Origin of the sequence: Veronia nyctiphanis (assembly GCF_004116385.1) — a bacterium.
Lineage (GTDB): Bacteria > Pseudomonadota > Gammaproteobacteria > Enterobacterales > Vibrionaceae > Veronia > Veronia nyctiphanis.
On the sequence record NZ_PEIB01000001.1, the window covers coordinates 57672 to 115342 of the forward strand.

Annotated in this window: 46 protein-coding genes and 9 pseudogenes (2 of these 55 cut by a window edge); 40 read left to right on the forward strand and 15 right to left on the reverse strand. The window is 46.0% G+C overall.

Annotation, left to right across the window (positions count from 1 at the left end; translation table 11 throughout):
- The 9 genes and pseudogenes from CS022_RS00265 to recR form a co-directional block, all read left to right on the forward strand.
- A protein-coding gene (locus CS022_RS00265; RefSeq protein WP_129120609.1) for a porin crosses the window boundary here: on the forward strand, positions 1-910 show its 3' portion. Its footprint begins 122 nt before the window's first position; 910 of the gene's 1032 nt are visible here — the last part of the coding sequence; the start codon falls outside the window, past its left edge; it ends in the stop codon at positions 908-910.
- Positions 911-986: 76 nt separating this feature from the next.
- Positions 987-1625, forward strand: coding sequence for a YccT family protein (locus CS022_RS00270; RefSeq protein WP_235869164.1), 639 nt, complete (start codon positions 987-989; stop codon positions 1623-1625).
- A gap of 14 nt (positions 1626-1639) precedes the next feature.
- On the forward strand, positions 1640-2050 hold the full coding sequence (locus tag CS022_RS00275) for a hypothetical protein (protein WP_129120610.1): 411 nt from the start codon (positions 1640-1642) through the stop codon (positions 2048-2050).
- A 366-nt stretch (positions 2051-2416) separates the two neighbouring features.
- Positions 2417-2815: a YbaN family protein gene (locus CS022_RS00280; protein WP_129120611.1), complete on the forward strand. Its 399-nt coding sequence runs from the start codon at positions 2417-2419 to the stop codon at positions 2813-2815.
- A 110-nt stretch (positions 2816-2925) separates the two neighbouring features.
- Complete coding sequence (gene apt, locus CS022_RS00285) at positions 2926-3471, forward strand: adenine phosphoribosyltransferase (protein WP_129120612.1); 546 nt, start codon at positions 2926-2928, stop codon at positions 3469-3471.
- 123 nt (positions 3472-3594) lie between these two features.
- Positions 3595-4604, forward strand: a pseudogene (gene dnaX / locus CS022_RS25685) (DNA polymerase III subunit gamma/tau); the annotation flags it as partial.
- A 51-nt stretch (positions 4605-4655) separates the two neighbouring features.
- Entirely contained in the window at positions 4656-5819 is a 1164-nt protein-coding gene (locus tag CS022_RS27890; RefSeq protein WP_408057195.1) for a DNA polymerase III subunit gamma/tau C-terminal domain-containing protein, read from the forward strand.
- A 26-nt stretch (positions 5820-5845) separates the two neighbouring features.
- On the forward strand, positions 5846-6175 hold the full coding sequence (locus CS022_RS00295) for a YbaB/EbfC family nucleoid-associated protein (RefSeq protein WP_129120613.1): 330 nt from the start codon (positions 5846-5848) through the stop codon (positions 6173-6175).
- 2 nt (positions 6176-6177) lie between these two features.
- Positions 6178-6780: a recombination mediator RecR gene (gene recR, locus CS022_RS00300; protein WP_129120614.1), complete on the forward strand. Its 603-nt coding sequence runs from the start codon at positions 6178-6180 to the stop codon at positions 6778-6780.
- Between the two features lie 78 nt (positions 6781-6858).
- On the opposite strand, the gene CS022_RS00305 is transcribed toward recR, so the two are convergent.
- Positions 6859-7752 (reverse strand): DMT family transporter, encoded by an 894-nt coding sequence (locus CS022_RS00305; protein WP_129120615.1) that lies wholly within the window; start codon positions 7750-7752, stop codon positions 6859-6861.
- Between the two features lie 349 nt (positions 7753-8101).
- Between CS022_RS00305 and htpG the strand changes: the two genes are divergently transcribed.
- The 4 genes from htpG (at position 8102) to CS022_RS00325 (ending at position 13348) form a co-directional block, all read left to right on the forward strand.
- Positions 8102-9991 (forward strand): molecular chaperone HtpG, encoded by a 1890-nt coding sequence (gene htpG, locus CS022_RS00310; protein WP_129120616.1) that lies wholly within the window; start codon positions 8102-8104, stop codon positions 9989-9991.
- Positions 9992-10140: 149 nt separating this feature from the next.
- Positions 10141-10785: an adenylate kinase gene (gene adk, locus CS022_RS00315; protein WP_129120617.1), complete on the forward strand. Its 645-nt coding sequence runs from the start codon at positions 10141-10143 to the stop codon at positions 10783-10785.
- Between the two features lie 171 nt (positions 10786-10956).
- Positions 10957-11928, forward strand: coding sequence for a ferrochelatase (gene hemH, locus CS022_RS00320; RefSeq protein ID WP_129120618.1), 972 nt, complete (start codon positions 10957-10959; stop codon positions 11926-11928).
- A 115-nt stretch (positions 11929-12043) separates the two neighbouring features.
- Positions 12044-13348 (forward strand): inosine/guanosine kinase, encoded by a 1305-nt coding sequence (locus tag CS022_RS00325; protein WP_129120619.1) that lies wholly within the window; start codon positions 12044-12046, stop codon positions 13346-13348.
- Positions 13349-13426: 78 nt separating this feature from the next.
- On the opposite strand, the pseudogene asnB reads toward CS022_RS00325, so the two are convergent.
- The 4 genes and pseudogenes from asnB to nagB all read right to left on the reverse strand — a co-directional run bounded on the left by asnB (position 13427) and on the right by nagB (position 18610).
- Positions 13427-15093: pseudogene (gene asnB, locus CS022_RS00330) on the reverse strand (asparagine synthase B).
- A 339-nt stretch (positions 15094-15432) separates the two neighbouring features.
- The gene (gene nagC, locus CS022_RS00335) at positions 15433-16650 is read right to left on the reverse strand and encodes a DNA-binding transcriptional regulator NagC (RefSeq protein WP_129120620.1); all 1218 of its coding nucleotides are present in this window, start codon (positions 16648-16650) and stop codon (positions 15433-15435) included.
- 7 nt (positions 16651-16657) lie between these two features.
- Positions 16658-17794, reverse strand: coding sequence for an N-acetylglucosamine-6-phosphate deacetylase (gene nagA / locus CS022_RS00340; protein WP_129120621.1), 1137 nt, complete (start codon positions 17792-17794; stop codon positions 16658-16660).
- A gap of 15 nt (positions 17795-17809) precedes the next feature.
- Positions 17810-18610 carry a glucosamine-6-phosphate deaminase gene (nagB, locus tag CS022_RS00345; RefSeq protein ID WP_129120622.1) on the reverse strand — a complete coding sequence of 267 codons (801 nt, stop codon included), beginning with the start codon at positions 18608-18610 and terminating at the stop codon, positions 17810-17812.
- A 273-nt stretch (positions 18611-18883) separates the two neighbouring features.
- On the opposite strand from nagB, the gene nagE reads away from it, so the two are divergent.
- Together nagE and glnS are read left to right on the forward strand one after the other, a co-directional pair.
- Positions 18884-20449: an N-acetylglucosamine-specific PTS transporter subunit IIBC gene (nagE, locus tag CS022_RS00350; protein WP_129120623.1), complete on the forward strand. Its 1566-nt coding sequence runs from the start codon at positions 18884-18886 to the stop codon at positions 20447-20449.
- Positions 20450-20657: 208 nt separating this feature from the next.
- Entirely contained in the window at positions 20658-22328 is a 1671-nt protein-coding gene (gene glnS, locus CS022_RS00355) for a glutamine--tRNA ligase (protein WP_129120624.1), read from the forward strand.
- A 53-nt stretch (positions 22329-22381) separates the two neighbouring features.
- Here glnS and fur read toward each other — a convergent pair whose 3' ends face one another.
- The 4 genes from fur to CS022_RS00375 form a co-directional block, all read right to left on the reverse strand.
- A complete protein-coding gene (fur, locus tag CS022_RS00360; protein ID WP_129120625.1) occupies positions 22382-22831 on the reverse strand; it encodes a ferric iron uptake transcriptional regulator in 450 nt (149 codons plus the stop codon).
- 303 nt (positions 22832-23134) lie between these two features.
- Positions 23135-23662: a flavodoxin FldA gene (gene fldA, locus CS022_RS00365; protein WP_129120626.1), complete on the reverse strand. Its 528-nt coding sequence runs from the start codon at positions 23660-23662 to the stop codon at positions 23135-23137.
- 115 nt (positions 23663-23777) lie between these two features.
- Positions 23778-23999: a DUF2788 domain-containing protein gene (locus CS022_RS00370; RefSeq protein ID WP_129120627.1), complete on the reverse strand. Its 222-nt coding sequence runs from the start codon at positions 23997-23999 to the stop codon at positions 23778-23780.
- 64 nt (positions 24000-24063) lie between these two features.
- Positions 24064-24831: an alpha/beta fold hydrolase gene (locus CS022_RS00375; protein WP_129120628.1), complete on the reverse strand. Its 768-nt coding sequence runs from the start codon at positions 24829-24831 to the stop codon at positions 24064-24066.
- Between the two features lie 100 nt (positions 24832-24931).
- On the opposite strand from CS022_RS00375, the gene seqA reads away from it, so the two are divergent.
- On the forward strand, positions 24932-25477 hold the full coding sequence (gene seqA, locus CS022_RS00380; RefSeq protein WP_129120852.1) for a replication initiation negative regulator SeqA: 546 nt from the start codon (positions 24932-24934) through the stop codon (positions 25475-25477).
- 31 nt (positions 25478-25508) lie between these two features.
- Positions 25509-27154 (forward strand): annotated as a pseudogene (gene pgm / locus CS022_RS00385) (phosphoglucomutase (alpha-D-glucose-1,6-bisphosphate-dependent)).
- Between the two features lie 311 nt (positions 27155-27465).
- Here the strand turns inward: pgm and CS022_RS00390 are convergent.
- Positions 27466-28026, reverse strand: a complete 561-nt coding sequence (locus tag CS022_RS00390; protein ID WP_235869165.1) for a DUF1853 family protein — start codon at positions 28024-28026, stop codon at positions 27466-27468.
- A gap of 128 nt (positions 28027-28154) precedes the next feature.
- On the opposite strand from CS022_RS00390, the gene CS022_RS00395 reads away from it, so the two are divergent.
- A complete protein-coding gene (locus CS022_RS00395; protein WP_129120629.1) occupies positions 28155-28910 on the forward strand; it encodes a Nif3-like dinuclear metal center hexameric protein in 756 nt (251 codons plus the stop codon).
- A gap of 45 nt (positions 28911-28955) precedes the next feature.
- Here CS022_RS00395 and CS022_RS00400 read toward each other — a convergent pair whose 3' ends face one another.
- Positions 28956-30245: a citrate synthase gene (locus CS022_RS00400; protein ID WP_129120630.1), complete on the reverse strand. Its 1290-nt coding sequence runs from the start codon at positions 30243-30245 to the stop codon at positions 28956-28958.
- Between the two features lie 416 nt (positions 30246-30661).
- Between CS022_RS00400 and sdhC the strand changes: the two genes are divergently transcribed.
- The 8 genes and pseudogenes from sdhC (at position 30662) to sucD (ending at position 40190) form a co-directional block, all read left to right on the forward strand.
- Positions 30662-31054 (forward strand): succinate dehydrogenase cytochrome b556 subunit, encoded by a 393-nt coding sequence (sdhC, locus tag CS022_RS00405; protein WP_129120631.1) that lies wholly within the window; start codon positions 30662-30664, stop codon positions 31052-31054.
- A complete protein-coding gene (sdhD, locus tag CS022_RS00410) occupies positions 31048-31395 on the forward strand; it encodes a succinate dehydrogenase, hydrophobic membrane anchor protein (protein ID WP_129120632.1) in 348 nt (115 codons plus the stop codon). Before sdhC ends, sdhD begins: the two co-directional genes overlap by 7 nt.
- Positions 31396-33162 carry a succinate dehydrogenase flavoprotein subunit gene (gene sdhA / locus CS022_RS00415; protein WP_129120633.1) on the forward strand — a complete coding sequence of 589 codons (1767 nt, stop codon included), beginning with the start codon at positions 31396-31398 and terminating at the stop codon, positions 33160-33162. It abuts the gene before it with no gap.
- A gap of 15 nt (positions 33163-33177) precedes the next feature.
- Positions 33178-33886, forward strand: a pseudogene (locus CS022_RS00420) (succinate dehydrogenase iron-sulfur subunit).
- Between the two features lie 111 nt (positions 33887-33997).
- Positions 33998-36822: pseudogene (gene sucA, locus CS022_RS00425) on the forward strand (2-oxoglutarate dehydrogenase E1 component).
- 12 nt (positions 36823-36834) lie between these two features.
- Positions 36835-38052: a 2-oxoglutarate dehydrogenase complex dihydrolipoyllysine-residue succinyltransferase gene (gene odhB, locus CS022_RS00430; RefSeq protein WP_129120634.1), complete on the forward strand. Its 1218-nt coding sequence runs from the start codon at positions 36835-36837 to the stop codon at positions 38050-38052.
- A 101-nt stretch (positions 38053-38153) separates the two neighbouring features.
- A pseudogene (sucC, locus tag CS022_RS00435) lies at positions 38154-39318 on the forward strand (ADP-forming succinate--CoA ligase subunit beta).
- Positions 39318-40190: a succinate--CoA ligase subunit alpha gene (sucD, locus tag CS022_RS00440; RefSeq protein ID WP_129120635.1), complete on the forward strand. Its 873-nt coding sequence runs from the start codon at positions 39318-39320 to the stop codon at positions 40188-40190. The pseudogene sucC and the gene sucD overlap by 1 nt, the downstream one beginning before the upstream one ends.
- Before the next feature lie 78 nt (positions 40191-40268).
- Here the strand turns inward: sucD and znuB are convergent, their stop codons facing one another.
- Both znuB and znuC read right to left on the reverse strand, forming a co-directional pair.
- The gene (znuB, locus tag CS022_RS00445) at positions 40269-41054 is read right to left on the reverse strand and encodes a zinc ABC transporter permease subunit ZnuB (RefSeq protein WP_129120636.1); all 786 of its coding nucleotides are present in this window, start codon (positions 41052-41054) and stop codon (positions 40269-40271) included.
- Positions 41047-41813 (reverse strand): annotated as a pseudogene (gene znuC, locus CS022_RS00450) (zinc ABC transporter ATP-binding protein ZnuC). The gene znuB and the pseudogene znuC overlap by 8 nt, the downstream one beginning before the upstream one ends.
- Before the next feature lie 81 nt (positions 41814-41894).
- On the opposite strand from znuC, the gene CS022_RS25695 reads away from it, so the two are divergent.
- From CS022_RS25695 to CS022_RS00510, 13 genes and pseudogenes are all read left to right on the forward strand, one after another.
- Positions 41895-42431: a metal ABC transporter solute-binding protein, Zn/Mn family gene (locus CS022_RS25695; RefSeq protein WP_235869166.1), complete on the forward strand. Its 537-nt coding sequence runs from the start codon at positions 41895-41897 to the stop codon at positions 42429-42431.
- Positions 42404-42895 (forward strand): metal ABC transporter solute-binding protein, Zn/Mn family, encoded by a 492-nt coding sequence (locus CS022_RS25700; RefSeq protein ID WP_161569509.1) that lies wholly within the window; start codon positions 42404-42406, stop codon positions 42893-42895. The genes CS022_RS25695 and CS022_RS25700 overlap by 28 nt, the downstream gene beginning before the upstream one ends.
- Positions 42892-43800, forward strand: a complete 909-nt coding sequence (locus CS022_RS00465; protein ID WP_235869167.1) for a LysM-like peptidoglycan-binding domain-containing protein — start codon at positions 42892-42894, stop codon at positions 43798-43800. Before CS022_RS25700 ends, CS022_RS00465 begins: the two co-directional genes overlap by 4 nt.
- An 80-nt stretch (positions 43801-43880) precedes the next feature.
- Positions 43881-44237, forward strand: coding sequence for a peptidoglycan DD-metalloendopeptidase family protein (locus tag CS022_RS25705; RefSeq protein WP_235869188.1), 357 nt, complete (start codon positions 43881-43883; stop codon positions 44235-44237).
- Between the two features lie 199 nt (positions 44238-44436).
- Positions 44437-46695, forward strand: coding sequence for a ligand-binding sensor domain-containing protein (locus tag CS022_RS00470; protein WP_129120639.1), 2259 nt, complete (start codon positions 44437-44439; stop codon positions 46693-46695).
- Positions 46692-47099 carry a helix-turn-helix transcriptional regulator gene (locus CS022_RS00475; protein WP_129120640.1) on the forward strand — a complete coding sequence of 136 codons (408 nt, stop codon included), beginning with the start codon at positions 46692-46694 and terminating at the stop codon, positions 47097-47099. Before CS022_RS00470 ends, CS022_RS00475 begins: the two co-directional genes overlap by 4 nt.
- Positions 47100-47617: 518 nt before the next feature.
- Positions 47618-47848 (forward strand): FeoA family protein, encoded by a 231-nt coding sequence (locus CS022_RS00480; RefSeq protein ID WP_129120641.1) that lies wholly within the window; start codon positions 47618-47620, stop codon positions 47846-47848.
- Positions 47841-50116: pseudogene (gene feoB, locus CS022_RS00485) on the forward strand (Fe(2+) transporter permease subunit FeoB). The gene CS022_RS00480 and the pseudogene feoB overlap by 8 nt, the downstream one beginning before the upstream one ends.
- A complete protein-coding gene (locus CS022_RS00490; protein WP_129120642.1) occupies positions 50103-50318 on the forward strand; it encodes a FeoC-like transcriptional regulator in 216 nt (71 codons plus the stop codon). The pseudogene feoB and the gene CS022_RS00490 overlap by 14 nt, the downstream one beginning before the upstream one ends.
- Before the next feature lie 359 nt (positions 50319-50677).
- On the forward strand, positions 50678-51034 hold the full coding sequence (locus CS022_RS27040; RefSeq protein WP_129120643.1) for an outer membrane protein transport protein: 357 nt from the start codon (positions 50678-50680) through the stop codon (positions 51032-51034).
- Positions 51035-51089: 55 nt separating this feature from the next.
- Positions 51090-51956: pseudogene (locus CS022_RS00500) on the forward strand (outer membrane protein transport protein); the annotation flags it as partial.
- 11 nt (positions 51957-51967) lie between these two features.
- Positions 51968-52507: a hypothetical protein gene (locus CS022_RS27045; RefSeq protein ID WP_129120645.1), complete on the forward strand. Its 540-nt coding sequence runs from the start codon at positions 51968-51970 to the stop codon at positions 52505-52507.
- Complete coding sequence (locus CS022_RS00510) at positions 52450-54702, forward strand: hypothetical protein (RefSeq protein ID WP_129120646.1); 2253 nt, start codon at positions 52450-52452, stop codon at positions 54700-54702. Before CS022_RS27045 ends, CS022_RS00510 begins: the two co-directional genes overlap by 58 nt.
- A gap of 65 nt (positions 54703-54767) precedes the next feature.
- On the opposite strand, the gene CS022_RS00515 is transcribed toward CS022_RS00510, so the two are convergent.
- Positions 54768-55196 (reverse strand): HIT domain-containing protein, encoded by a 429-nt coding sequence (locus tag CS022_RS00515; protein WP_129120647.1) that lies wholly within the window; start codon positions 55194-55196, stop codon positions 54768-54770.
- A 229-nt stretch (positions 55197-55425) separates the two neighbouring features.
- On the opposite strand from CS022_RS00515, the gene CS022_RS00520 reads away from it, so the two are divergent.
- The gene (locus tag CS022_RS00520; protein ID WP_129120648.1) at positions 55426-56025 is read left to right on the forward strand and encodes a DUF924 family protein; all 600 of its coding nucleotides are present in this window, start codon (positions 55426-55428) and stop codon (positions 56023-56025) included.
- 74 nt (positions 56026-56099) lie between these two features.
- Here the strand turns inward: CS022_RS00520 and argS are convergent, their stop codons facing one another.
- Positions 56100-57671: the 3' portion of an arginine--tRNA ligase gene (argS, locus tag CS022_RS00525; protein WP_129120649.1), read on the reverse strand. 159 nt of this gene lie beyond the right edge of the window; only the last 1572 of its 1731 coding nucleotides appear in the window; its start codon lies beyond the right edge, outside the window — the gene reads right to left on this strand; the stop codon is at positions 56100-56102.

A 57671-nucleotide genomic window follows, 5' to 3' on the forward strand; every position in this document is an offset into this window, starting at 1 on the left:
TCAATACAAAAAAGGTACTGGTGAAGACAGCAAGGCTCAGCTTCGCCTAGATGATGGCGACCTGGCTCTGAAGACAGAGGTTGAGATTTCTGACAGCCTAACAGCAATCGGTGCAATGGAATTTGCATTTGAAGGTGCTGATGAAGTAAATGTCCAAGAAGTTGATGCGAACGGTGATGTACTCGTTGGTGGCTCTACTTCAAAAGGTCAAACCAAAAACGCTTCAGTTGTAAACGACCGCCTTTACGTTGGTCTGAAAGGTGATTTCGGTACTGTGACTGCTGGTCGCCAAGTTGTAGTTCTTGATGACATCGGTATCGGTAAAGATATCGAGTTTGGTGGTGGTCACGATTCTGGTGACGCTGCTATTTTTGCTGACCAAGTTGTAAAATACACCTATGACAGCGACATGTTCTACGCTGGCGTATCAACTGTTTTGTCTGAAGATGGTGACAGCAGCACAAAGGAAAACAAATACTTCGACGGCCGTGTTGGTGCTCGTTTTGAAGGCGTAGATGCTCGCGTTTATTTCGCAGATTGGGAAAAAGGCGACAAGTCTGACGAAGTTAAGCTGATGGCTATCGAAGCTGAATACTCTATCGAAGGCATTGGTCTTGCAGCTGGTTATGGCCAGTCTGAAGAAGGTAAAGCTACTAAGACTAAAAATAAGTTCATCCAGCTAGCAGCTGATTACAGCATGGGTGATACTACTTTTGCTGTTGGTTATGACAAAGCGACCAACGACAAAGATGATGCTGAAGAGCAGAACATCTACGCTAACGTAACGCATCAACTTCACAGCAACGTTAAAGTTTATGCAGAAGTTGGTAGCCAAGACGCAAAGAATACTGCTGGCAAAGATGTTGACACCGAAATGGGTTATGCAGCGGGTCTAGAAGTTAAATTCTAAGCATCCCGTTAAATTAACAAAGCCGCCTACGAGGCGGCTTTGTTGTTTCTAAAATGATCTGGCTATAGGTATTAAAGTGAGAAAAGCACTCAACTTCATATTCTTATCGTTCTTTTCAACATCAGTATTGGCAGGAAATTTATCCGCATCTGATGGTATAAAAATCCTGGCCGTCGATGGTAAAAAAGCCAAATTTGAACACTCTTTGAGTGAGCAATTAGTCTCTTTAGCAGACGGTAAACATCAAGTCGTTGCAAGATTTGATGATGAGGTTCGGGATGGCTCAAGGAAGGTTATCTTTACCTCTAAGCCTTATGTTTTTGAGATAATTATGTCCGATGATGATTTAGAATTGACTCTACCTAGATTAACTACCGATAGTCAGGCTAGGGCACACTTTAGTCGTGGCCCTAAGTGGGCATTGGTCAATGAAAAGAGTGATGAAAAAATATTAATCGATTATGAGAGACTACCCGGTATCGGCTTCGGTGGTTTTGGCAACATAGAAAAAGTCATTGCTGAATACAATCGTGAAAAGGGCATTGTTTTATATTCTGGCCAAGTCTCCGGTAGCAATGATTTAGTCAAACTCAAACATGATGCTCAAATCTCTAGTCAGGGAAATGATACGCTACGTCAGCTTCAGTTATGGTATACCAAAGCGTCTGATGAAGAGCGTAAAGCATTCAAACGCTGGATGATAGACGTAGATTAGAAATAGGAAAAAAGATGAAAATCAAAGTAGTAGCAGGCATCATTTTTCTCTCACTTTTAGCAGGCTGTAAAGCCAAATCAGGGGCTGGTTTGCCATCATCTGATTTTCAAGGCAAGGTGCCTGATGAAATAAACCAAAAGCTCTTGGCATTAAATGAACTGCCAACTGAATCGATGCGTGGCGCTACCGCCTATGCTTATTACGATGAAAAGCGTGCGCTTTTGACCATTACCCACCGACTTCGTAGTAGTCGCTGGGCATGGAGTATGAATAAATCTGATATTGAGCCTTCTATTATAGCGAATACCTGTGACAGGTTTTCAGAAGAGCTCTATTACGGCGCAGGCATCAGGAATTGGTTTGCTGGCAGCGGCGGCTTCGTGACTAAAACAATCACGGCTGACGATTGTACTTTTGAAAACTAACAAAAAACCTCCAAACAGGAGGTTTTCTTCTCTCTGACTTTCTTCTGTCACTTTTAATACTAAATAGCTCCGTCCCTTAGAAATACCCTACTGTTAAATAGGAAATTGATATTGCTTCCACCTGCGTTGCAACTCGTTCTGTTTGATACTTTGTTGAAACACCATACCAAGGTATAGTGTTGTCGCATTTCATTAAGAAACAGCCATAATATAGTAATGAGGAAATGACAGGATGGAAAAAGGATTTCAGGAACCCTTTAATGTGCGTTACTTATTAGGGTTTCTCGCGGTACTTTTGATACCGACACTCCCTGCGACAATCACTTGGATAAAGATGCTGGCAGGATAAACCTGCTCGGAGGGACAGTGAAGAGTAACCTCAAACGATGGATATTACTTTTTTTTGGCTGGCTTTGGCTCATTATTGGCGTAATTGGCATCTTTGTTCCGTTACTCCCGACAACACCTTTTTTGCTGCTGGCAACAGGCTGCTTTATCAATAGTTCTCCAAAGCTTGCGCATTGGTTATTGAATCACCCTAAGTACGGCCCGGCCATTGTTGATTGGCGTGAAAACAGAGCAGTCAGTAAAAAAATCAAACGCAGAGCAAGCATATTTATTGTGATTAGCTTTACGATATCCGTCTCGTTGACCCCTATGCTTTGGGTGAAAGGGATGTTGGTCGTGTTCTGTGCTGTTTTATTAATTTGGTTTAACCGTCTTCCCGAGAGCGGCATTGTTGCTCCCACCCCAGAAAATTCATAACATAGCCCGCTTGTAGGAACACAATGACTTGCCATCTTTTGTAGGCGCTCGCTTAGCTGACAAAGTATTTGTGCTCCTTTCGCTTATCTAACAGAGTTGTGCCATTTATCATGAATCAAGAAACCGAAACCCTGATCAAAGACAGCATCAAAACTGTTCCCGATTATCCTAAAGCCGGCATTATGTTCCGTGATGTAACAAGCTTGCTCGAAGACCCTAAAGCCTATCAGGCGACCATTGATGCCTTGGTTGCGAAGTATAAAGATGCGGGATTCGACAAAATAGTCGGTACTGAATCACGTGGTTTTCTGTTCGGTGCACCACTGGCACTGGCATTGGGTGTTGGCTTTGTTCCTGTTCGTAAGCCGGGTAAGCTGCCGCGCGAGGTGATTTCTGAAGATTATGAGCTGGAATACGGTACAGATACGCTTCAGATTCATCAGGATGCTATCCAGAATGGCGATAAAGTTTTAATGGTGGATGATTTACTGGCAACAGGTGGCACTATTGAGGCGACGACCAAGCTAATCCGTCGTTTAGGTGGTGATGTTAAACATGCTGCATTTGTGATTAATCTGCCTGAAATTGGTGGAGAACAGCGATTACAAACACTCGGCTTGGAAGTCTTTAGCCTTGTGGCGTTTGAAGGCCATTGATAAGCCCCAAAGTGTCAACCATCCTTAATATAGGTGGTAAAATGATCGGTTGTGAGTTGATGCTTCGCGCCGATCTTTGCCGTGTGCTAGGATGGCAGCATAGCCAGAAAAAATAGAGAACGTATGACTTATCAGGTATTAGCGCGCAAGTGGCGTCCTCATGTATTTAAGGATGTCGTGGGGCAGTCACATGTGCTGACAGCACTTGCAAACGCGCTGGATCATGACCGTCTTCACCATGCCTACCTGTTCAGTGGAACACGTGGTGTGGGTAAAACAACCATCGCCCGTATTTTCGCCAAAGGCTCAACTGCGAACAAGGGGTTTCCTCGTCGCCATGCGGGAAGTGCGCGTCTTGTGTGGATATTGATGAAGGGCGGTTTGTAGATTTACTGGAAATCGACGCTGCATCGAGAACCAAAGTCGAAGACACACGTGACCTCCTTGATAACGTGCAGTACAAACCTGCACGAGGTCGATACAAAGTCTACCTCATTGATGAAGTCCATATGCTGTCTCGCCACAGCTTTAATGCCCTTCTGAAAACATTGGAAGAGCCCCCTGAGTATGTGAAGTTTTTGCTGGCAACGACTGACCCGCAGAAGCTTCCGGTTACTATTCTTTCTCGCTGTTTGCAGTTTCACCTCAAACACCTTGATGCTGGTCAGATACAGGGACAGCTCAGTCATATTTTGACAGAAGAGTCCGTATCTTCTGATGAGCGAGCGCTGTCTCTCATCGCTCGTGCTGCTGAAGGAAGTATGCGCGACGCATTGAGCCTGACTGATCAGGCCATTGCTCTTGGTAATGGCTCGGTGAATGAACCTGATGTGACAGAAATGCTGGGGACCTTGAGCACGGATCAGGCTCTATTGCTGCTCGAGGCATTATCACAAGGTACACCAGATATATTGATGCAGTGCCTTGAGCAACTTGCGGAAGTCGGCGTGGAGTGGGACGGTTTACTTAAAGAGTTAGCGTCGCAACTTCACAGGCTGGCGATGGCGCAAATGCTGCCTGCCAGCGTTGATGCCAGCTCACCAGATGCTGACAGAGTTATTCAGCTGAGTAGCGTATTCAGCCCTCAGGATGTCCAACTCTTCTATCAAGTTGTTTTGCAAGGGCGTCAGGATCTTCCGTATGCGCCAGATGGCCGTGCAGGCCTCGAAATGGTGTTATTGCGAATGTTGGCATTTCGCCCTGTGGCTGCCAGTCATTTTGAGCCAACAGCGGTTAATGTTCCAGAGAGCGAGCCTACCCGTCATCAAGCGCCTGCCCCTGCCGCTGAAACACAACTTGCTGCTTTGAAAGCACAAGTTTCTCAGACGGCTCAGAGTCGGCAATCTAAACCTGGGGCTCCTCCCGCAACCGGCGCAGCCAAAGCTCAATCGAACCTAGTAGAAGCAGCGCCTGTTCAGCATCGCTCGCAAGAAGCGGCTACTCAGCAAAATACAGTTCCAAACCCGGTTCAGCCGCGTGACTCCATGTCACTGCAATCAACCGAAGACGCGCAGTTGGCATCACATATTGCAGCGATGGAACAAATGGACCAGACGGAGTCTGAGCCCCCCGTTGAAGAGCAGCCGCCAATGATTCAGGCGACGCCTGTTTCTCAAGAGAGCACGCCATCTAGCCCGTCGTCAGCCAGTCAGCTGGTGGCGGCAAGAAATATGCTGCGTAGTAGAGCCAAAAAGGGAGATGATGGCGTAAAAAAGGATAAAGGGGTATCGGTTCAGCGGGGAAACCCGGTGTCAGTGCTCGATCGGATTGCGGAAAAGCACAAACCGATGGACCCGGCAGTGATGACAGCTCCGGTACCTGAAGATAAAGCGTTGTCTCAGACTGAATACCAGTGGACGCCGAAAAGTGCGCCTGCTCCAGAGAAACTGGTACAACTGACGCCAAAAAAGATAAAATCAGCCCTTGCTCATGAAAGAACACCTGAGCTAAAAGAAAAATTGGTGAGAGAGTCTGTCCAGCAAGATAGCTGGTGTGAGGTAGCAAATTCATTGGATGTAGCCAGGCTGGTTAAACAGATGGCGTTGAATGCATCGATGGAGAGAGATGGCAATAGCGTCATCCTATACTTACGTCCAGAGCAGGCACACCTAAAAACAGACGTGTCTGTTACTCAATTAGCGCAGAGTTTATCTGCGCAGCTCGGCAGCAATATTAACCTCACCGTTGAGCTTGGGCAGCAGGGTAAAACGCCACTTGAGTGGCGAGATGATATTTACGCAGGCAAACTGGCTCAGGCCAGTCAAAGCCTTAACGAAGACCCGAACATTCTTTTCATCTGTCAGCGGTTTTCCGCTGAACTGGATGAAGACAGTATTCGACCAATTTAAATAGCCAATAATGAAGAGAGATCAATATGTTTGGTAAAGGCGGAATGGGTAACCTGATGAAGCAGGCGCAGCAAATGCAAGAGCGCATGCAACAAATGCAGGAAGAGATTGCCAATATGGAAGTCACCGGTGAATCAGGTGCAGGTCTGGTAAAAGTTACCCTGACTGGCAGCCATAGCGTTCGCCGCGTTGATATCGACGAGAGCCTGATGGAAGATGACAAAGATATGCTGGAAGATTTGATTGCTGCGGCATTCAATGATGCATCTCGACGTATCGAAGAGACTCAGAAAGAGAAAATGGCCGGCGTCACTGGTGGTATGCAGATGCCACCGGGCTTCAAAATGCCATTCTAATTATGCGTACAAGCCAACTGCTTGAACAGCTGATGGAAGGGCTGAGATGCCTGCCGGGTGTCGGCCCTAAATCCGCACAGCGCATGGCATTTCACCTCTTGCAGAGAAATCGACAGGGTGGGGTACAACTCGCTGAAGCCTTGTCGGCCGCGATGACAGAAATAGGACATTGCAGCCAATGCAGGACGTTCACCGAAGAGGACGTGTGCGGAATATGCACTAACCCACGCCGAAGTGAAAATGGCCTGGTTTGTGTGGTTGAAAGCCCTGCAGATATCGCCGCGATTGAAGCAACAGGTCAGTATTCAGGCCGCTACTTTGTTCTGATGGGGCACCTCTCCCCACTCGATGGTATTGGCCCATCAGACATTGGTCTCGATTTACTTGAGCAACGTCTGAAGACTGAGCAAATCTCTGAAGTCATCTTAGCGACCAATCCAACGGTCGAAGGGGAGGCAACAGCACATTACATCGGTGAACTTTGCCGAGAGTATGAGGTTGAAGCCAGCCGAATTGCTCATGGCGTGCCTATGGGCGGAGAGTTGGAGCTGGTAGACGGCACAACGCTCTCACATTCGATTGTTGGGCGACACAAGCTTGCTTAATCGAAAGCCGCGCCTAGCGCGGCTTTTTTATCTTTTGTGACTGATAAGTCTCGTTTACTCAAGCCGTTAACTTTATCGTCAACTCACTTGTTCTTCCACGGCTTGACCGTGATTGTGTTGCCTTTTCAGCACCCACTTCTGGTTAAACCAAACTGACAGTACGATCACTGCACTCCCAATACCCAACATAACCAAATCTGCTTCGCGGTTCCAAATCAGCACATTGACGATAATCCCAGCAGGCACCAATGCGTTATTCATTGCAGCCAGAGCGCCAGCATTTACCTTAGTGGCCCCCTTGTTCCATAGAAAATACCCCATACCAGAAGCGATAGTACCTAAATAGAACAATATTCCCCATTGAGTACTGTTTGTCGGCAACTTTTCCATGTCACCGAGCATAAAAAAAGCGGGAAGTGCCACCATGAGGGCTCCGATAAAGAACAGACCAAAAACAGTGTGTTGCTTGAGCTCTACATCCGCATCTTCGATGACGACTTTGTAAAGTACCTGACCCAGTGCAAAGCAAAGGTTGGCACCTTGAACAACAAGAAAACCAAACAAGAAATGTTCACTTGGCGATGCGTATTTCAAAATGACGGCACCTAATACAGCAATTACAGCTGTCACCAGGTACCAGGGAGAAAACTGCCGTTTGAGGATATCGTGTGTCAACGCGACATAAATGGGGGTGAAAACGGTAAACAGTAAAACTTCAGGCACAGTGAGATAAAGGAATGATTGGTAATAGAAGCCGTACATTAAACCCAGTTGGATGGCACCGATGCCAATAAGTTTAAAAATTAGTGAAGTGCTCACTCCCTTCAAACGTAGAAACGGTATGAATACCAATGTGGCAAGCGCAACCCTGACGACAACTGAAAACCATGCGTCAACTTGACCAGCGAGATAAACACCTATCAAGCTGAAAGAAAACGCCCACAGACATGTTACACCGGATAAGTAACCCATTTTGTCTCCGAAAAGTTTAGAAATTTTGAAAGATTTTAAATGAAAATGAATATCATTAACATCCATATCGTGAGAACTTAAGTTGGATAACCAAGACCCAACATATGTCTAAGAAGGGCTGTTACTTTACTTCCCTTTGCAAATCGACACCCATTGTGAATCATTTCGACGAATAAAATAGAGTCTATTCGATGCGCAAACGGACGGCCTCAACAGAAATTCAGCTCACGTATTATTTAAAAAATCTCTTTGCCCCCTTGAAAACAAAGCCTGCGACCACACATAAGGTGGTACATCAACATTGTGTTTTTACATGTGTATAAAGTTACCGTAATCAGGATTAGTTGAAATGGAAAAAACCATTGAAAAACGTGAGTTTGGCTCCGACACGTCTAAACTACTTCACCTAATGATCCACTCTCTGTATTCGAATAAAGAGATTTTTCTGCGTGAGCTGATATCAAATGCGTCTGATGCAGCAGACAAACTGCGCTTTAAAGCGTTGTCGTCTTCTGAGCTTTATGAGAACGATGGCGACCTGCGCGTTCGCCTGAGTGTAGATAAAGAGGCGGGTACGCTGACCATTGATGACAATGGCATTGGTATGACCCGTGACGAGGTTATTGAAAATCTCGGTACGATTGCGAAATCAGGTACGGCAGACTTCTTCAAACAGCTTTCTGATGATCAAACCAAAGACAGCCAGCTGATTGGCCAGTTTGGTGTTGGTTTCTACTCTGCATTTATTGTTGCTGACAAAGTGTCTGTTGTTACACGAGCTGCTGGTGAAGATGTCTCTGCGGGTGTTCGCTGGGAATCTGAAGGCGAAGGCGATTACACAATCGAAGGTGTCGAGAAGGCTGACCGTGGTACATCTATCACACTTCACCTGCGTGAAGATGACAAAGAGTACCTCGATGACTGGCGTCTTCGTGAAGTTATCGGTCGTTACTCGGATCATATCGGTATTCCTGTCGAGATTTGGGCGCTTGAACGTGATGAAGAAGGCAAGGAGACAGAAACGGGTAAGTGGGAAAAAATCAATAAAGCGCAGGCGCTTTGGACCCGCTCTAAATCTGATATCAAAGAAGAAGAATATCAGGAGTTTTACAAGCACCTTTCTCATGACTTTGCAGATCCACTGACGTGGAGCCATAACAAAGTTGAAGGGAAAAACGATTACACCAGCCTGCTTTATATCCCATCGAAAGCGCCTTGGGATCTGTTCAATCGTGAACACAAACATGGCTTGAAGCTATATGTACAACGTGTATTCATCATGGATGACGCATCTCAGTTCATGCCTAGCTACCTGCGCTTTGTTCGCGGTCTGATTGATTCTAACGATCTTCCGCTTAACGTATCCCGCGAGATCCTCCAGGACAACAAGGTTACTCAGTCTCTGCGCAACGCCTGTACCAAACGTGTACTGACAATGCTTGAGCGCATGTCGAACAATGACAGCGAGAAATATCTGTCATTCTGGAAAGAATTTGGTCTGGTTCTCAAAGAAGGTCCGGCTGAAGACATGTCAAACCGTGAGAAGATAGCTGGCCTGCTTCGTTTCGCATCTACGAACACAGAAAACAGCGAGCAAACTGTTTCTTTGGCGGATTATGTCGCACGAATGAAAGATGGTCAGGATAAGATTTATTACCTGACTGCAGATTCCTATCAGGCAGCGAAGAATAGCCCGCACCTTGAGCAGTTCCGTGACAAAGGCATCGAGGTTGTGCTGATGTACGACCGTATAGATGAGTGGTTGATGAGCTATCTGCCTGAGTTTGACGGTAAGCAGTTCCAGGCAATCACCAAAGCGGATCTGGATCTGAGCAAGTTCGAAGAAGACGGCGAGAAAGAAAAACGCGAAGAAACTCAGAAAGAATTTGAGTCGGTTGTTGAGCGGACGAAAACGCATCTGGGCGAACGTGTTAAAGATGTTCGCACAACCTTCAAACTCTCGGGCACACCTGCTGTTGTTGTGACGGACGAGTTCGAGATGGGTACACAGATGGCGAAACTGCTGGCGGCTGCTGGTCAGGATGCACCGGAAGTGAAATACATCTTCGAACTTAATCCAGAACATGCACTGGTCAAGCAAATGGCCGATGAAGCTGATGAAGAAGTCTTTGGTCGCTGGGTCGAAATGTTGCTGGGCCAAGCGATGCTGGCAGAAAAAGGAGCGATGGATGACCCATCTCAGTTCCTTCAAGCTGTGAATTCATTGCTTAGTAAGTAATAATTATTAAATAAGCGTGATCAGGCCGCGAAATGGTCTGAATTTACATGAAAGCCCAAGCCCGGAAACGTTTCCGGGCTTGATAGCGTTTTACGAACCGTGTATTTTGCGTTTTTCGCAAAAACTCCAAGAAAACTAAGGGGACAATTATGCGCATCATTCTTCTGGGTGCTCCAGGCGCAGGTAAAGGCACACAGGCGCAATTTATCATGGATAAATATGGCATTCCGCAGATTTCTACGGGTGACATGCTGCGTGCTGCAATCAAAGCTGGCACTGAGTTGGGTAAACAAGCAAAAGCTGTTATTGATGCAGGCCAGCTGGTGTCTGACGACATTATTCTGGGGCTGGTCAAAGAGCGTATTGCTCAGGATGACTGTGCAAAAGGTTTCCTGCTTGACGGGTTCCCACGTACGATTCCTCAGGCTGATGGCCTGAAAGAAATCGGTGTTGATGTCGACTATGTACTTGAGTTTGACGTGCCAGATGCCGTTATTGTTGAGCGTATGAGCGGACGTCGTGCGCACCTCGCATCAGGCCGTACTTACCACGTTGTTTACAATCCACCAAAAGTGGAAGGTAAAGATGATGTAACGGGTGAAGACCTTGTTGTGCGTGATGACGATAAAGAAGAAACGGTTCGTGCTCGCCTTGGTGTATATCACGATCAAACTGCTCCGCTGATTGCTTACTACAAAAAAGAAGCTGACGAAGGTAATACCAAATATCTGACGTTTGATGGTACGCAGGCAGTTGCGTCAGTCAGCGCAGAAATTGAACAGCGATTGGTATAAATTCTGAACCCTAAGAAAAAAGGCAATCATTTGATTGCCTTTTTTGATCTCAATAACTTGTACTCTCGTAAGCTTGTTTCCCATAATATCTATTCTCCGCCGTTTCAAAACAATGCGTATTTTTCAGATTAATACGTCAGTTTATATGCAGGTAGCAGGGTCATATAAGAGATGGAAAAAACAACAAAAACAGGTATTCTTCTGGCCAATCTCGGCACACCGGATGCACCAACAGCATCAGCGGTGAAAGCATTTCTCGCTGAGTTTCTTCATGATCACAGGGTTGTCGACCTCACGCGTTTTATCTGGTGCCCGGTACTACATGGCATTATCTTGCCGATTCGCTCTCCTAAAGTGGCTAAGTTGTATCAGTCTGTCTGGATGGAAGAGGGGTCACCTCTTATGGTTTATTCAAAGAGGCAGCAGCGTGCATTGCATGAGGCATCGGGCCTACCTGTTGAACTTGGCATGACGTATGGTAACCCAAGTATTGAATCCGCCATTACCGCACTGAAAGAGCAAGGGTGCGAGAAAGTGCTGGTGTTACCTCTTTATCCCCAATATTCAGCAACAACAACCGCTGCTGTATTTGATCAAGTCGCTCGGGTAGCGAAAAAGTCGCCTGTATTACCTGAGTTTAGGTTCGTTAATCACTATTACGAGCAGGATAAGTACATTAATGCTTTGGCTGTTTCTGTCGAGAAACATTGGGCGGAGCATGGCCGCGGCGATGTATTACTGTGTTCTTTCCACGGTATCCCGAAAAGGTACGCTGACAACGGTGACCCTTATCCCAAGCACTGCTTTGCGACAACTGAGGCGCTTAAGGTTAGGTTGGGGCTTGAAGATCATCAGATTAAAACCAGTTTTCAATCTCGCTTTGGCCGCGAAGAGTGGCTTCAGCCATACACAGACAAGACATTAGAAAAGATGCCCTCAGAAGGTATCAAGCGCCTTGATATTATCTCTCCAGCATTTTCTGTTGATTGCCTTGAAACGCTTGAAGAGATAGATGGTGAGTGTCGTGAGACGTTTCTCGAGGCGGGTGGGGAAGTCTTCCATTTTATTCCTTGCTTGAACGACTCTTCTGAACATATTGATCTTATGAGCGATCTGGTTGAGTCGAATACACGTCACTGGTAGAGAATAATAAAACTCGAATTCGTCGCACTATTTTTGCTCTATTTGTCTTTTAGGATAAATTTAGTGTGATAGAATTCGCGTTTTTCCGCCTTCAACTGACGATGCATCGATAACCATGAAATTTCCAGGTCAACGTAAGTCAAAGCATTATTTTCCGGTCCATGCCCGTGACCCACTGCTGAATCCGTCCTTCGAACAAAAAAGCCTAAAACGCCCACATGTTATTGGTATTGACCAAACGCTGGTGGATATCGAAGCGAAGGTCAGCGATGCTTTTCTTGAGAAGTTCCAGCTCACCAAGGGCCAGTCAATGATCATTGACGATCTGCGTGCTGAGGCGCTTTATCAGGAGCTCAAGGAAAAAGCGATGATTTCGCATGAGTTTGCTGGCGGTACTATCGGTAACACCTTACACAACTATTCAACACTGGCTGATGACAAGTCTATCCTGCTGGGGGTGATGAGTAGGGATATCACCATTGGTAGCTATGCTTATCGTTATCTTTGCAATACGTCTAGCCGGGTAGATCTCAACTACCTTCAAGCAGTGCAGGGGCCAATTGGTCGTTGTTACGCGTTGATCAGTGAAGATGGCGAGCGAACGTTTGCTATCAGCGAAGGCTTGATGAATCAGTTGAAGCCTGAATCAATTCCAGAGCATATTTTTGAAAACGCTTCGGCGTTGGTGCTGACGGCGTATTTGGTTCGATGCAATGATGGCGACCCAATGCCTGAAGCAACGATGAAGGCGATTGAGTTTGCGAAAAAATACAGTGTACCCGTGGTGATGACGCTAGGTACAAAGTTTGTCATTCAGCAAAATCCGCAATGGTGGCGTGACTTTCTGGGAGAGCATGTCTCCGTATTGGCGATGAATGAGGAAGAGGGAGAAGCGCTTACAGGGGAGACGGATCCGCTTCTTGCTGCTGACAAGGCGCTTGATTGGGTAGACATGGTTCTCTGCACTGCAGGTCCTATTGGCTTGTACATGGCTGGATATACAGACGAGTCGGCACAACGTGAAACCAGTCTGCCACTATTGCCGGGGGCAATTGCAGAATTCAATCGCTACGAATTCAGTCGACCTGTGATTAAACGTGACAGTGATTCTCCGACCAAAGTATATTCACACATATCACCTTACATGGGTGGCCCTGAGCGAATTAAAAATACTAATGGTGCAGGGGATGGTGCGTTATCGGCCGTATTGCACGATATGGCGGCTAACCATTACCACAAAGAAAACGTACCAAACTCCAGTAAACATCAACATAACTTCTTAACGTACAGCTCATTTTCTCAGGTGTGTAAGTATGCGAACCGTGTGAGTTATGAAGTGCTTGCGCAGCACTCACCGCGTCTTTCACGTGCGCTACCAGAGAAAGAAGACAGCTTAGAAGAAGCATACTGGGAACGTTAATCGATATTGTTTGCTTGATAGGCTCCTGATAAGAAAAAACCGCTTTCGCCGGTTTTTTTGTTGAGGACCCAGCCTTAATTAATCGTAGGCTTCGTTGTGAACAGCTTGAACAGCACGACCTGATGGGTCAGTCATGTTTTTAAAGCTTTCATCCCACTCAATTGCTTTCGCTGTTGAACACGCGATAGACGGACCACCCGGTACACATTTCGCTGCATCTTCAAGCGGGAACAGCTCTTCGAAGATTTCACGATACATATAACCTTCTTTGGTCGTCGGCGTGTTGTAAGGAAATTTAAACGCTGCTGTTTCAAGCTGCTTGTCCGTCACTTTCTCTTCCGCAACGGCTTTTAGCGTGTCAATCCAGTTGTAGCCAACCCCATCTGAGAACTGTTCTTTCTGACGCCATGCCACAGATTCTGGTAGCAGCTCACCGAAACATTCACGGATTATGTGTTTTTCCATTTTTCCGTTACCACACATTTTGTCTTGTGGGTTGATTCGCATGGCGACTTCAAGGAACTCCTTATCAAGGAAAGGTACACGCGCTTCTACGCCCCATGCTGCCATTGATTTGTTGGCGCGAGCACAGTCAAACATGTTCAGAGCCATCAGCTTACGCACGGTTTCTTCGTGGAACTCTTGGCTGTTTGGCGCTTTATGGAAGTACAGGTAACCACCGAAGACTTCATCAGCACCTTCACCCGACAGCACCATTTTGATACCCATTGCGCGGATCTTACGAGACATCAGATACATAGGTGTTGATGCGCGGATTGTTGTCACGTCGTAAGTTTCGATGTGATAAACCACGTCACGGATTGCATCCAGACCTTCTTGAATTGTGTACGTCAACTCATGGTGAACAGTACCCAGGTGATCTGCAACTTTCTTCGCCGCTTTCAGGTCAGGTGCGTCTTCAAGACCAATCGCGAACGAATGCAGACGTGGCCACCAAGCCTGACTCTCATCGTTATCTTCTACGCGCTTGCCTGCGAACTTGTTAGTGATACCTGAAATGACAGATGAATCAAGACCGCCAGAGAGAAGCACGCCGTAAGGTACGTCAGTCATCAGCTGACGGTGAACCGCTTTTTCCAGCGCTTCAGTCAGTGCCTCTTTGCTTGTCTCGTTGTCTTTAACCGTATCAAACTCCATCCAGTCGCGTTTGTAGTAACGGACAGGCTCACCTTTCTTACTCCACAGATAATGGCCCGGAGGAAACTCACTGATGGTGCGGCATACAGGCACCAGTGATTTCATCTCAGATGCAACATAATAGTTACCGTGTTCATCATAACCATGGTAAAGAGGAATAATGCCAATGTGGTCGCGACCGATGAGGTAAGCATCCTGTTCTTCATCGTAGAGAATGAAGGCAAAGATACCGTTCAGATAATCAAGAAGCTCTGGGCCCTTTTCTTTGTATAGAGCCAGAATAATTTCACAGTCTGATTCAGTCTGGAAGGGTAATCGGGAGTCAGTTCTTTTTTCAGCTCTTTGTGGTTATATATCTCACCGTTTACAGCCAGTACATGGGTCTTGTCTGTGTTGTAAAGTGGTTGCGCACCACTATTTAAATCGACAATCGCCAAGCGCTCATGCACCAAAATAGCTTTGTCAGATGAATAGATACCGGACCAGTCAGGTCCGCGGTGACGCATTTTTTTTGACATCTCAAGCGCGGTTTCACGCAACGCTGCAGCGTCAGACTTAATATCAAGAATCCCAAATACTGAACACATAAATCCCTCACAGAATGTTCGGCTAATTGCTTCTTAGCCTTGTCGTTGTGTATAAATTTCCTGAGTCCCAATTTGCCAACATGACAAAAAAATGCAACTAAAAGAGATAAAAAAACATAAAAAAAACAAACATCATTTATTTTGTTCACCAAAACCCATTATTTAGAGAATATTTTCTAATTGAAGCTCGTTTTGTATACAGGTTATGTTCTTTCTGTGAGTGTTTTTTAGACAGGCTCAACTTTTGACCGACGGTTTATTTTAGTGCCAGAGGACGTTCAGATACAAAAAGGCCCTGGCGTGAAAACGTCAGGGCCTCTTATTGAAGCGGAGCGCTGTTTAGTGCTCGAGTAGCTTCTGCAATAAAGAACCATTGAGCATTGCACGTTTTACCAGCGCAAAAGGACCAATCGTCGGTGTGTCGAATAGCTCAGATGACACGATAGGTAAACTCTGGTGGAAAGTCCGTAGAGATTGGCTTTCTATACAGCGACGTATTGCTGATACGACAATTTCCTCAGCTGCTGTTATTTCACCAGCCAGTACGATCTGTTGTGGGTTAAAAAGGTTAATGGTAATCGCAATAGCTTTACCAAGATAGTTGCCCACTTTTTGAAGTACTTCTTTTGCCAACTGGTCATCGGCATTGGCTGCATTACAGATATCGGAAACAGTCAACGAGTCTGCTTTATCAGCCAACAAGCTTTGATGACCAAGGCCGAGTAGCTGCTGAGCGTTTTCAACGATCGCTGAGTTCGATGCGACTGTCTCGAGACAGCCAAAGTTACCGCACTGACATTTCTTACCCAGTGGATCGATTTGAATGTGGCCGATTTCACCAACATTTCGGTTAATACCCAAGAATACTTGGCCATTGACAATAATACCGGCACCTGTGCCGTTATGCACACTGACAAGAATCGAATCCTGATAGTGTTTGCTGGCACCGAAGTAGTGCTCCGCCAGCGCTTTACAGCGTGTGTCATTGCCTATGTAACATTCAACCGCAAACTTATCGCCGATTAACTGGCTCATTTTGAGGTTGTCAACATCAATATTAGGCATGTACTCAACGACACCTGCTACGGCATCAACCAAGCCCGGTAGCGAGATGGAAATGGCAACTAACTCACGTACCAAATCTCGGTGTTCGTTAAGAAAATCAGTGATGTGACGATACAAACCGTCCATCAATGATGTCTGGTCGTGATAGTCAAAGCTTTCTGAGTATTGGGTAAGAAGTTTACCCGAGAGGTCGAACAGGGCAAGTTCGATATTGTCACGGCCCAATCGAATTGCCAGCGCATGGAATGGCGCTGATTCGGTTTTCAGCGAGATGGCTCGCCGGCCACCAGTAGATGCCTGTTGCGCGACTTCTTTTATCAAGCCGCGCTCCAGTAACTGGCGAGTGATTTTGGTAACACTTGCAGGCGCTAGGCTGCTAGCATCAGCGATTTGAATCCGGGATATCGGTCCCTCAAGATCTATCAGTCTGTAAACGGCTGCACCGTTCAACTGTTTTACAAGATCAACATTACCAATCTGTCCGCCAGTCATACACTTCCTAGTTATTTATATATTCACCATTCACAACCGTAGCTTTAACATTGAAGTCGCGATCAAAAACGGTGAGGTTTGCGACGAATCCTTTCTGGATCTGACCAAGCTTGTTGTCTACGCCGATGGCTCGAGCTGGGTACAAAGTAGCCATTCTTACTGCTTCGTCCAAGGCAATACCAACATGCTCAACACTATTTTGAACAGCTTCGATCATTGTGAGTGCTGAGCCACCAAGTGTGCCGTTTTCATCAACGCACTTGCCATCTCTGTAATATACTTTCTTGCCTACGAAAATAAAGTGATCAATGTCTGCTCCTGCTGGTGCAGCAGCATCAGTAACTAGAATAAGCTTCTCACCTTTCAATTTCTTAGCGATACGAATGTTCGCATAGTCAACATGAAAGCCATCCGCAATAACGCCCGTATACACTTCAGGTGTGTCGTAAATTGCACCTACCATTCCTGGTTCACGACCGACAATGGGTGTCATTGCATTGAAAAGGTGTGTTGCGAAACTAATGCCGGCTTTAAAGCCTTTTCGTGCCTCAACATAGCTCGCGTTGGTATGGCCAGCAGAGACGATAATGCCTGCATTTACGAGTTTCTCGATATGCGCTTGCGGCGTCAGCTCAGGTGCCAATGTGACTTTGGTCACTACATCTGCGTTTTCACAAATAAAGTCAATCATCGCGTCATCGGAGTGACGAATGAAGTCGACACTGTGAATACCTTTCTTCGCGACATTCAGGTAAGGGCCTTCAAGGTGCAAACCCAAAGACTGGTTTTGGTACTTTTCCTGATAATCACGAGCGACGCGAATGGCTTCTTTCATATCGGCATCAGATGTGGTGATCAGAGTAGGTAAGAAGCTGGTACAGCCAGACTTGAGGTTAGCCAGATGCATTGTCTGGATAACATCTCCAGTAATCTCATCGTTCAGCATTACGCCGCCGCAGCCATTGAGCTGAAGATCAATAAAGCCGGGGCTCACGTACGCACCGTCCATGGAGCGTTTCTCAATGTCTTGTTGCAGTGCGTCTTCTGGACAAACAGCTTCGATGTTGCCGTTTTTGATCACGACTGCGTGATTATTTAGAACGTCACTGCCTGTAAAGATACGGCAGTTGGTCAGTGCATACATGTGAACGTCCTTACCTTACAGATTTTTAATATTTTCGGCTTCCAGTTCCTGGAAGTATTTAACGGTCTTTACTTTAAGCTCAGAGGTTGATGGTTCATCGCATACCATCAGAGCTTTAGGGTGAAGCTGAAGAGCTGAAACCGTCCAAAGGTGGTTGACTGAACCTTCAACTGCGGCCTCAAGCGCCAGCGCTTTATTATGACCAGTGATGAGGATCATTACCTCTTCAGCATCAAGAAGCGTGCCCACACCGATTGTTAGGGCATGTTTTGGCACTTGGTTAATATCGTTATCGAAGAAACGTGAGTTAGCAATGCGAGTATCTTCGGTCAACGTTTTGATTCGAGTGCGTGAAGACAGTGAAGAAGCGGGCTCGTTAAATGCAATATGACCGTCGTTACCTACACCACCCATAAAGAGGTTAATTTTGCCGTATGAGCGAATTTTCTCTTCGTAGCGACGACACTCTTCTTCGTGATTAATCGCGTTACCGTTTAAAAGGTTAATGTTTTCTTCTTTAATATCGATGTGATTAAAGAAGTTGTTAAACATAAAGCTTCGGTAAGACTCAGGGTGGTCCGCTGGAATGCCACAGTATTCGTCCATGTTAAAAGTAACAACGTGTTCAAAGCTCACTTCGCCTTGCTGGTGAAGGTGAATCAGTTGTTTATAGGTATTCAGTGGAGTACCGCCAGTTGGAAGGCCAAGAACATACGGGCGATCTGCTGTTGGAGCGAATTTGTTGATCGAGTTTACGATGTAGCGCGCTGACCATAGGCCGACTTCTTTCGAAGTCTGTAAAGGGATAAGTCTCACTGTGACACCTCATTAAACATTCAGGAAAGCACCCCTAGAATACTCCGTATGGGCGCCCTTATCTTTATTTTCATAATAAAATAAGTTTCGTGAGTCTGCTAGTAAAACGAGCGTAATGCGTACGAGTACAGTGACGATAGTCACAATTGCCTACCTTTTAATTTGCGGGTCAAAATTAATTGCATACACTCCCCAGTGGCCGCATGGGATGGGTATAGCGTCCATGCAGCCGGAAAAAACACCGAGAAAAAACACAATAGGGGGAAATTTACGGTGAATATTCTTGGATACGCTCAACGGCTCGGTAAGGCGCTGATGCTGCCTATCGCAGTCTTACCGATTGCGGGCCTACTGCTCCGTTTGGGGCAAGGTGATGTACTCGACATCCCGTTTATGGCTCAAGCTGGCGGTGCTATTTTTGGTAATCTCGCACTGATATTCGCAATAGGTATTGCTATTGGCCTGTCGAAAGATGGCCACGGTGCTGCTGGTTTGGCAGGTGCGGTTGCCTATCTTGTGTCCAATGCGACAGCACAAACAATCAACGCAGACATCAATACTGCTGCATTTGGCGGTATTTTGGCGGGTATCGTTGCGGGTCACTCATACAACGCATTCAATTCGACGAGGCTCCCTGAGTGGCTGGCTTTCTTCTCTGGCAAACGCTTAGTGCCAATTATGGCAGGCCTATTCGCTCTGCTATTAGGCTATGTGCTGGGTTTGGTCTGGCCAACAATTCAAACTGGTCTCGATGCTTTGGCTCAAGGTGTTACAGCAGCAGGTTCATTCGGTCAGTTTGCTTACGGTTTCTTGAACAGAATGCTGATTCCAATTGGCCTTCACCACATTGTTAACAACATCTTCTGGTTCAACCTGGGTACTTGCCAGGAAGTATTGATTACTGGTGCACAAGCAGCTGGCCAGGCTCTTGAGCTGTCAAAAGTTTGTGTTTCTCCAGAAGTTGCAAGTACGTTAGTTGCTGGCCAGCAACACACATTTGAGTTTGCCAACTCAGTTACTCCTGAAATCGTAGCAACTGTAAAAGAAGTTACAGAGACGGTTGCATCTGGCGACCTGTTCCGCTTCTTTGCAGGCGATAAGGGTGCAGGCGTATTCATGAATGGCTTCTTTATGGTCATGATGTTTGGTCTGCCGGGCGCAGCGTTAGCTATGTTCTTTGCAGCTCCTGCTGACAAGCGTGCACAAGTAGGTGGTGCGCTGTTCTCAGTTGCTTTCTGTGCATTCTTGACTGGTGTCACTGAGCCAATGGAATTCATGTTTGTATTCCTAGCTCCGGTTCTATATGCAGTGCACGCGGCTCTAACAGGTCTGGCGCTTGTCGTTGCCAACATGTTTGGTACATTGCATGGCTTTACCTTCTCTGGTGGCGCGATTGACTTCTTCCTGAACTTTGGTATTGCTACAAAACCACTTGTTCTTGGTGCATTGGGTCTTACTTGGTTTGCTCTCTACTTTGTTATCTTCAGCGTGGCAATTCGAGCATTTAACCTTAAAACACCAGGTCGTGAAGACGACGATCTGCCTGTTTCTAAAGAATCAAACGCAGATAGCAGTGACTTGGCGAAACAGTACCTGAAAGCGCTGGGTGGACATGGTAATTTGAAGTCTATCGACGCATGTATTACTCGTCTTCGTCTATCACTGAATGATGTGTCAGTTGTTGATGAGCGTGTACTTAAAGCACTTGGTGCGAAAGGCGTTGTTAAGCTTGGCGAAAATAACCTGCAAGTTATTCTTGGTCCTTTAGCAGAGATTGTTGCTGGTGAAATGAAGGACATCGGTCCCGGTGAAGACCTTTCAGCTGTAAAACTGCCGTAATTTATTCATAAGTCGAAATAAATTACTAAGCCGACCTCAATGAGGTCGGCTTTTTTTATGCTTTGGCAAAAGCCCAACATCGGTGATAAGTAACTTTTTTCACTAAATGATCAATAGAGTTCGTCTAATGGTTGAGTAAAAGGCTGCAATCGTGGATCATTGGCGGTTACCAAACTTATAAACCGGTTATTCCTACGAGGTATTCTTGATGAGTGAGTCTGAGGCTCGTCCAACCAACTTTATCCGTCAAATCATTGATAAAGACCTGGAAAGTGGCAAACACTCTACTGTTCATACACGCTTCCCGCCGGAGCCTAACGGCTACCTGCACATCGGCCATGCGAAATCTATTTGCCTCAATTTCGGCATTGCACAGGATTACAAAGGCCAGTGTAACCTTCGTTTTGACGACACCAACCCTGAAAAAGAGGACTTGGAGTTTGTTGAATCAATAAAAAATGATGTCAATTGGCTGGGTTTTGATTGGGCCGGTGATATTCACTACTCATCAGACTACTTCGATCGTTTGTACGGTTACGCTGTAGAGCTCATCAATAAAGGCTTAGCTTATGTTGATGAATTGTCTCCAGATGAAATCCGCCAATATCGCGGTACGCTCAAAGAGCCAGGTAAAAACAGCCCTTATCGCGATCGTTCGCCGGAAGAGAATCTGGCGTTGTTTGAAAAAATGCGTAATGGCGGATTCGAAGAAGGTAAGGTTTGCCTGAGAGCAAAGATTGATATGTCGTCACCTTTTATGGTGATGCGAGATCCGGTCATTTATCGTGTTCGCTTTGCTCATCATCATCAGACTGGTGATAAGTGGTGCATTTACCCGATGTATGATTTCACGCATTGTATCTCGGATGCTATCGAGGGCATTACGCATTCTCTCTGTACCTTAGAATTTCAGGATAATCGTCGTTTATATGACTGGGTACTTGAAAATATTACGATTGAGTGTGTCCCGCACCAGTACGAATTCAGCCGTTTGAATCTTGAGTACACAGTAATGTCTAAGCGCAAGCTTAGCCAGCTTGTATCAGAGAACCTCGTCAAAGGTTGGGATGACCCGCGAATGCCGACGGTCTCTGGCATGCGTCGACGCGGTTATACATCAGCCTCCATTCGTGAGTTCTGTAAGCGTATCGGTGTAACCAAGCAGGACAATATTATTGAGATGGGTTCACTTGAATCTTGTGTTCGTGATGATCTTAATGAAAATGCGCCGCGTGCGATGGCTGTTCTTGATCCGGTCAAAGTGGTGATAGAGAACTTTGAGGAAGGCAGCATAGAGACTTTGTCTGCTCCAAATCATCCAAATAAGCCGGAGATGGGTGAACGTGAAGTGTCATTTAGCCGTGAGCTTTGGATAGAACGTGAAGACTTCCGCGAAGAGGCAAACAAGAAATACAAGCGTTTGGTTTTGGGCAAAGAAGTGCGCTTGAGAAATGCCTACGTTGTCAAAGCGGAACGTTGCGATAAAGATGCTGACGGAAACATCACGACTATCTACTGTACTTACGATGCCGAAACACTGGGTAAAGACCCGGCTGATGGGCGTAAAGTCAAAGGCGTCATCCACTGGGTCTCTGCTAATGCGGGTTTGAATGCAGAGTTCCGCCTCTATGACAGGTTATTTAATGTACCAAACCCTGCAGCAGCTGATGATTTTGCGGCTACCATTAACTTTGAATCATTAACAGTGATGCATGGCTTTGTTGAACCAAGCCTTAAAGGCGCGGCAGCTGAAAGTGCGTTCCAGTTTGAACGGACGGGTTATTTCTGTGCAGATAGCAAAGACAGCACTGAGGATGAGTTAGTCTTTAACCGGACGGTGGGACTTCGTGACACTTGGGCAAAAATAGAAGCTAAGTAGCGATAAGTAGTGAAAAAAAACCGGGGTCGTTACCCCGGTTTTTTTAAGCGGTATTACTTGTTGCCGTTATGCAGCGTTGGATCTGCTTTACAGTCGCCTTTGTCGCAAACCCCATATAAATAAAGGCTATGGTTTGTCAGCGTAAGGTTGTAGTGCTCTGCGACTTCCTTTTGACGTTGTTCGATAACATCATCAGTAAACTCGATCACTTTGCCGCAATCTAAACACACTAAATGGTCATGGTGGTGTTGAGTCGCCAATTCAAACACTGATTTTCCACCTTCGAAATGATGACGTGTAACAATACCAGCATCGTCGAATTGATTTAAAACGCGATATACAGTGGCAAGGCCAATTTCTTCACCGATATCAATGAGCTTTTTGTAAAGGTCTTCCGCACTAATATGTTGGCAATCTGGATGTTGTAAAACCTCCAAGATCTTTAAGCGGGGCAGGGTGACTTTCAATCCTGCATCTTTCAGTGCTTGTTTGTCATCAGACATCAGAGTTATTCCTAAGCGATCATCCGTAAGCTTGGCGCGAACAGGTAAAAAATTGGGGTGAAATTAGCAATTAGCCTAACAAATGTTATGGGTATCTGCCAGTAAAGGTTCAGAATTACACGACGCTATCTATTGATTTAGCTATGCAAAGAACATTGAACAAAACCCAGCATAAATATGTTTGAGTATGGCGTAGTTTGCATTGAGGCAGATATATTTGTCATGGCGATAGCATGTTCGTAACGAAAACAAAAAAAAGCGCCCATTAAAGGACGCTTTCTAATAACAAGTTCAGTCTGGTGTTTAGTCTTCCAGCTCGGCGAGACACATTTCTTCGTGAATTTGTTTTACCCACGCTTTAACACGATCGTCCGTAAGCTCAGGTTGGCGATCTTCATCGACGCATAAACCGACGAAATTGTTATCATCGACAAGCGCTTTAGACGCTTCAAATTCGTAGCCTTCAGTAGGCCAGTGACCGATGATTGTACCGCCTTTTGTTTCGACGATGTCTCGAACGGTACCCATCGCATCGCAGAAGTACTCTGCGTAATCTTCCTGGTCTCCACAGCCGAAAACAGCGACCAGTTTAGTTGAGAAGTCGATTTGCTCAAGTTCTGGGAAGAAATCATCCCAATCGCACTGTGCTTCACCGTAGTACCAGGTAGGTATGCCTAAAAGCAAAAGATCGAAATTATCGATATCTTCTTTACTGCTTTTTGCTACGTCCTGAACGTGAACCAGTTTCTTCCCAAGTTGTTTTTGAATCATCTTAGCAATGGCTTCGGTGTTACCTGTATCACTGCCGAAGAAGAGACCTACGCTTGCCATATTTTACGATACCCGTTTAATTTGTTAGGTGGGTGTCAGTATGAGTAACCCACTGAATTAGGATAATGAACTTTACATCATTGATTGATATTCTCGGGAAATAACACACCGCTTTTCAACCAATTCCTGCACCTTCCCAAAAAACTTGGATGAGCCCTTTGGCGATGAAGCCTGCACACCCGAGGAAAAGTACCAGCCAAACGATTCGTCGGCCAAATGTAGGTACTTCCCCAGCATTTAGTACGTCCTTAATAGCCATGCCAATAAAGAAAAAAATCGCTGCGAACAGCAGATCTAATCCTATTTTTTCGAGCAGTACATAATGCTCGTAAAGCATTGCTACCTCCGACGAAACAAACTATGCGCGATATTGTACCACATCAGTTGCAACGCTGTTAACGCTAGCCATTTCCCAAAAAGCGTTTGATCACACGGCTAACCGTATCTGGCTTTTCTGCATGCAGCCAGTGACCCGTGTTAGAGATTACATGCGCCTTCGCGTTTGGAAAAAGACGTTCAATATCTTCTTTATGTTCGGCCTTTATGTAGGGCGATTCTCCCCCTTTAAGGAACAGCGTGTTGCCGCAATACTCACCCTCAAGATGCCAACTCATGATCTCTTGGTAGCCATTGAACAAGTTATTAATGTTAAATCGAAAACCGAAGTTTCCTTGGTCTTGTTTAGCAAAAGATTTCAGTAGGAATTGTATAACGCCAGGATCGTCAATATGTTGAGCGAGTATATCTTGAGCATCCTTTCTTGATGTCAAATGTGTGCTCTCAGTAGCTATCAACCCCTGAAATACCGAATCATGCATCCTTTTTTGATAGGTGACTGGCGCAATATCCATAACGATCAATTGCTCAACCAGTGCGGGAAATCTTAGTGCAAGAGCCATTGCCACTTTTCCTCCCATGGAATGGCCGATAACCGTTACTTTCGAAATATTCTGCGCGTTAAGAAATGCCACGATCGCATCTGATTGATTGACATAGCTGACGTCGCTGTCGTGCGGGGACTGTCCATGATTGGGTAAGTCGACTTGAAAAACTTGGTAATATTCTGCAAGTGCGCGCGCAATTCCGCCAAGGTTTGCCAAGTCGCCAAACAGGCCATGAATTAACAGAACAGGTTGTCCGGATCCCTGTACCTTAAAATTCAAATACACAACTCTTTTCTCTCATAATGAATGCTTTGTCGTAGAGTATACCCTCCCAACTCTGTATAATCCTCCGGTGATTGATAAACAGGAAACGATGATCAAAACGATGAAGACAATTGAGGTTGACGAAGAACTCTATCGCTATATTGCCAGCCAGACCCAGCACATCGGCGAGAGTGCATCAGATATATTGCGCCGCCTGTTGATGGCTCCGAAAAACGAACAAGTATTGGCAGCTGCTGCAGTTCCTTCTTCTCGTTCACAAGGCATCGTTGTCAGTAAAGACGCTGGTAAAAATGGCGCGGTTGATCGTGTAAAGGAAATGCGGTCACTATTGATCTCTGATGAGTTTGCTGCTCAGGAAAAAGCGATCGGTCGCTTTATGATGATCCTTTCCACTCTGTATCGTCTTGATAACCGCAGTTTCTCCGACGCTACAGCACTTAAAGGGCGTACGCGTGTCTATTTTGCAGATAACGAGCAAATACTGCTTGATAGCGGCAAGACAACAAAACCCAAGCATATTCCTGATACCCCATTCTGGGTTATCACCAATACTAACACTGGGCGAAAACGTCAGATGGTGGAGCAGTTAATGACCAAGATGGGCTTTAATGCTGATATCTCTGAAAAAGTGTCTGGTGAGATTTAAATAATAATACCTTCAGAAAGGATATCTCTTAATGGCTAGTTTCCCACGTGCAGGTGAAGTTGCTCAGCAACAGGACTTGTACAATGTACCTTTGCTTGTTGCGAATTATTTTCAGATTCAACCAACCCCTGAAAATCCCCTCCATCGTGTTGCTTTCGGCACTTCTGGTCATAGAGGTTGTGCAGATAAAGCGACGTTTAATCAGCACCATATCTGGGCAATTGCACAAGCTGTTGCCGAAATTCGTGCTGAACGCGGGATAACAGGTCCTCTATTTGTTGGTAAAGATACGCATGCCCTGTCTGAGCCCGCGTTCTGTTCTGTACTCGAGGTATTGATTGCTAACGGTGTTACGGTTATTGCTCAAGAAAACGGCGGATACACGCCAACGCCGGGAATATCGCATGCAATCTTGACGTTTAATCGCCAAAACAATGAGAAATCTGATGGTATCGTTATCACGCCATCACATAACCCACCGCAGGATGGAGGTATCAAATACAATCCGCCACATGGTGGGCCAGCAGAAGGAGAGTTTACCTCTGCGATCGAAAATCGTGCTAATCAACTTATTGCCGATAGCCTGCGTGAAGTGCGCCGCATATCGCTTGACGATGCCAGAAAAAGCGAGCTTTTTATCGAGCAGGATCTTGTTCAGCCTTATATTGCAGAACTCACAGATGTTGTTGATATGGAAGCTATCCAGAGAGCGGGACTGAAGATTGCAGTCGACCCATTAGGTGGCTCGGGTATTGACTACTGGAAAGGTATAGCCAGCTATTTTGATCTCGATATCACCCTTGTCAATGAAGCGATCGACCCATCATTCAGGTTCATGACTTTGGATAAAGATGGTGTTATCAGAATGGACTGCTCGTCACCTTATGCAATGGCTGGATTGCTGAGCTATAAAAACGATTACGATCTGGCGTTTGGTAACGACCCTGATTTCGATCGCCACGGCATTGTTACTCCTGCTGGATTGATGAATCCAAACCATTACCTGGCTGTTTGCATCGATTATCTCTATCGTCATCGCCCTGAATGGTCTCAGGATGTTGCCGTGGGTAAAACGCTGGTTTCTAGCGCGATCATTGATAAAGTTGTTGCAGATCTTGGCCGTAATCTCTGTGAAGTGCCGGTGGGTTTTAAATGGTTTGTTGATGGCTTATTCGAAGGCAAATTAGGGTTTGGCGGTGAAGAAAGTGCAGGCGCTTCCTTCCTACGAAAGGATGGCACACCTTGGTCAACAGATAAAGATGGTACTCTTCTTTGTTTATTGGCTGCAGAAATTACCGCGGTAACAGGTAAGAATCCTCAGCAATATTATAACGAACTTGTCGCAAAGCATGGCTCATCGAGCTACAACCGCCTCCAGCTGTGGCCAATGTTGAACAGAAAGCTGTACTAAGTAAACTATCACCAGAAATGGTCACTGCTGATACGCTAGCAGGAGACACCATTACTGGTAAGCTGACCCATGCAGAAGGCAATGGCGCGGCAATTGGCGGTTTAAAAGTGACGACAGAGTTTGGTTGGTTTGCTGCAAGACCGTCAGGCACTGAAGATATCTACAAAATATATTGTGAAAGCTTCAAAGGCGAAGAGCATCTTCGTAAGATTGAGCAAGAAGCACAGTTGATTGTGAGTGCAGTGTTTGAAGACGCAGGCTTGTAATACGCAGTCACTTGCCAAGAAAATATGATTTATCAAGCCATTCGAGAGAATGGCTTTTTACATATTAGGCCATGAGTCAGGAACAACGAACCAATGGTTATGGTTTTCGTCTAGCAAATGCTGGGCTCTCTCCACTGGTTTGATTCTGTCAGCAGTAAATATTGTTTCAAGTTCATTCTCATCAGGTAAGGCCATCCATTGTCCACGGTTCAAAGTGGAGAAGTGCTTTTCAGATGGCAACTGATGGCTCCAGCACCAAAAGCCAGAAATGGCCTCTTTTTTCGCTAATTCATTATCTATGTGGCTGTCATCTAACCATGGGTTACATAAAGCCTACCCTGCATCAGTAATCGTCGATGGGCTGGTTTCATCTCAGGAAATTGATCTTGATAGGCCTTGGTATCAGTGATCAGTAGTTGATGGTCGAGCATTTTTTGCTGCTTTTTCGCTAACGTATCTTTTGCATTTGGCCCATACCATTGGTTTTCGTAGGCCAAATAAAACTTAACGGCGACTTCCCAATGCTCTATCTCTTCACCTGGCGCTTCAACCAAAAAATCAACAGAGCCAAGTGTTCTGCCATTGTCATTGACCTGAACTTCCTCAGCCAGCAATTTGTAAGTTGGATGTTCAGTAAGAAGTTGTTGTACTAACCACTGATAGTAAAAGCCAATTCTATGGCCACCTTCATAGCGGGTCAGAGGAATCTTTTTTAGCGTATTTATACTCGACCAGAAGTTGCTGGGTACCATCAATTGCTGAGGTAAATGTGTTAGCTGAGGGGCATGGATAAGCCAATCCGAGTCTTTGGCAATTTGGGTTAGGCTGGAAAACAACGAACATTCCTTATTTAACGATTCTAGCTCGTTCATTGTTTCAGAATACACCTCTTCAGAAAAGTAAAGCCTAACAATTTACGCGATTTACTTTACGGCAATGAATGTCTGGCTAGAATAGCGTTGATAAGGTTGACGATGACAATGTAAGTCAAGGAACGAAGATGAATAATGTACAGCTGGAAAGCATACTTAACCAGCACCTAAATGCTGCGGCATTCAAAGATTATTGTCCGAATGGTTTGCAGGTAGAGGGAAAACCTGACGTAAAAAAAATTATCACTGGTGTGACGGCTTCACAGGCACTCATTGATGTGGCTATCGAGAAAAATGCCGATGCCATTCTCGTCCATCATGGTTACTTCTGGCGTGGGGAAGCGTACCCTCTGCGCGGCATGAAGTATCGAAGAATAAAAGCGCTGATTGAGAATGGTATCAATTTGTATGCTTATCACTTGCCTCTCGATGCTCATCCAGAGCTTGGAAATAACGCTCAACTTGCCGCTAAGCTTGGTATCACGATAAAAGGCGGCCTTGAAGTGGACAATCCAAACACGGTTGCCGTATGGGGTGAATTAGATTTGCCTTTGTCTGCCAACGATTTCGCACAGCGGGTTGCGACTGTCTTGAGACGTCAGCCGTTGCTCATAAAAGGCGGTCATGGTGATATCAAAAAGATTGGATGGTGCACTGGGGGAGGGCAGGATTTCATTGATCTTGCAGCCGAACAAGGCTGTGATGCATTCCTATCTGGTGAAGTCTCTGAACGAACAACATACTCTGCTAGAGAGCAAAATATTCACTATATCGCAGCAGGTCACCACGCTACGGAGCGTTACGGTATAAAAGCATTGGGGGAATGGCTTGCTGAACAACACCCGCTGGATATTGAGTTTTTAGATATTGATAATCCTGTATAAAAAAAACGCCGCTGTTGCGGCGTTTTTTGTGAGCACAGAAAGAAACTAGCTTCTGTCTTTCATTGGTTTGAATTCGCGTTGGTCGTAACCAGTGTAAAGCTGGCGAGGACGTCCGATACGATTATTCGGATCGCTATGCATTTCATTCCAATGTGCAATCCAGCCGATGGTACGCGACATAGCAAAGATCACTGTAAACATTGATACAGGGATACCAATCGCTTTTAGAATGATGCCAGAGTAAAAGTCAACGTTCGGATATAGTTTCTTCTCTACGAAGTACTCATCTGAAAGTGCGATTTTCTCTAGCTCCATTGCAACATCAAGCAGTGGATCTTTGATGTTCAGTTCATCAAGGACTTCATGACATGCTTCACGCATTACAGTTGCGCGTGGGTCATAGTTCTTGTAAACACGGTGGCCAAAGCCCATCAGACGGAAAGGATCTTCTTTATCTTTCGCACGTTCAATGAACTCAGGGATCTTGTCGACTGAACCAATCTCTTCAAGCATTCTTAGGCACGCTTCGTTTGCACCACCATGAGCTGGGCCCCATAGTGAGGCGATACCTGCTGCGATACATGCGAACGGGTTTGCGCCTGAAGAACCAGCAAGACGAACGGTAGAGGTAGAAGCGTTTTGCTCGTGATCTGCATGCAGGGTGAAGATTTTGTCCATTGCGCGTGCCACAACTGGGTTAACTTCATATTCTTCAGCTGGTGTTGCAAACATCATATGAAGGAAGTTGTCCGCGTAATCAAGGTCGTTGCGTGGGTAGATAAACGGCTGACCAATAGAGTACTTGTAACACATCGCTGCCAGTGTAGGCATCTTCGACAACAATCTGAATGCCGTGATCTCACGGTGAATGTCATTGTTAATGTCGAGAGAGTCGTGATAGAAAGCAGCTAATGCGCCAACAACACCAACCATAACGGCCATTGGGTGCGCATCACGACGGAAACCATGGAAGAAGCTAGCAATTTGCTCATGTACCATGGTGTGGCGAGTTACGATTTTACGAAACTCTTCGTATTGTTTGCTAGAAGGGACTTCTCCATAAAGAAGAATGTAACAAACTTCTAAATAATCAGCGTTATTGGCGAGTTGATCAATAGGGTAGCCACGGTGAAGCAAAACGCCTGCTGCGCCGTCGATATAAGTTATCTGGGACTCACAAGATGCTGTCGCTACAAAACCTGGGTCAAAAGTAAAGAAGCCATTGGCTCCAAGGGCACGAACGTCGATCACCTCCGGACCTACTGTGCCTCCCTTGATCGGCAGTTCGATTGGTGCTTTCCCTTCAATGTGAAGAGTAGCTTTCTTGTCTGCCATAACAATCTCCTTTGTAATTTTTATTTCCTATCCCAAAATTGGACGTTGTTGTTGTACAGTTCACATAAGGATATGTCAAATCAACTGAGTGATCTTTGTAGGGTCTGCGCAAGTATAAAAATAACGTTTCTACGCGGTTAATGCTGTGTTTCGAGATTTTCGTCAATTATATTGATTTGTGTTTATCTTGACGCAAGCATATACTCTGCCGCAGGTCTCTGGGCTGTATCAACTTAGCAGAGGCGTATCGGGGCTAAAATCAAGTTTTACTGTGTTAAACAGGGCAGGGAAGCGAAGTTTAAGTACTACTTTCCCCCTATTTGTCTGCATAAAATAGAATAAGGTTTGTTCTGTCGCTTTTGTCAAGGTGCTACTCCAGAGAGTGTATAACAATAAATGCTTCTCAACGGAGCTGAGTGGGCCATATCGTGAAAGTTAGCAAGCCAAGACCGGTAAACCTTGACCTACAGACCATTCGCTTCCCACTGACAGCGATTGCGTCTATTCTCCATCGTATCGCTGGGGTGATCACCCTGTTCTCGGTGGCGATTCTATTGTGGTTATTAGATTTATCCCTTTCTTCAGCAAGTGGATTTGAAGCCGCGAGTTCTATTCTCGACAGTTTCTTCGTCAAATTTATCCTTTGGGGCATTTTGACGGCTCTTGCCTATCATATCGTCGGCGGTATTCGCCACCTGCTTCAAGACCTGCAATATTTTGAGGAATTGGAATCAGGTAAGGCCAGTGCGCAGGTATCATTCGTAATCACAGCAGTGCTGTCTGTATTAGCGGGGGTCTTAGTATGGTAGGACAAGTTTCATCAGTTGGTCGTAACGGTATTCATGATTTTATTCTGATCCGTGCCAGCGCAATCATCATGACACTTTACACCCTCTACATGATCGGCTTCTTTGCCTTCGGCCAAGATCTGACTTACGAGATTTGGGTTGGTTTCTTTGAGCAAACCAGCACCAAGGTGTTCACAGTCCTTGCCCTGTTTTCCATTCTGGTCCATGCATGGATCGGTATGTGGCAAGTTTTGACAGACTACATCAAGCCAACAATGCTGCGTGGTTTTCTGCAGTTTGGCGTTGTAGCGCTTTTGTCTGTCTACTTGTTAAGTGGCTTTTTTGTAGTGTGGGGTGTTTAAGTGAGTATTCCAGTTCGCGAATTCGACGCAATTGTAATAGGTGCTGGCGGCGCAGGCATGCGCGCGGCATTGCAAATATCTGAACAGGGCCTTACGTGTGCACTGTTATCAAAGGTTTTTCCTACCCGTTCTCATACAGTATCAGCGCAAGGCGGTATTACCGTTGCGCTAGGCAACAGCCACGAAGATAACTGGGAATGGCACATGTACGACACGGTTAAAGGGTCTGACTATATCGGTGACCAAGACGCGATTGAATACATGTGTAAAACGGGTCCAAAATCTATCATCGAGCTGGAAAAAATGGGCCTTCCATTTTCCCGTTTCGAAAATGGAAGCATTTATCAGCGTCCATTTGGTGGCCAGTCAAAAGCGTTTGGCGGCGAGCAGGCTGCACGAACGGCAGCCGCAGCCGACCGTACCGGGCACGCGCTGCTCCATACGCTTTACCAACAGAACATCAAAAATAAAACGACCATCTTTTCTGAGTGGTATGCGTTAGATTTAGTGAAGAACCAAGACGGTGCAGTCGTTGGTGCTACCGCAATGGATATGGAAAGCGGAGAAATCTGCTATTTCAAAGCTAAAGCTACAGTCCTGGCAACAGGCGGTGCAGGTCGTATCTATCAATCGACCACTAACGCACACATTAACACAGGCGACGGTGTTGGCATGGCGCTACGTGCTGGTGTACCGATGCAAGACATGGAAATGTGGCAGTTCCACCCGACAGGTATTGCAGGTGCAGGCGTACTTGTAACTGAAGGTTGTCGTGGTGAAGGTGGTTACCTCCTCAATAAAGACGGTGAGCGCTTTATGGAGCGTTATGCTCCGAATGCTAAAGACCTTGCTGGCCGTGATGTTGTCGCACGTTCGATGATGGTCGAAATTCGTGAAGGTCGAGGTTGTGAGGGCCCATGGGGACCACACATCAAGCTCAAACTTGATCACCTTGGCAAAGATGTTCTTGAAGCGCGTCTGCCGGGTATTCTTGAGCTTTCACGTACATTCGCTCACGTAGACCCAATTAAAGAGCCTATTCCTGTTATACCAACCTGTCACTACATGATGGGCGGTGTTCCGACACAGGTTTCAGGACAAGCGATTAAGCAAGACGCGAGCGGAAATGACATTGAAGTTCAGGGCTTGTTTGCGTGTGGTGAGATTGCAAGTGTATCTGTTCACGGTGCAAACCGTCTGGGTGGTAACTCTCTGCTTGACTTGGTTGTCTTTGGTCGTGCTACTGGTCTTCACTTGGGTGAAACCTTGGCTGCGCAAGTTGAAGCGCGTGATGCGTCTGAATCTGACGTTGAAGCGTCTCTTGCTCGCGTAAACCGTTGGAACTCGACTCAGAAAGGCGAAGATCCTGTTGAGATCCGTAAGGACTTGCAATCGTGTATGCAGAATAACTTCTCGGTATTCCGTGAAGGTGATGCAATGGCGAAAGGTCTGGAAGAGCTGAAAGTGATTCGTGATCGTCTTAAAGAGGCGCGTCTTGATGACACCTCTACTGAGTTCAATACCCAGCGTATTGAATGTCTTGAGCTTGAAAACCTGATGGAAACTGCATTCTCTACTGCGGTTTCTGCTAACTATCGTACTGAGAGCCGCGGTGCTCATGCACGCTTTGATTTCCAAGAGCGTGATGATGAGAACTGGCTCTGCCACACCATCTATAACCCAGAGACGGAGAGCATGAGTAAACGTGATGTAAATATGTCTCCGGTTCATCGTGACGCATTTCCGCCGAAAGCGCGTACATACTAAGGGAGGTATCAAAAAATGAAACTGAATTTCTCTGTGTATCGCTACAACCCCGATGTTGACAATGCCCCGCACATGAAGGGCTACACGCTGGAAGTGCCTGATGGCTCTGACATGATGGTGTTGGATGCGCTTATTCTGTTAAAAGAACAAGACCCAACGTTGTCGTTCCGTCGTTCATGCCGTGAAGGAGTGTGTGGTTCGGACGGCATTAACATGAACGGTAAAAATGGATTGGCTTGTGTCACGCCTCTTTCAGCGCTGACAAACAAGTCTACTATTGTGATCCGTCCATTGCCGGGCCTGCCTGTTGTTCGTGATTTGATCATCGACATGACACAGTTCTATGAGAACTATGAGCGTGTTAAGCCTTATCTGATAAATGACGCTGTACCACCTGCGCGTGAAAATCTCCAAGCCCCGGAAATCGCGCGCATCTGGATGGATTATATGAATGCATTATGTGTGCATGTTGCTCAACGTCATGTCCATCTTTCTGGTGGAATCCTGACAAGTTTGTTGGGCCTGCAGGCTTCTGGCTGCGTATCGTTGGTTGGTTGACAGCCGCGATACTGCGACAGATGAGCGTTTATCTGATCTGGACGACGCTTTTAGTGTTTTCCGTTGTCACAATATCATGAATTGTGTCAATGTCTGTCCGAAAGGTTTGAACCCTACAAAAGCCATTGGACACATCAAGTCAATGCTGCTTAAACGTGCTGTTTAAGGTTTGAGTAGGTCTGAAATATAGAATTAGGCTCCTCTCCCGGAGGAGCTTAAATGGAAACCGGCGCAAAGCCGGCGTAGTAACATCTAACTAAGTGGTTAAGGGATAACAATGCAAAATGGCGTGATGAAGGCTTGGATTGAGTCTTCACACTTGGCTGGCGCCAATGCAACTTACGTAGAAGAACTCTACGAACTGTACCTTAGTGACCCGGAGACAGTAGATCATGAATGGCGAAAAGTTTTTGACGACTTACCCGTTGTCAAAGAGCATGCCACGGAGCAGCCTCACTCCAGAGTTCGTGAATACTTTCGACGACTAGCGACGGAGACAGCGCATTACAGGGCTCCAGTTAGTGATCCAGACGTCGACGCAAAACAGGTTAAAGTACTGCAATTAATCAATGCTTACCGTTTTCGTGGACACCAACAAGCAAATCTTGATCCATTAGGACTTTGGCAACGTGACCGAGTTCCGGATTTAGACCCAGCTTACCATACCCTCAATGAAGACGACTTCGAACAAACGTTTAACGTTGGTTCTTTTGCCAGTGGGCAAGAGAATATGAAGCTCGCCGACCTCTACGATGCTCTGAAGAAGACCTATTGCGGTTCAATCGGTGCAGAGTACATGCACATTACCGACACAGAAGAAAAACGTTGGATCCAGCAACGTCTTGAGTCCGTCGTCGGTCAACCCAAGTTTACCGAACTGGAGAGAATGACCTTCCTCGAGGAGCTAACTGCTGCTGAAGGTCTTGAGCGTTATCTGGGTGCGAAATTCCCAGGTGCCAAGCGTTTCTCTCTCGAGGGCGGTGACGCACTTATCCCTATGCTTAAAGAACTGGTTCGCCATTCCGCGAAGTCAGGTCAAAGGGAAGTGGTTCTGGGCATGGCTCACCGTGGTCGTTTGAACGTTCTTGTTAATGTCCTCGGTAAGAAAACGTCAGAACTTTTTGACGAATTCGCAGGTAAGCATGACGAATCATGGGGTACGGGTGATGTGAAATATCACCAAGGCTTCTCCAGTGATTTCTCAGCGCCAGATGGCGACGTGCATTTAGTTCTTGCATTTAACCCGTCACACCTCGAGATTGTTAACCCTGTTGTTATCGGTTCAGTTCGTGCCCGTCAAGATCGCTTGGACGATAAAGACGGCTCGAAAGTGTTACCAATCACAATACACGGTGACTCTGCCATTGCCGGACAAGGCGTCGTGCAGGAAACCTTTAACATGTCTCAAGCACGCGGCTATCGCGTGGGTGGTACGGTGCGAATCGTTGTGAATAACCAAATCGGTTTCACAACCTCTAATCCAAAAGACACGCGCTCGACACAATACTGTACAGACATTGCCAAGATGGTTCAGGCACCTATCTTCCATGTCAACGCGGATGATCCGGAAGCTGTTGCTTTTGTATCTCGCCTTGCGTTGGACTTCAGAAATGAGTTCAAGCGTGATGTGGTCATTGATTTGGTGTGCTATCGCCGTCACGGTCACAATGAAGCTGACGAGCCAAGTGCTACGCAGCCACTGATGTACCAGAAGATCAAAAAGCACCCTACACCTCGCAAGATCTACGCTGATGTACTTCAGGACAAGACTGTTGCTGACTTAGAGAAAGCAACGCTACTGATCAACGAATACCGTGATGCTTTGGATCGCGGTGAATGTGTGGTCAAAGAATTCCGTCCTATGACACTTCATTCTGTTGACTGGTCACCCTTTATCGGGCACGACTGGACGGTAGATTGGGACAGCAAATTCGACGCACAAAGACTGCAGGAGCTCGGCCAGAGATTGGTTCAATATCCTGAGAGTCATAAGCTACATAGTCAGGTGAAAAAACCTTACGTCAAGCGCGCCGAAATGGTTGCAGGCGAAAGGCCGCTGGATTGGGGTATGGCTGAAACGCTGGCGTATGCGACGTTACTTGATGAAGGCAAACGTATCCGTATTTCAGGTCAGGATGCGTGCGAGGCACCTTTGTTCACCGTATGGCTACCCTACATAACCAAACGGATGCAACGACTTATGTGCCATTGGCTAATTTGCATGATAAACAAGGTCCGTTTCAGATTTTTGACTCTGTGTTGTCAGAAGAAGCGGTATTGGCGTTCGAGTATGGCTATGCGACTGCCGAGCCGGGCGGTCTGACTCTCTGGGAAGCTCAGTTTGGTGACTTTGCCAACGGCGCTCAGGTTGTTATCGACCAGTTCATTAGTTCTGGTGAGCAAAAGTGGGGACGTATGTGTGGTTTAACCATGCTGTTACCACATGGCTACGAAGGTTCGGGACCTGAGCACTCATCTGCGCGCCTAGAGCGCTTCTTGCAGCTGTGTGCTGAGCAGAATATTCAGGTTGTTGTTCCGTCAACGCCTGCACAGATGTATCACATGATCCGCCGTCAGGTAATTCGACCAATGCGTCGTCCTCTGGTGGTGATGTCGCCGAAGTCTTTACTTCGTCATCCATTGTGCACATCGACGCTTGAAGAGCTGACAGAGGGGACATTCCTGCCCGCTATCGGCGAAGTTGACGATATCGATCCAAAAGCAGTGAAACGCATCGTGCTTTGTTCGGGTAAAGTTTATTACGATTTACTTGAAACACGCCGTAAAGAAGAACTGTCAGACGTTGCGATTATTCGTATCGAACAGCTTTACCCATTCCCTTATGAAGCGGTGGAGAAGCTGGTTAAAGAATTCCCACAAGTTAGGGATTTCGTCTGGTGTCAGGAAGAGCCACAGAATCAGGGTGCATGGTATAGCAGCCAGCACAATTTCCGTGCAGTAATCCCTTCAGATGCGACATTGACATACGCGGGTCGTGAGGCCTCTGCATCTCCAGCAGTTGGCTATATGTCGGTTCACTTGAAACAACAAAAAGCACTAGTGCGAAGCGCACTTGGCTTAACTGAAGAACTAGAAAAATAAGGAAAATTGGAAATGACAGTCGAAATTCTGGTTCCCGACTTACCTGAATCTGTCGCGGACGCGACAGTTGCTACCTGGCACAAAAAACCGGGTGAAGCCGTCAGCCGCGATGAAGTTTTGGTTGATATTGAAACTGACAAAGTCGTGTTGGAAGTACCCGCACCGGATGATGGTGTTCTTGAAGCAATCATCGAGGAAGAAGGTGCAACGGTTCTGTCTAAGCAGCTTCTTGCTCGCCTGACTGCTGGCGCAGTTGCGGGCGAAGAAACGAAAGACTCAGTCGCTGAGTCTGCAGCATCTCCTGACAAGCGCCATACTGCATCACTGACTGAAGAAACCAGCGATGCTCTGAGTCCTGCGGTTCGTCGTCTTCTTGCCGAAAACGATTTGAACGCTGATAACATTAAAGGTTCTGGCGTTGGCGGTCGTATCACTCGTGAAGACGTAGAAGCTTATCTCAAGCAGGCAAGTAAAGCGCCTAAGGCTGATGCGAAAGCAGAAGCACCTGCGGCAGACCTGAACGTTGCTCATCGCAGTGAAAAGCGTGTTCCTATGACACGTCTACGTAAACGTGTCGCTGAGCGTTTGCTTGAAGCGAAAAACAGCACAGCAATGCTGACGACGTTTAACGAAGTGAACATGAAGCCGATCATGGACATCCGTAAGCAATACAAAGATGCTTTCGAGAAACGTCATGATGTACGTCTTGGCTTCATGTCATTTTATGTGAAAGCGGTTGTTGAAGCTTTGAAACGTTACCCAGAGGTAAATGCTTCAATTGATGGCGATGATATCGTTTATCACAACTACTTTGATGTCAGCATGGCTGTCTCAACGCCGCGTGGTCTGGTAACGCCAGTTCTGCGTGACTGTGACCAGCTTGGTCTGGCTGACGTCGAAAAAGGCATTAAAGAACTAGCTATTAAAGGTCGTGACGGCAAACTGACTGTCGACGAGCTGATGGGCGGTAACTTCACCATTACAAACGGTGGTGTTTTCGGTTCTCTCATGTCTACACCAATCATTAACCCACCACAGGCTGCGATTCTGGGCATGCACAAGATCCAGGAACGCCCAATGGCGGTGGACGGCAAAGTGGAAATTTTGCCAATGATGTACCTTGCTCTTTCTTATGACCACCGTCTGATTGACGGCCGTGAATCAGTTGGCTTCCTGGTCACAATCAAAGAGCTTTTAGAAGACCCAACGCGTCTGCTACTTGACGTTTAAGACAGCAGTACGGTGAAAGCCGATGTCAGAAAAGGGAAGTCTTCCCGCTTCCCCTTTTCTGGATGGAATCACATTAAAAGAATGGAAACGGATAGAACATCATGAATCTGCACGAGTATCAGTCTAAACAGCTTTTCGCTGAATACGGCTGCCTGTATCAGAAGCTACGCCTGTGACACTCCTCAAGAAGCTGCTGAAGCGGCTGATAAAATTGGCGGCGACGAGTGGGTCGTTAAGTGTCAGGTCCACGCAGGTGGACGTGGTAAAGCTGGTGGCGTAAAGCTGGTAAGAAGCAAAGAAGAAATTCGTGACTTTGCTGAAAATTGGCTGGGCAAAAACCTGGTTACTTACCAAACAGATGCGAATGGCCAACCAGTAAGCAAAATCCTTGTAGAGAGCTGCACTGATATCGATCAGGAGCTTTATCTGGGTGCGGTTGTTGACCGCGGCACACGTCGTGTTGTCTTCATGGCATCGACAGAAGGTGGTGTGGAAATCGAAAAGGTTGCTGAAGAGACACCTGAACTGATCCACAAAGCAAACATCGACCCATTGGTAGGCCCACAGCCTTACCAAGGTCGTCAGCTGGCATTCAAACTGGGCCTGAAGGGCAACCAAATCAAGCAATTCACTAAGATCTTCATGGGCATTGCTCAGTTGATTCTTGACCGTGACGTTGCACTGGTTGAAGTTAACCCGCTGGTTATTAAAACCGACGGCGACCTGCACTGCCTGGATGCAAAACTGGCTATCGACAGCAACGCTGTTTATCGTCAGCCGCAAATCCGCGACATGCATGATCCAAGTCAAGAAGATGCACGTGAAGCACACGCAGCGAAGTTTGAACTTAACTACGTAGCGCTTGATGGAAGCATCGGTTGTATGGTTAACGGTGCTGGCCTTGCAATGGGTACGATGGATATCGTAAACCTGCATGGCGGTAGCCCTGCAAACTTCCTGGATGTTGGTGGCGGTGCGACGAAAGAGCGCGTTACTGAAGCATTCAAGATTATCCTGTCAGACAGCAACGTTAAAGCTGTACTGGTTAACATCTTCGGCGGTATCGTTCGTTGTGACCTGATTGCAGACGGCATCATCGGCGCGGTTGAAGAAGTAGGCGTAGAAGTACCTGTTGTTGTTCGCCTAGAAGGTAACAACGCAGAGCTGGGTGCTCAGAAACTGGCCGAAAGTGATTTGAACATTATTGCTGCGACCTCTCTGACTGAAGCAGCACAGAAAGTAGTAGCTGCAGCGGAGGCAAAGTAATGTCTGTTTTGATCAATAAAGATACTAAAGTTATCTGTCAGGGCTTCACTGGCGGTCAGGGTACTTTCCACTCTGAGCAAGCTATTGCATACGGAACGCAAATGGTTGGTGGTGTATCACCAGGCAAAGGCGGCACTGAACATCTGGGTCTGCCAGTATTTAATACTGTTGCTGACGCAGTAGAGACAACAGGCGCAACGGCTTCTGTTATCTATGTACCAGCACCTTTCTGTAAAGATGCAATCCTTGAAGCTATCGATGCAGGCATCGAGCTGATCGTTTGTATCACTGAAGGTATTCCTACTCTGGATATGCTGGAAGTAAAAGTGAAGCTTGACGAAACTGGCGTTCGCATGATTGGTCCTAACTGTCCGGGCGTTATCACTCCGGGTGAGTCTAAGATTGGCATCATGCCTGGTCACATTCATAAGCCAGGTAAAGTGGGTATCGTATCTCGCTCAGGTACGCTGACTTATGAAGCAGTTAAGCAAACGACTGACGAAGGTTTTGGCCAGTCTACTTGCGTAGGTATTGGCGGTGACCCAATCCCAGGTTCTAACTTCATCGATATTCTTGAGATGTTTGAGAAAGATCCTGCGACTGAAGCAATCGTAATGATTGGTGAAATCGGCGGTACTGCAGAAGAAGAAGCTGCTGCATACATCAAAGAGAACGTCACTAAACCTGTTGTCTCTTACATTGCTGGTGTGACAGCTCCTCCAGGTAAGCGCATGGGCCACGCTGGTGCAATCATCTCTGGTGGTAAAGGTACTGCGGAAGACAAGTTCGCGGCACTTGAAGCTGCTGGCGTTACAACAGTGAAAAGCCTTGCTGACATCGGTAAAGCACTTCGCGAAAAAACAGGTTGGTAAACCCAACGCTGTTCTGACGTAATAAAAAAGCCGCTCATTGGAGCGGCTTTTTACTGCATGTAAATTCAGTTTATGACTTTATCGAGGTTGCTTTCGGATTTGGCTAAACAAGAACAATGCAGCTGCGACAACGACGACAGATGGTCCAGCTGGCGTATCCTCAAACCAAGATAAGCTCACCCCACCCAGTACAGACATGCACCCAATAAGTACTGCCAGTATTGTCATTTTCTCGGGGCTATCAGAAAAGCGCCTTGCAGTCGCCGCAGGTATAATCATCAGCGAGGTGATAATCAACGCTCCAACAAATTTCATTGCGATTGCGATCACCAGCCCCACCATCAGCATGAGTACTAAACGAAGTCCATCAACGTTATAACCATCGACACGTGCCATATCTTCACTGACCGTGATGGTCAAAAGCGGACGCCAAAGTTTGTATATCAGACCGATGATAATTGCCGTACCAATAGCAATGATAATAAGATCGTCTCTTGTAATAGAGAGTAAGTCACCAAAAAGATAAGACATCAAATCGACGCGGATATCATCGAGGAAGCTAACGGTAACCATGCCAAGCGATAAGGAGCTATGCGCAAGTATACCGAGGAGTGTATCTGTTGATACTGAACTTCTGCGTTGCAAGATAACCAGCGCGATAGCAATCAACAAGCACGAGCTAATAAGCGCGATGTTGAGGTCTATCTGGAAAAGTAAACCGAGTGCCAAGCCAAGCAAAGAGGCGTGAGCGAGAGTATCACCAAAATACGACATTCTTCGCCAGACGATAAATGAGCCAAGTGGACCAGCCGCTACTGCAATAAGCAGTCCGGCTAAAACAGGGTAAAGTAGAAACTCAAGCATCAGGCTTTTCCCCATGTTGGCAGGGTTCGACGAGGTCGCCGGACAAATCGTGCTCGTGATTATGATGATGTTGGTAAAGTGCGAGTTTCTCGCTTTCTCTTTTTCCGAACAGGGCCACGTACTTGGGATGTGCAGAAATAGCCTCAGGACTACCCGAGCAACAAATATGATGTTGAAGACAAATAACTTCGTCAGTTTTAGCCATCACAAGGTGTAAATCATGCGAAACCATCAAAATGGCGCAATGTAATTTGTCTCGCAGGGTTTCAATCAGCGTATACAGCGCAAGTTGTCCGTTCACATCGACGCTTGAACTGGCTCGTCAAGAACGAGAAGGTCAGGTTGCTTGAGCACAGCATTGGCAAGCAATACTCTTTGCAACTCACCACCCGATAGCGTGTGCATGTTAGCATTTTGCAAGTGGGACGCGTCGACGAGCTCAAGCGCTTCTTTCACCGTTTTGTTTGTTGCGTTTTGACACAACAATAGGAAGCGGTTGACCATTAAAGGCAGTGTATCGTTTAGCTTGAGTTTTTGAGGAACGTAGCCAATCCTGAGTTTTGGCATTCGCCAGACGGTGCCAGTGGAAGGTTTGTTGAGGCCAATCACTGTTTTAACGAGTGTCGACTTGCCAGCCCCATTTGGCCCTACAAGGGTCATTATTTTGTTGCGTTCGAGTTTTAAGGAGACATTGTCGAGGACATGTCGTCCATCAAATGTCACAGTCACATTATCAAATGTGATTAGGGGGCCACTCATAAATTCCACATGATATTAAAACCAGCCTGTTATAATATAACACTTTTCATTTCTGATAAACTCAACGCCGTAGGAATTTTTATGCGCTCAAGATTGTTAAGAGCCAAGGTACTTTGTGCCATTTTATTCGCATCCATGCCATTGATGGCCTCCGACATCTCCATCGTCACCACTGTTAAACCGATTAGCCTGATTGCAAAAGATATTGCTGGAGATCGCGGGGAAGTCGTCCAACTTTTACCCAATGGCGCCTCACCACATGACTACGCGTTGAAACCTTCCGATCTCAGAAAAATCAAAAGTGCAGACTTAATGATCTGGGTAGGCCCTGAAATGGAGCTTTTCTTGAGGAAAATCACTAAAAATCATGAAAATACCCTGCAATTAACAGCGGTAAAAGGTTTTCCTTTGCGTTATTATGGCGACAATGCTGAAGGCCACGAAGGCCACGAAGGCCACGAAGGCCACGAAGGCCACGAAGGCCACGAAGGCCACGAAGGCCACGAAGGCCACGAAGGCCACGAAGGCCACGAAGGCCACGATGATGGTCATGGACACCATCATCATGATGGGCAGATGGGCACATTTGGTTGGGTCCCGATCAAGCTCTTGCTATAGCAAAAGCTATCACTAAACAGTTGGTCACCGTTGATGCCAAAAATGCCGACTATTACCATTCAAACCTTCAGAAAGTGACAAAAGATATTGAAGTCGCCAAAGGTGAAATCAAAGCACGTTTGTCCAACTATACTAACCAAGGATATTTCGTCTTTCATGATGCTTACGGCTACTTTGAAGAAGCATTTGGACTCAAACAAACAGGGCATTTTACCGTAGACCCTGATAGAAAACCTGGTGCGAAGACACTGGTGAAAATTCGAGAGGCATTAGTGAAGAATCAAGCACAATGTGTGTTTACAGAACCTCAGTTCAATGATGGTTTTGTTAAGAGTGTTTCAAAGCACACCAAAACGAAAGTTGTGGCATTGGACCCACTTGGTATCAGCATTCCTAAAAACGGCAGATACGTTGATTTCCTTTACTCCCTAGGCAACAAGTTCACAGAGTGTTTTGAAAGATGATACAAAGGCTGTTTACGGTCCCTATTCGGGTAGTTAACCAGTTCCAGTCGTTGCCTAGAATTCATCGTTTATCCCTGATAACGATGTCGTTTTTGATGGTTGCGATAGCAATATGGACACCGAAACATAATCAGGAAAATACGTCGGTAAGAAAATCTGTGCCGCTTGATCAGCAAGCGGTCACTCCGATTTCAGCCGAAAATAGCGAACCGTTGGACGGTTTTATCGACCCTGATGATCCTGCATTGACGGTTGAACAGGATGAAATAGACAAACAGCTTGTTAAAGAAGAATCACATCAACACAGTCATACCGTTATATCAGGCGACAGCCTGAGCTCGATTTTTAGTCAATATGGCTTGTCGCTGGGTGACATGTACTCACTTGTTGATACAAACAAATCTGTGAGTCGGCTGAAAATTGGTCAGACAATACGCTGGCAACTTGACGATGACGGTAAGCTAACGACATTTGAAGTTCAGCGGGACCGGAAGACGATCGATATTTTTTCTTGGTCAGCGGACGGCATTGCGTTTAGCCAGCGCTCAACCGAAGGTGTTTTTCGTGAAGACGTGGTAAAAGGTGTTGTAAAGACCAGTTTCTATGTCCAGGCTCGTCAGGCTGGGCTTACACCGGGGCAGATTCAGGAATTAGTATCTGCTTTACAATGGCGTTTCGACTTGGGTAAACAGGCGAGAACGAATGACCGTTTTTACGCCATTGTTAACCGAGAATATGTTGATGGTGAGCGATTTAGCTCCGGTGATGTCACCGGTTTTCTGTATCGTTCTGGTCGAAACGAACTGATGATATTCAGACATAAAGACGGAAAGTTTTATGATCAGGATGGGCAAAGCTACAGCGTGCTTTCCGTCGGTTACCTTTATCAAAGCGATATCGCATAAGTTCGTCGTTTAACCCACATCGACTTCACCCGATCACTGGCCGTATTTCACCGCATAATGGTACTGATTTCGCTACGCCGATAGGCACACCTGTTTTAGCAACCGGTGATGGCGTTGTTGTGAAGGCGACTAAGCATAGCCTTGCTGGCTATTTCGTTGTCATCAAACACGGTCGTGAATACACCACTCGATATTTGCACTTAAGTCGTATTTTAGTCAAGAAAGGCCAGCGAGTGAAAATGGGTCAGAAGATAGCCTTGTCAGGTAACACTGGTCGTTCAACAGGACCTCACCTCCATTATGAACTGCATAAATTTGGTCGACCTGTTAACGCAATGAAGGTTCCGCTTCCTCAAGCTTCACCAATACCGAGAAAAGAGAAGGCTGGTTTTATCGCAAAGCTTAAAGATGCTGAACAAAGGCTAGAGCAAACTTAATTTTCCCAAAGAGGCATGAATTTTGAACCATGCCTCTTTAATCTTCCCTCGAGCTGTTGATAGCGCCATCATGGGTTACTATGCCGACTGACTCTTAAAGTTATACCTCACAGCTATCATCATGTTGTTACCGATAAAATTTATACGTCCGCGTTGCATGCATGCCCTTTTGTTTCTCGCTGTAACGCTTGCGATGTCTATGAAGTCATCACTTGCTTCAGCTGGAGAGTTCATATACCAAGCTGTTGGAGACATTGATAGGCCAGTTGTCCAGATAGCACCGATACCTGATTCAGGCGCTTGGACCATGGGTGGTCAAGGTGTTGTGAGCTTTGTAGATGGGGAAAATTCTTACGCACTGTCCGATGTCACTCAACTGCCTGAACCCACGTTTAAGAAGATGGCTTATGATCCCCAAAACAGTGAGTTATGGCTAGTTTCAGCGAAGTATCTGTATCGCTATGAGGTAACAACAAATACTTGGCAAGATTTTCTGCTGAAAGGTATCTCAGATATTTGTGTGTTCGAAGGGAATATATTTCTGTCGATAGGGGCTTCGATACGTCGTTTTGATCGTCCTTTATCTGACTTCGTCCCACTTGCCGAGCTGCCAGAACATTACCCTCGGATTTATCCCTCCGCAGATAAAATCTTCATCACGACCAAGCATAAGATATCTTCGCTGGCTTCGGGGGAGATTACGCCGCTGGCTACTCTGATAGATAATGAGATTTATAGTTTACTCCCCATTGAAAGGAATCGACTTATTCTCGGTACTTCTTCAGGGCTAGTGATCGTGAAGTCAAACGGCGAAACAAAGGCGTTGACGACACTGTCTGGTAAACGTATCTACGATGTGAAAATGTGGAACGCAAAACTCTGGGCGGCAACAAGTGATGGTGTCTACGGCTTTACCCTCATTGAGGGGAATAATAACACTGTCATTCTTAGGCAGGTGTACTCTCCTTTAGAGTCAGATGGGGCCACCTATGCCCTTGCGCCAGAAAGCGACTCCCTTTGGTTGGCGGGTATTTATGGTGTGGGTGTTAGACCGATGTTTGCTGACGGGGTGATCAAAAAGTTTGTCTCAGCCGAAAGGCAGCGAGACATTCGCGCAATCATTCCGCTTGAGCAATCTCAAGGTGTTATGGTTTTTATGCAAAATTCCGTGACTCACTTAGATGAAGACTTAAACACAGTGTGGGTAACTCAGCTTAACAATAGGGTGAGGTCCCAGGCTCTGCTCAAAGGAGAAATCTGGCTTGTGACTGATGGTGGAGTCATACGAATAAATAGAGAAACTGGAGATGTAATGCCATCAGATCCGTATCTCGCAAATGCGTCGCCAGAAAAGATTTATTCGGACGGCAAGTCTTTGTGGCTTTGGTCAGACAAAGTCGGTCTAAGTCGCTACTGGCCGGATAAAGCGCTACTCCCTTACACTGAATTCTGGGAGCAGCGGCATCGGGGGTTAATGGTAAACAGTATGGCCGCAGGGCCCAACTCTACGGTGATTGCGACCAACATGGGCTTGTATATTGCCATCAATGGTCAATTTACATATGTAGACAGCTCTGAAAGTATCGGCAACATCATGCAAGTGAAATACATAAATGGCTCATATTGGGTGCTGTCTTATACCGGCATATATGTATATAGCAATGATCTATTTTCCCCCCCGAAAAAGGCAACTTTGCCTTTGCAGGAAAAAGCGCAATGTATATTCTCTTCTAAAGACAATGTGTTTTTTGGGACATCTAAACACATTGCCTGGCAATCATTGAGCGATACTCAACATTCGCATTTTCACACTGCCCAGGTTCCCGGTTTACAATGGAAAGACTTCTCGCCAACACTTTGTGTTGGTAACGGAGAACGTTTTGTTATCGGAGATTCAAAAACAGCACTGCTGGTAAAAGCCGATATATTCAACAACGTCAGGCCTTTCAGTCGTGAGGCATTCGTGAGCAGTGTGACTCTTGGCACTCGGTTATGGCGGGTTGGCCTAGAGAAAGACGCGTCGTATTTATTGCCTGCCAATAAGGCCATCTCTGTTAGCTTGTCGCTGTTATATGATTCAAAGTGCCCGTTTGAGTATCGGCTTTGGGGAAACGGCGGGGGAGAGTGGCATACTACTGAGGCACAGGAGCTAAATTTTGATCATCTCTTACCCGGGAGTTATCAACTGCAAATTCGGGAAAGAAACCGTATTGATTCTCTTCTTTCATTTACGATTGAGCAACCTTTGTATCTTCGTTTCTGGGGCGTCCTTGTCTGTATATTTATCTCTTTTCTCGTCTTATTCTTAATTCTTGTCGTTCGCAATATAAAGCTTCGTCAACAGAATACGTATCTTCGAAAAACAGTGCATGTTTCTATTAAAGAGCTAGAGGCGAAGAAGCGTCAAAGTAAGCCCGAAGTTGCTATCAGGCTGAGGTTTCGTCAAGTCCAACCGTGAGCCCGAACGATACGCAGACGTCACCTGCGGAAGACTTAGGGCTGGCAGAGCCGAACAAGGATGTGGTTGAAGATAAGATATGGGTTGCGATGGTCAGGAAAGTTATCGAGCAGCAGTTTCATGATCCGAGTTTTTCTCCCTCTATGCTGGCCAGTGAGCTATCTATGTCACAGAGAACATTACAGCGAAAATTCAAATTACAGTTTGGTATGTCGGTGAGAGAGTTTATCAGTGTCGTGCGGCTAGAAAAGGCCAGTGAAATGCTGATGGCGTGCGATACGATTACCGATGTTGCATTCGCCTGTGGTTTTAATGAACCATCCTATTTTGCCCAAAGGTTCAAACAGCGGTTTGGTGTGTCGCCTTCGCAGTTTATTGAGGATAACCGGGTCGGTAGCGATTAGATAACAACGAGTAGATAAAAAAAAACGTGGTATAGCTTTCGCCATACCACGGGCGTCAAGGACACCTTCGCTTGCTGCCGGAGGTACGCGGGAGGGCCGCGCACCATCTGGAATTCTTTAATTCGAATCAGTGGTTACATTTATAAGACTTTTCACGTTTAATTGATATCATTTTTCCGCCAACTCATCTTTTTTTACACCTTCCCTAAATTTTCGTGATTCCCCTCATATTTTTTGGCGTTGCTAAAACCCTTAATGATTGTTTTGTAATTTAAAAATGACGTTTTTGACGCTATAAAGGCGATCATCAGACTTATGTTTTGACCGTTTTTGTTGATGATTTGACGGGGAATTAACGTAAATGACGTAGTTTTAGCGTCAATTTTCATAGCAACCGAGTGAACGTAAAAAAAAACATCCACACTCTCGATAGATTCTTTTGATTAACATCAATATTTAGTTGAAACAATATGTAACAATGTGTCCCGTAATGTTTATGATTCTCATTTGGTGTTTGTATGTATTTAACTGAACTGGATGTTGGGGGTACTGCACGGGTTGTTTCACTCGAACAGGTCCCTGAGCTTGCGAAGAAAAAGTTGATGGTGATGGGTCTATTGCCGGATACGATTGTCGAGGTCGTCAGGTTGGCACCGATGGGCGATCCCATTCAGGTCAGAGTGAGAGGTTTCGATGTGGCTTTGCGCAGGTCATTGGCAGCATTTATCAAGGTAGAAAACAATGACTAAACGTATCGTCACAGTTGGTAACCCAAACAGCGGAAAAACAACGCTTTTTAACCAGCTTACTGGGGCAAGACAGCAAGTTGGAAACTGGGCGGGTGTGACCGTTGAAAAGAAAGCAGGGCTGTATACGTCTGATGGTAAAGATATTGAGGTCACAGACCTGCCTGGTATTTATTCTTTGGATAACTCTGATGAAATCAACAGTCTAGATGAATCTATTGCCGTTAAAGCACTGTTTTCGGGCAACGCTGACCTCATTATTAACGTTGTCGATGCGACATGTCTGGAACGCAGCCTCTACCTGACAGTTCAGCTTCTTGAGTTGGGTGAGCCAATGGTCGTCCTGCTGAATAAAATGGATGCACTGAACAGACAAGGCCAGAAAATTGACATTGAGAAACTGTCAAAACAACTAAAATGCCCCGTCTTTTGTGTATCAGCCAATGATAACAAACAAGTTCAACGACTAAAGAAAGACTTTGATGGCGCACTCGGTGGCGAGTTGGCATCAGACGGCCAGCGCTTTGACTATGGCGACAGTGTTGAACTTATAATCTCTCAGGTTGGGAGTGCTATTTTTTCGGTGCCTGAAAAGCATCGCCGTGCATCTGCCGTGCGTTTGGTCACTGGCGATCAGTTGATGGCGGCGTCACTCAGTGAAGATGAAATTTCGCTGACTCAACGTCTCATTCACGAAAGACGTGACGGTGAAGACATCGATTTGCTAGTTGCGAGTGCGAGATACACCTGGGTGGCTGAAGTTTGCAAAGCATCTCGCCAGACATTCAAGACGTTTTCGAAACGTGTTACCGACAAGATTGACCAATTCGCTCTCAATCGTGTTTTGGGAATGCCGATTTTCTTTGGCGTCATGTACCTCATGTTTATGTTTTCGATAAACATTGGCAGTGCATTTATCGACTTCTTTGATATCAGTGTTGGTGCGTTGCTGGTGGAAGGTGGGCATGTTCTTGTCGACGGCCATTTACCTGTTTGGTTAGTCACCTTACTTGTTGATGGTGTTGGCGGCGGTATTCAAACTGTTTCCACCTTTATCCCTGTGATTGGCTGCCTCTATCTTTTCATGTCTTTGCTCGAAAGTTCGGGTACATGGCTCGTGCGGCTTTTGTTCTTGACTACTTCATGCAGAAGATTGGTTTGCCGGGAAAAGCCTTTGTCCCGTTAGTTCTTGGTTTTGGTTGTAATGTTCCCGCGATTATGGCGACGCGTACTTTGGACCAAGAAAGAGAGCGTAAACTTTCTGCCGCTATGGCTCCCTTTATGTCTTGCGGCGCAAGACTACCTGTATATGCGCTGTTTGCTGCCGCCTTTTTCCAAGAATCTGCGCAGAACGTTGTCTTCTTGCTTTATCTAGCCGGGATTTTAGTCGCGATCCTCACTGGTGTGATCCTCCGAAAAACCCTCTATCCGGGCGAGAGTGATAGCTTGGTCATGGAGATGCCAGAGTACGAGTGGCCAAAAGCAAAAAACGTTTTTATCAAGACCTGGAACAAACTCAAGCGCTTTGTGCTCGGTGCGGGTAAAACCATCGTTGTTGTTGTTACTTTACTGACTTTCGCCAATTCAATTTCAATGGACGGAACTTTTGGCCATAGCGATACGGATCAATCTGTGCTGGCAAAAGCTGCTCAAGTTATTACTCCCATATTTTCTCCGATTGGTATCAAAGACGATAATTGGCAGGCTACCGTCGGCATTATTACGGGTATTTTTGCCAAAGAAGCCGTCGTTGGCACGTTAAATAGCCTTTACTCCGATCACCACGAACCGGCTGAAAAGTTTTCATTGAAGGACAAACTGACTGAAGCGGTGCAGACTATTCCTGAAAAATTGCTGGGTATTAAGCTTATTGACCCGATGGGTCTTAAGGTCGACAGCGATCAGCAAGCTATCGCGACTGAGCAAGGTGTTGATATGAGCATCTTCAGTAATTTGCAAAAGCAATTCTCTCCCGCAGCTGCATTTTCTTATCTGGTCTTTATTTTGCTGTACACACCCTGTGTTGCTGCAATGGGGGCCTATGTTCGGGAGTTCGGTAGACAATTCTCATTATTCATTGCGAGCTGGACAATGTTACAAGCCTTTGTGTTCTCTGTTGCGACTTATCAGATTTTGAACTTTGCCGTTGACCCTGCTGGCAGCGCAATGTGGATAACAATAGCGGCGCTAATGATGGGTGCTGCTGTGCTGATTATGAGGGAGTTGGGAAATAGGCAACACTCGGCAGGAATGGTTTATGATTCTCTTTGATTTGTTGAAATTCGTAGAATTAAATTCTGGTATAACCAAAAAAGACCTTGCAGATCATTTTGAAGTCAGCGAGGACGGGATTGATGCAATGATATTAATATGGATGCAAAAAGGGTTGTTAAAAACAGTCAGGTCAAGAAACGGAGAAATGAAATATTTCCACCTCAAAAACAACGAAATCTCTGTCAATATTCTTGGCTAATTTATATTTATTTACCGTCATGTAATTTATGGCGTTGGAATAAAAACATATAAATCAAGTGTTTAATTTTATCCCTGATTTATTTTATATTCAAAATAGAGCATATATTCATGTTGAGTATGCTCCCTTTTCATTTCTTTCCTACAATTTAGGTCCAACTAAATTATCTCCGCTACTGTTTCACTAATGAAACATAGAGACTACCCATTCTCACTATACTTTCCATAGTGGTTAGACCAGTTGTTATATCTTTACTGATGTTAATAAACAGAGCATTTGGCTAATCGATTAAGGCTTAGTCACTTCTGATAAGCAAAGAATATCGATGCAACTCTGAGAAGCAGAGTGTGGGGAAATTTATGAAGCAAACATGGAAGCTGGTGCTCGTCACAACAGGGACGTGGCTGTTTTCGACGTATGTATCGGCCGCATCATTTTATCTTAACGAGAAATACGCAAGCGGGATTGGGCGCGCTAATTCTGGCGAGGCAGCTATCGCAGATACACCAAATGTCATTGCGAGTAACCCAGCAGGGATTACCCGATTTGATGGTTTTACATTGTCAGGAAACACAACGTTAACGCTTCAGCAAATGGAAATAGAAAGCTTATGGATCAACCAAAAAGTGGTTGATTTAGTTCCCCCCTTGCATTTCCTACCGGTTTTTTGTCGTTTCCCATCACTGACGACTTGTACGCTGGCATTGGAGCTATAGCACGTTTGGTTTTACAGGAGAGTATCCGGCAGACTTTGCTCATGGCGATCTTGGTGGTGAGCAACGCATTATTACGCTTTCCGCACACCCTGTCATCGCGTACCGAGTTAATGACGAATTGAGCGTGGGAGCTGGCGCGATCATAAATTACGCCAATGTAAAAGTTGGAAGATATGTCGGCTCATTTGCTCAAGTGTTTGACACGTTAAAGCCTACGGATATTGCTCTCGTTGCTCGCATGGACGGTTTTGGCTTTGGTTATAATGTTGGCGCACTGTATGAGTTCAATGAAGACCATCGCATGGGTGTCTCTTATCGAGGTAAATCGAGTATTTCCCTCGACAATGGCGAGCTGTCTGACTTTACCGGTCGTTATATTCCTGCTGATGGCGGCACAACAGGCGTGAAAATGACACTTGATTTGCCTGACGTTTTCGAGTTTTCAGGTTATCACCGAATTTTTGATGATTGGGCATTTCATTACGATGTTATGTGGACTGGCTGGAGTGCGCTTGCCGGTGTCACCATCAAAGATAAAACAGGCGATACCTGCATGTTCAATAGAGAGCCAGATAAGCTCGGTATCTGTGTTTCTAACCCCATTAAGCTGGAAGACAGCTTTCGTTACGCTGTCGGCGCGACCCACTATTTTAATGACGATTGGACCTTCCGTACTGGTTTTGCTTTCGATGAACAAGCCGCTGAAACGTCAGTTGTTTTACCAGATATGAATACCATAACGGCCGCAGTCGGTGCGACTTGGCAATTCAATTCTGATTTGTCCTTTGACTTCGGCTTTTCGGCTAACAAACGTCAGACCGCTGAATTTATCGATAAGGATCTGACCTTCAAACAGCCTTATCTGTTCCGTGTAACGCGGAGTGCCATTTTCTTGAGCCTTGGCTTCAACTACGAAATTTGAGGGACGTGCAAATGACAAGGAAGATTGCTCACACACTTTTAAAGGCCCTTGCCGTGATTGGCCTCGTGGTGTCTGCCTCTGGCTGCGATAACAAATCGAAAATTGAGGGCTCTCAAACCGAAACACCTTTTCTCCCTCAATTTGATCAAAGCCTAAATGCTCAAACCAAGGTGACATACATCTTGGCGGGCCCCGGAGAGGATTTACCCCGCCCAAATTTTATTATTCATGACGCCTTGGATGGCACGGTGCAACTGCCTGCTGATTTTGGTACACCGCCCGATCTGACTAATCCTTTTCATTCATTGAGTACGCTTGATGGCTGGTCAATCAGTAAATTTGTTCAGGTCGGCTTTACCGGTAAAGGTTTTGGTGAGGGACGACAAGAAGTCACTGAGGGGGCATATCTCTTTAAAGTGGATAAAGATTTCGATGACAGTGATCCCATTATCGAACGCCAGATCCCCGCTGATGTCTATACCGAGGCACTAACTTGTTCATCCAGCCTTTGGAGCTACTCGAACCGAAAAGCGAGTACATTTATGTGGTGACAGATGCAATAAGAGACATGGATGGTATTTCGGTCGGCACATCAAGAGCCTATGCGACGTTAGCGACAGGTACCGTACCTGCCTTGGGGGACAGACTAAATCGAGCATCACGGATAACCATTGCCATCAACAAATTGCTCGATGAGTTCAGCGATCAGACGTTTGATATTAATTCTGATGATATTATTTTCTCAAGCTGGTTCAGTACACAGTCAATCACTGACGACTTGGTGGCGACCAAATACGCTATTTTGACAGCAATGGAGCAAGGCGGGCTCGAAACCTTATGGAAGGGAAAAGCTAACCCTAACAATGTCGATCTCAGTGGCGCTTATCAAATGAACTTTTCTGCCACGACCGATTTTGGTGACTACTTACGAACAGACGAGAATTTCGATAAATATGTTGCCTCGCAGGCAGGTGGCGACGCACCCGTTGAAGGCCAGCCATCTGAACTGAAAAAATTGCTGCTGGATATTTATGGCGCAATGGGGCTTATTAATGATTTGGATTTTATAAATTTATTGCGTGGGATTCGAGTTGACGTCACTTCAGGTACAGTTAACCTGCCGCATTTTCTTTACAAAGACGAAAACTGGCGTGCTTTACCCGCAGCCCCCGCAGCCCCGAACGTATACACGCTAAGCTACATACTCAAAGAAGGAACCGCTCAAGATCAGGCTGCTATCAATGCACAACTGCGTCAAATCAATGTTGATCCATTGCTTATCAAAAGCTTAGATATACTCAACCGCAACGAGGAAATGGTCAAACTTATTGGTGCGGATTTGCGTCTCGCTGACGGCAACCCTATCACTAAACTTTTGATAGATGCAGGCACCCAACCTTCAACAATCGCAAGAATTACTCGATATAGCCCGTTCCCCACGGTTCGGAGCATGGAAGAAGTCCCGTTTTTATTGGTCACGCCGAAAACGATCGATAGCTCGAAACCGTTGAACTTGCTGATCTATAACCACGCTGTGATTGCCTCAAAAGAGACTGTGCTAGCCCTTGTGCCTCGAATGATTGGTTTGAGCAAGCTCCCTGCTTTTGTTTCTGATTTGATCAACTTGTTCCAGCCACTTATCGATATCTTGGGTGATGCTTTTGGTGTCGGGGATTTAACCGAGTTATCGTGGCTTCGAGGTGACACCATCAATACTGCTATTTTAGTCATTGATTTACCTCTGCATGGAGAGAGAAGCCTTGATGAAAAGCGTTCAGCAAATACGGACCCAACAGCTTATATCGCGCTTCAAAACATGGCGGTCGGAAAGTCGATATTTCACCAGTCGATTTACGACACGCTCGGGTTGAGGTTGGCTGTGGACCTTGCGCAATCATCAGGACGTCTTGCCGGAACACCGCTGGAAAACCTGTCGGATAATGCACCCGGTTTCATGGCCCATTCACTGGGTGGTATATCTGGACTGTCTGCAGTCGCTATAGCACAACATGATGATGGAACAGGGATCGATCATTCTCAGCTCGCGTTTTCATCCGTGGCGTTGGCAAAAGTGAGCGCAGGCATTTCTGATACCTTGCTCAACTCCAGTGCCTTTGAACTCACTGTGAAGCACTTTATTTCAGAAGCACAAAGCCCAGATTACCGGGATTACATTAAAGAGAACAGTAATGCATGTGATCCGGCAATAAGCAGTGATATTGGTAAATGCTACACCGATTTTGTTTCAGCGGCGCAGAATTCCAGTGATAAGGCAACGGTATTAGAGTTTCTGGAGCAACAGTTCAAACTCTTTTCTTTCGCGGCGCAGATGATGCTCGATGGTATTGACCCTTACAGTTTTGTGGACTTGGAAAATGCTGACGGTACAAAGGCGCTGGGCTCGATTCCAATATTGGCGTTTCAAGCAGAAAATGACGAATATCTTTCAAACGAAGTTCAGTTCTCTCCTTTTTCAGGCACTGAACCGCTTGCCAGACGCCTTGGGTTAAATTTTGTCAGTAAAGAAGCGCCGATGCTTGTTGGTGATAGAAACCTCATATTATTCAATGATGATGCTGTTCATACGACTTTTTTAGGGCCAACGAATGTTGATGAAGATACTAATGAATCATTGGACTTTCAGCACAACAATTATATTCAGGTGCTTATCAATGAGTTCTTCCAATCTCAAGGTCAGAGCGTAGGTGTATTTTCAGATGATTTGTTGGAAACATCGGTAAAATAGGCGGTAAAATGAGAGGAAAAGTGGGCCAACTGCCCGCTTTTCTATTTTTGTTCAACAGAGTGGAATCAAGCCGCCGTAAATCCGCTAACCGAAGACAAAAGAGATTGCCAATGTTCGGTGATTTCTCTCTGATCTTGTTCCGTACGGCGCTTACCTTCAGTATTTCCCCACACTGGCCCCGGCCAGGCAACATCTGTGGTGAAGCGGGCGATATGATGAATGTGTAGCTGAGGGACCATGTTACCGAGGGCGCCAATATTAATTTTGTCAGCCTCTGTGTCCGCTTCCAGTAAAGCCGCTACTGAAGATGATTCTTGAATCAGTGTTGCCTGCTGCTGTGGCGATAAATGGTGAATTTCTTTGATGTCAGGAAGTTTGGGAACCAAAATTAACCAAGGTCCAATGTTTTCCTTGCTGATGAGAACTTTACAAAGCGACAAGTCGCCTACTTCTGTGGTGTCTGCGGCAAGGCGGGGGTGCAAGTCAAAATTCATCAGAAATCACTTCTCTTTTGCAATAAAGCCAAAACTCTAAGAGCGATCGACGTCGATGTAAAGGCTCGAGCGACTAACTGTATTGAGAATTTGTTGCGCACTGTTGCCTGTAAGTCGTCCCATCATCACAGAAATCTACTGTCAGTCATTAAATTGTACTTTTTTTCCCTACAAACTCATTAATCTAAAAGTGTCATATCAAAAAATCGTTCCCGCAATAGGAGCCACCATGGACAAAACAGAGGTACTTAATTTCTGGTTTGGCGAACTTGACGGAGATGTCACCAAAGAAAGCCGACAGAAACTATGGTTCACTGGCGGACAGGACGTCGACCAAGAAATCACAGAACGTTTTCAGGACATTGTGAGTCAAGCTGGTCAGGGCAGGTTAACTGATTGGATGGAAACCCCTGACGGCACATTGGCTCTGATCATTTTGCTTGACCAATTTACCCGTAATATTTATCGCGGCCTTGGTGCGGCATTTCGACATGATGAATATGCATTGGCCGTTTGCAAAAAAGGGTTAGCTAAAGGCTTTGACGCTGAATTACCCGCGATACAGCGTGTATTTTTCTATTTACCTTTAGAGCATTCCGAGCTGCTTGAAGATCAGGAAGAGTCATTATTCAGGTTCAGTCAGCTGATAAAAGCGGTAGATGAACAGCACAAACTTATGTTTGAAAACTTCTACCACTTTGCAGAAGAGCACCACGATATAGTTGCCCGTTTTGGTCGTTTTCCACACCGTAATTCGACACTCGGTCGTTTATCGAGTGAAAAGGAAATCCAGTATCTGTCCGGTGGTGGAGCCCGGTTTGGACAGTGATTGGATCAAGCTTTCACGTAACACTAAAAAGCCCCAAAAAAGGGGCTTTTTTATTTCTTTTCAACTAGCTGGCTTTACATACGTTCCAGCGTATTGATACCCAGCAGTGACAAACCTTGCTTGATGGTTTTTGCTGTCAGGGCAGCAAGCTTCAGACGGCTTTGACGAGTTTCACCTTCTGAGCTTAGGATAGGGCATGCTTCGTAGAAGCTTGAGAAGTTACCCGCCAGCTCAAACAAATAACTACACATGATGTGTGGTTGACCTTCGCGAGCAACAGACTGAACCGCTTCTTCAAACTGCAGCAGTTTAGACACCAATGCTTTTTCTTTCTCTTCAGTAACGACAATAGCACCATCGAGGTTGTCTGCATCCAGGCCTGCTTTTGCAAAGATTGAAGCGACACGCGTGTACGCATACTGCATGTACGGCGCTGTGTTACCTTCGAATGCCAGCATGTTGTCCCAGTCAAACACGTAGTCGGTAGTGCGGTGCTTGGAAAGGTCAGCATATTTAACCGCAGCCATCGCAACGGTATTCGCGATTTTCGCTTTTTCTTCTGGGTCAAGATCTGGATTCTTTGACTCAATCAACTTCGCTGCGCGTTCTTCTGCTTCATCGAGAAGATCTTTCAATTTTACTGAACCGCCAGTACGGGTTTTGAAGGGTTTACCGTCTTTACCCAGCATCATCCCAAAGGCATGGTGTTCAAGAGAGACAGATTCAGGTATGTAACCAGCTTTACGAACAATCGTCCAAGCTTGCGTTAAGTGCTGGTGTTGGCGTGAATCGATGAAGTAAAGCACGCGATCTGCGCCAAGCTGTTCATAGCGGTATTTTGCACACGCAATATCTGTAGTGGTGTAAAGGAAGCCACCATCACGTTTTTGGATGATGACACCCATCGCCTCGCCATCTTTGTTCTTGAATTCTTCCAAGAACACGACTTGTGCGCCGTCGTCTTCAACAGCAAGGCCTTGTTCTTTCAGGTCAGCAACGATTTTTGGCAGCATGTCGTTATACATGCTTTCGCCCATCACGTCGTCATTTGTCAAAGAGACACTTAAGCGGTCGTAGTTACGCTGGTTTTGAATCATTGTCACGTCAACCAACTTCTTCCACATTTCAGTGCAGAATTCATCACCGCTTTGCAGTTTCACCACATAGCCACGCGCTCTTTCAGCAAACGCTTCGTCACTATCATAAAGCTTCTTTGAATCGCGGTAGAAAGCTTCAAGGTCGGACAGCTCCATAGAGACTTCGCCAGACTCTTGCTGAACACGCTCAAGGTTGGCGATAAGCATACCAAATTGCGTACCCCAGTCACCGATATGGTTGGCACGTATTACTTTGTGCCCTAAGAACTCAAGTGTACGGGTTACCGCATCACCGATAACGGTTGAACGAATATGGTGCACGGCCATTTCTTTGGCAACGTTTGGCGCAGAGTAGTCAGTGACGATGGTTTGAGCTTGCTCCGCTGCAACCCCTAAGCGTGAGTCTGCCAGAGCGATTTCTGCTTGTTGCGCTAAAAATGCCTCGCTGAGGAATATATTGATAAAGCCCGGGCCTGCAATTTCGGTTTTTGCCGCAATCCCATCAAGGTCGAGCACTTCAATGACTTTCGCAGCAAATTCGCGCGGGTT

Bases quoted from the DNA above. Each gene is read 5' to 3' on its own strand.
- CS022_RS00275 (WP_129120610.1), top strand. From the start codon at position 1,640: ATGAAAATCAAAGTAGTAGCAGGCATCATTTTTCTCTCACTTTTAGCA.
- apt (WP_129120612.1), top strand. From the start codon at position 2,926: ATGAATCAAGAAACCGAAACCCTGATCAAAGACAGCATCAAAACTGTT.
- CS022_RS27890 (WP_408057195.1), top strand. From the start codon at position 4,656: ATGTTGGCATTTCGCCCTGTGGCTGCCAGTCATTTTGAGCCAACAGCG.
- CS022_RS00295 (WP_129120613.1), top strand. From the start codon at position 5,846: ATGTTTGGTAAAGGCGGAATGGGTAACCTGATGAAGCAGGCGCAGCAA.
- recR (WP_129120614.1), top strand. From the start codon at position 6,178: ATGCGTACAAGCCAACTGCTTGAACAGCTGATGGAAGGGCTGAGATGC.
- CS022_RS00305 (WP_129120615.1), bottom strand. From the start codon at position 7,752: ATGGGTTACTTATCCGGTGTAACATGTCTGTGGGCGTTTTCTTTCAGC.
- htpG (WP_129120616.1), top strand. From the start codon at position 8,102: ATGGAAAAAACCATTGAAAAACGTGAGTTTGGCTCCGACACGTCTAAA.
- adk (WP_129120617.1), top strand. From the start codon at position 10,141: ATGCGCATCATTCTTCTGGGTGCTCCAGGCGCAGGTAAAGGCACACAG.
- hemH (WP_129120618.1), top strand. From the start codon at position 10,957: ATGGAAAAAACAACAAAAACAGGTATTCTTCTGGCCAATCTCGGCACA.
- CS022_RS00325 (WP_129120619.1), top strand. From the start codon at position 12,044: ATGAAATTTCCAGGTCAACGTAAGTCAAAGCATTATTTTCCGGTCCAT.
- nagC (WP_129120620.1), bottom strand. From the start codon at position 16,650: ATGACTGGCGGACAGATTGGTAATGTTGATCTTGTAAAACAGTTGAAC.
- nagA (WP_129120621.1), bottom strand. From the start codon at position 17,794: ATGTATGCACTGACCAACTGCCGTATCTTTACAGGCAGTGACGTTCTA.
- glnS (WP_129120624.1), top strand. From the start codon at position 20,658: ATGAGTGAGTCTGAGGCTCGTCCAACCAACTTTATCCGTCAAATCATT.
- fur (WP_129120625.1), bottom strand. From the start codon at position 22,831: ATGTCTGATGACAAACAAGCACTGAAAGATGCAGGATTGAAAGTCACC.
- fldA (WP_129120626.1), bottom strand. From the start codon at position 23,662: ATGGCAAGCGTAGGTCTCTTCTTCGGCAGTGATACAGGTAACACCGAA.
- CS022_RS00370 (WP_129120627.1), bottom strand. From the start codon at position 23,999: ATGCTTTACGAGCATTATGTACTGCTCGAAAAAATAGGATTAGATCTG.
- seqA (WP_129120852.1), top strand. From the start codon at position 24,932: ATGAAGACAATTGAGGTTGACGAAGAACTCTATCGCTATATTGCCAGC.
- CS022_RS00390 (WP_235869165.1), bottom strand. From the start codon at position 28,026: ATGAACGAGCTAGAATCGTTAAATAAGGAATGTTCGTTGTTTTCCAGC.
- CS022_RS00395 (WP_129120629.1), top strand. From the start codon at position 28,155: ATGAATAATGTACAGCTGGAAAGCATACTTAACCAGCACCTAAATGCT.
- CS022_RS00400 (WP_129120630.1), bottom strand. From the start codon at position 30,245: ATGGCAGACAAGAAAGCTACTCTTCACATTGAAGGGAAAGCACCAATC.
- sdhD (WP_129120632.1), top strand. From the start codon at position 31,048: ATGGTAGGACAAGTTTCATCAGTTGGTCGTAACGGTATTCATGATTTT.
- odhB (WP_129120634.1), top strand. From the start codon at position 36,835: ATGACAGTCGAAATTCTGGTTCCCGACTTACCTGAATCTGTCGCGGAC.
- sucD (WP_129120635.1), top strand. From the start codon at position 39,318: ATGTCTGTTTTGATCAATAAAGATACTAAAGTTATCTGTCAGGGCTTC.
- znuB (WP_129120636.1), bottom strand. From the start codon at position 41,054: ATGCTTGAGTTTCTACTTTACCCTGTTTTAGCCGGACTGCTTATTGCA.
- CS022_RS25695 (WP_235869166.1), top strand. From the start codon at position 41,895: ATGCGCTCAAGATTGTTAAGAGCCAAGGTACTTTGTGCCATTTTATTC.
- CS022_RS00465 (WP_235869167.1), top strand. From the start codon at position 42,892: ATGATACAAAGGCTGTTTACGGTCCCTATTCGGGTAGTTAACCAGTTC.
- CS022_RS00470 (WP_129120639.1), top strand. From the start codon at position 44,437: ATGAAGTCATCACTTGCTTCAGCTGGAGAGTTCATATACCAAGCTGTT.
- CS022_RS00480 (WP_129120641.1), top strand. From the start codon at position 47,618: ATGTATTTAACTGAACTGGATGTTGGGGGTACTGCACGGGTTGTTTCA.
- CS022_RS00490 (WP_129120642.1), top strand. From the start codon at position 50,103: ATGATTCTCTTTGATTTGTTGAAATTCGTAGAATTAAATTCTGGTATA.
- CS022_RS27040 (WP_129120643.1), top strand. From the start codon at position 50,678: ATGAAGCAAACATGGAAGCTGGTGCTCGTCACAACAGGGACGTGGCTG.
- CS022_RS27045 (WP_129120645.1), top strand. From the start codon at position 51,968: ATGACAAGGAAGATTGCTCACACACTTTTAAAGGCCCTTGCCGTGATT.
- CS022_RS00515 (WP_129120647.1), bottom strand. From the start codon at position 55,196: ATGAATTTTGACTTGCACCCCCGCCTTGCCGCAGACACCACAGAAGTA.
- CS022_RS00520 (WP_129120648.1), top strand. From the start codon at position 55,426: ATGGACAAAACAGAGGTACTTAATTTCTGGTTTGGCGAACTTGACGGA.